At 60.8% G+C, this 57,671-nt stretch carries 48 protein-coding genes (1 of these 48 running past the window's edge); 29 read left to right on the top strand and 19 right to left on the bottom strand.

The window, feature by feature from the left end; all coding sequences use genetic code 11:
• The 10 genes from BLV67_RS18390 to tssB all read right to left on the bottom strand — a co-directional run.
• A partial coding sequence (locus tag BLV67_RS18390; RefSeq protein WP_074854494.1) for a type VI secretion system Vgr family protein occupies positions 1–1,757 on the bottom strand: 1,757 nt, incomplete at its 3' end.
• A gap of 91 nt (positions 1,758–1,848) precedes the next feature.
• On the bottom strand, positions 1,849–2,361 hold the full coding sequence (locus BLV67_RS18395) for an Hcp family type VI secretion system effector (RefSeq protein ID WP_057024162.1): 513 nt from the start codon (positions 2,359–2,361) through the stop codon (positions 1,849–1,851).
• A 105-nt stretch (positions 2,362–2,466) separates the two neighbouring features.
• Positions 2,467–3,312: a type IVB secretion system protein IcmH/DotU gene (gene icmH, locus BLV67_RS18400; RefSeq protein WP_069785922.1), complete on the bottom strand. Its 846-nt coding sequence runs from the start codon at positions 3,310–3,312 to the stop codon at positions 2,467–2,469.
• Positions 3,305–4,651, bottom strand: coding sequence for a type VI secretion system baseplate subunit TssK (gene tssK / locus BLV67_RS18405; RefSeq protein WP_069785921.1), 1,347 nt, complete (start codon positions 4,649–4,651; stop codon positions 3,305–3,307). The genes icmH and tssK overlap by 8 nt, the downstream gene beginning before the upstream one ends.
• 37 nt (positions 4,652–4,688) lie before the next feature.
• On the bottom strand, positions 4,689–6,038 hold the full coding sequence (gene tssJ, locus BLV67_RS18410) for a type VI secretion system lipoprotein TssJ (protein ID WP_074854495.1): 1,350 nt from the start codon (positions 6,036–6,038) through the stop codon (positions 4,689–4,691).
• Positions 6,035–7,057 carry a type VI secretion system baseplate subunit TssG gene (gene tssG / locus BLV67_RS18415; RefSeq protein WP_069785920.1) on the bottom strand — a complete coding sequence of 341 codons (1,023 nt, stop codon included), beginning with the start codon at positions 7,055–7,057 and terminating at the stop codon, positions 6,035–6,037. Before tssG ends, tssJ begins: the two co-directional genes overlap by 4 nt.
• Positions 7,021–8,787 carry a type VI secretion system baseplate subunit TssF gene (gene tssF / locus BLV67_RS18420; RefSeq protein ID WP_065931471.1) on the bottom strand — a complete coding sequence of 589 codons (1,767 nt, stop codon included), beginning with the start codon at positions 8,785–8,787 and terminating at the stop codon, positions 7,021–7,023. Before tssF ends, tssG begins: the two co-directional genes overlap by 37 nt.
• Before the next feature lie 7 nt (positions 8,788–8,794).
• A complete protein-coding gene (gene tssE / locus BLV67_RS18425; protein ID WP_069785919.1) occupies positions 8,795–9,208 on the bottom strand; it encodes a type VI secretion system baseplate subunit TssE in 414 nt (137 codons plus the stop codon).
• Entirely contained in the window at positions 9,209–10,681 is a 1,473-nt protein-coding gene (tssC, locus tag BLV67_RS18430) for a type VI secretion system contractile sheath large subunit (protein WP_065931492.1), read from the bottom strand.
• Positions 10,682–10,718: 37 nt separating this feature from the next.
• Positions 10,719–11,222 carry a type VI secretion system contractile sheath small subunit gene (gene tssB / locus BLV67_RS18435; protein ID WP_069785918.1) on the bottom strand — a complete coding sequence of 168 codons (504 nt, stop codon included), beginning with the start codon at positions 11,220–11,222 and terminating at the stop codon, positions 10,719–10,721.
• A gap of 335 nt (positions 11,223–11,557) precedes the next feature.
• Here tssB and vasI point away from each other — a divergent pair, with 335 nt between their 5' ends.
• The 7 genes from vasI (at position 11,558) to BLV67_RS33350 (ending at position 22,437) form a co-directional block, all read left to right on the top strand.
• On the top strand, positions 11,558–12,220 hold the full coding sequence (gene vasI, locus BLV67_RS18440) for a type VI secretion system-associated protein VasI (protein ID WP_239694318.1): 663 nt from the start codon (positions 11,558–11,560) through the stop codon (positions 12,218–12,220).
• Entirely contained in the window at positions 12,208–13,644 is a 1,437-nt protein-coding gene (gene tssA, locus BLV67_RS18445; protein ID WP_069785917.1) for a type VI secretion system protein TssA, read from the top strand. Before vasI ends, tssA begins: the two co-directional genes overlap by 13 nt.
• Positions 13,645–13,653: 9 nt before the next feature.
• Positions 13,654–17,265 carry a type VI secretion system membrane subunit TssM gene (gene tssM, locus BLV67_RS18450; RefSeq protein WP_069785916.1) on the top strand — a complete coding sequence of 1,204 codons (3,612 nt, stop codon included), beginning with the start codon at positions 13,654–13,656 and terminating at the stop codon, positions 17,263–17,265.
• Between the two features lie 63 nt (positions 17,266–17,328).
• Entirely contained in the window at positions 17,329–18,651 is a 1,323-nt protein-coding gene (locus tag BLV67_RS18455; RefSeq protein ID WP_069785915.1) for a hypothetical protein, read from the top strand.
• 183 nt (positions 18,652–18,834) lie between these two features.
• Positions 18,835–19,512, top strand: coding sequence for a vWA domain-containing protein (locus BLV67_RS18460; RefSeq protein WP_025856744.1), 678 nt, complete (start codon positions 18,835–18,837; stop codon positions 19,510–19,512).
• Complete coding sequence (locus BLV67_RS18465; protein ID WP_425272310.1) at positions 19,502–20,260, top strand: PP2C family serine/threonine-protein phosphatase; 759 nt, start codon at positions 19,502–19,504, stop codon at positions 20,258–20,260. Before BLV67_RS18460 ends, BLV67_RS18465 begins: the two co-directional genes overlap by 11 nt.
• A complete protein-coding gene (locus BLV67_RS33350; RefSeq protein ID WP_069785914.1) occupies positions 20,257–22,437 on the top strand; it encodes a protein kinase domain-containing protein in 2,181 nt (726 codons plus the stop codon). The genes BLV67_RS18465 and BLV67_RS33350 overlap by 4 nt, the downstream gene beginning before the upstream one ends.
• A gap of 726 nt (positions 22,438–23,163) precedes the next feature.
• Here the strand turns inward: BLV67_RS33350 and BLV67_RS18480 are convergent.
• On the bottom strand, positions 23,164–23,361 hold the full coding sequence (locus tag BLV67_RS18480; protein WP_069785913.1) for a hypothetical protein: 198 nt from the start codon (positions 23,359–23,361) through the stop codon (positions 23,164–23,166).
• A gap of 543 nt (positions 23,362–23,904) precedes the next feature.
• Between BLV67_RS18480 and BLV67_RS18485 the strand changes: the two genes are divergently transcribed.
• Entirely contained in the window at positions 23,905–24,153 is a 249-nt protein-coding gene (locus BLV67_RS18485) for a CsbD family protein (RefSeq protein WP_065931481.1), read from the top strand.
• 31 nt (positions 24,154–24,184) lie between these two features.
• Here the strand turns inward: BLV67_RS18485 and BLV67_RS18490 are convergent, their stop codons facing one another.
• Positions 24,185–25,060 (bottom strand): LysR family transcriptional regulator, encoded by an 876-nt coding sequence (locus BLV67_RS18490; RefSeq protein ID WP_069785912.1) that lies wholly within the window; start codon positions 25,058–25,060, stop codon positions 24,185–24,187.
• A 102-nt stretch (positions 25,061–25,162) separates the two neighbouring features.
• Here BLV67_RS18490 and BLV67_RS18495 point away from each other — a divergent pair, with 102 nt between their 5' ends.
• From BLV67_RS18495 to BLV67_RS18510, 4 genes are all read left to right on the top strand, one after another.
• Positions 25,163–26,260 carry an NADH:flavin oxidoreductase gene (locus tag BLV67_RS18495; protein ID WP_069785911.1) on the top strand — a complete coding sequence of 366 codons (1,098 nt, stop codon included), beginning with the start codon at positions 25,163–25,165 and terminating at the stop codon, positions 26,258–26,260.
• Positions 26,261–26,553: 293 nt separating this feature from the next.
• Positions 26,554–27,816 carry a serine hydrolase domain-containing protein gene (locus BLV67_RS18500; RefSeq protein WP_069785910.1) on the top strand — a complete coding sequence of 421 codons (1,263 nt, stop codon included), beginning with the start codon at positions 26,554–26,556 and terminating at the stop codon, positions 27,814–27,816.
• A 117-nt stretch (positions 27,817–27,933) separates the two neighbouring features.
• Positions 27,934–29,271, top strand: a complete 1,338-nt coding sequence (locus tag BLV67_RS18505; RefSeq protein WP_069785909.1) for an alginate export family protein — start codon at positions 27,934–27,936, stop codon at positions 29,269–29,271.
• A gap of 40 nt (positions 29,272–29,311) precedes the next feature.
• Positions 29,312–30,415 carry a polyamine ABC transporter substrate-binding protein gene (locus BLV67_RS18510; RefSeq protein WP_069785908.1) on the top strand — a complete coding sequence of 368 codons (1,104 nt, stop codon included), beginning with the start codon at positions 29,312–29,314 and terminating at the stop codon, positions 30,413–30,415.
• A gap of 46 nt (positions 30,416–30,461) precedes the next feature.
• Here the strand turns inward: BLV67_RS18510 and BLV67_RS18515 are convergent, their stop codons facing one another.
• Complete coding sequence (locus BLV67_RS18515) at positions 30,462–31,073, bottom strand: TetR/AcrR family transcriptional regulator (RefSeq protein WP_058420689.1); 612 nt, start codon at positions 31,071–31,073, stop codon at positions 30,462–30,464.
• Positions 31,074–31,171: 98 nt separating this feature from the next.
• Positions 31,172–32,926 carry a sigma-54-dependent Fis family transcriptional regulator gene (locus tag BLV67_RS18520; RefSeq protein WP_069785907.1) on the bottom strand — a complete coding sequence of 585 codons (1,755 nt, stop codon included), beginning with the start codon at positions 32,924–32,926 and terminating at the stop codon, positions 31,172–31,174.
• Between the two features lie 270 nt (positions 32,927–33,196).
• Here BLV67_RS18520 and BLV67_RS18525 point away from each other — a divergent pair, with 270 nt between their 5' ends.
• From BLV67_RS18525 to BLV67_RS18535, 3 genes are all read left to right on the top strand, one after another.
• On the top strand, positions 33,197–34,672 hold the full coding sequence (locus BLV67_RS18525; RefSeq protein WP_065931488.1) for a benzaldehyde dehydrogenase: 1,476 nt from the start codon (positions 33,197–33,199) through the stop codon (positions 34,670–34,672).
• 73 nt (positions 34,673–34,745) lie between these two features.
• The gene (locus BLV67_RS18530) at positions 34,746–35,513 is read left to right on the top strand and encodes a coniferyl-alcohol dehydrogenase (protein ID WP_069785906.1); all 768 of its coding nucleotides are present in this window, start codon (positions 34,746–34,748) and stop codon (positions 35,511–35,513) included.
• A gap of 80 nt (positions 35,514–35,593) precedes the next feature.
• Positions 35,594–36,541, top strand: a complete 948-nt coding sequence (locus BLV67_RS18535; RefSeq protein WP_069785905.1) for a SphA family protein — start codon at positions 35,594–35,596, stop codon at positions 36,539–36,541.
• Here the strand turns inward: BLV67_RS18535 and mhpT are convergent.
• Positions 36,519–37,727 carry a 3-(3-hydroxy-phenyl)propionate transporter MhpT gene (gene mhpT, locus BLV67_RS18540; RefSeq protein WP_069785904.1) on the bottom strand — a complete coding sequence of 403 codons (1,209 nt, stop codon included), beginning with the start codon at positions 37,725–37,727 and terminating at the stop codon, positions 36,519–36,521. The genes BLV67_RS18535 and mhpT overlap by 23 nt on opposite strands.
• A 306-nt stretch (positions 37,728–38,033) precedes the next feature.
• On the opposite strand from mhpT, the gene BLV67_RS18545 reads away from it, so the two are divergent.
• Complete coding sequence (locus tag BLV67_RS18545; RefSeq protein ID WP_065911090.1) at positions 38,034–39,359, top strand: OprD family porin; 1,326 nt, start codon at positions 38,034–38,036, stop codon at positions 39,357–39,359.
• 5 nt (positions 39,360–39,364) lie between these two features.
• Here the strand turns inward: BLV67_RS18545 and BLV67_RS18550 are convergent, their stop codons facing one another.
• On the bottom strand, positions 39,365–39,853 hold the full coding sequence (locus BLV67_RS18550; RefSeq protein WP_056858004.1) for a MarR family winged helix-turn-helix transcriptional regulator: 489 nt from the start codon (positions 39,851–39,853) through the stop codon (positions 39,365–39,367).
• A 213-nt stretch (positions 39,854–40,066) separates the two neighbouring features.
• On the opposite strand from BLV67_RS18550, the gene BLV67_RS18555 reads away from it, so the two are divergent.
• From BLV67_RS18555 to BLV67_RS18580, 6 genes are all read left to right on the top strand, one after another.
• Complete coding sequence (locus BLV67_RS18555; protein WP_065911091.1) at positions 40,067–40,897, top strand: p-hydroxycinnamoyl CoA hydratase/lyase; 831 nt, start codon at positions 40,067–40,069, stop codon at positions 40,895–40,897.
• A gap of 76 nt (positions 40,898–40,973) precedes the next feature.
• Positions 40,974–42,422 carry an aldehyde dehydrogenase gene (locus BLV67_RS18560; protein ID WP_065911092.1) on the top strand — a complete coding sequence of 483 codons (1,449 nt, stop codon included), beginning with the start codon at positions 40,974–40,976 and terminating at the stop codon, positions 42,420–42,422.
• 62 nt (positions 42,423–42,484) lie between these two features.
• Complete coding sequence (locus BLV67_RS18565) at positions 42,485–44,359, top strand: feruloyl-CoA synthase (protein ID WP_069785903.1); 1,875 nt, start codon at positions 42,485–42,487, stop codon at positions 44,357–44,359.
• Positions 44,356–45,591 carry a thiolase family protein gene (locus tag BLV67_RS18570; RefSeq protein WP_069785902.1) on the top strand — a complete coding sequence of 412 codons (1,236 nt, stop codon included), beginning with the start codon at positions 44,356–44,358 and terminating at the stop codon, positions 45,589–45,591. The genes BLV67_RS18565 and BLV67_RS18570 overlap by 4 nt, the downstream gene beginning before the upstream one ends.
• Before the next feature lie 34 nt (positions 45,592–45,625).
• Positions 45,626–47,368: an acyl-CoA dehydrogenase gene (locus tag BLV67_RS18575; RefSeq protein ID WP_069785901.1), complete on the top strand. Its 1,743-nt coding sequence runs from the start codon at positions 45,626–45,628 to the stop codon at positions 47,366–47,368.
• Between the two features lie 55 nt (positions 47,369–47,423).
• Complete coding sequence (locus BLV67_RS18580; RefSeq protein ID WP_069785900.1) at positions 47,424–48,137, top strand: GntR family transcriptional regulator; 714 nt, start codon at positions 47,424–47,426, stop codon at positions 48,135–48,137.
• Positions 48,138–48,143: 6 nt separating this feature from the next.
• On the opposite strand, the gene BLV67_RS18585 is transcribed toward BLV67_RS18580, so the two are convergent.
• Complete coding sequence (locus BLV67_RS18585) at positions 48,144–49,094, bottom strand: PDR/VanB family oxidoreductase (protein WP_065931456.1); 951 nt, start codon at positions 49,092–49,094, stop codon at positions 48,144–48,146.
• A 29-nt stretch (positions 49,095–49,123) separates the two neighbouring features.
• A complete protein-coding gene (locus BLV67_RS18590; RefSeq protein WP_065931455.1) occupies positions 49,124–50,185 on the bottom strand; it encodes an aromatic ring-hydroxylating oxygenase subunit alpha in 1,062 nt (353 codons plus the stop codon).
• A gap of 431 nt (positions 50,186–50,616) precedes the next feature.
• Here BLV67_RS18590 and BLV67_RS18595 point away from each other — a divergent pair, with 431 nt between their 5' ends.
• The 5 genes from BLV67_RS18595 to BLV67_RS18615 all read left to right on the top strand — a co-directional run bounded on the left by BLV67_RS18595 (position 50,617) and on the right by BLV67_RS18615 (position 55,376).
• The gene (locus tag BLV67_RS18595; protein ID WP_065931454.1) at positions 50,617–51,285 is read left to right on the top strand and encodes a GntR family transcriptional regulator; all 669 of its coding nucleotides are present in this window, start codon (positions 50,617–50,619) and stop codon (positions 51,283–51,285) included.
• 76 nt (positions 51,286–51,361) lie between these two features.
• A complete protein-coding gene (locus BLV67_RS18600; protein ID WP_069785899.1) occupies positions 51,362–52,171 on the top strand; it encodes an ABC transporter substrate-binding protein in 810 nt (269 codons plus the stop codon).
• A gap of 12 nt (positions 52,172–52,183) precedes the next feature.
• Positions 52,184–52,960 carry an amino acid ABC transporter permease gene (locus tag BLV67_RS18605; RefSeq protein ID WP_069785898.1) on the top strand — a complete coding sequence of 259 codons (777 nt, stop codon included), beginning with the start codon at positions 52,184–52,186 and terminating at the stop codon, positions 52,958–52,960.
• Between the two features lie 2 nt (positions 52,961–52,962).
• Positions 52,963–53,742 carry an amino acid ABC transporter ATP-binding protein gene (locus BLV67_RS18610; RefSeq protein WP_053256191.1) on the top strand — a complete coding sequence of 260 codons (780 nt, stop codon included), beginning with the start codon at positions 52,963–52,965 and terminating at the stop codon, positions 53,740–53,742.
• A gap of 23 nt (positions 53,743–53,765) precedes the next feature.
• Positions 53,766–55,376 (top strand): gamma-glutamyltransferase family protein, encoded by a 1,611-nt coding sequence (locus BLV67_RS18615; protein ID WP_069785897.1) that lies wholly within the window; start codon positions 53,766–53,768, stop codon positions 55,374–55,376.
• 112 nt (positions 55,377–55,488) lie between these two features.
• Here BLV67_RS18615 and BLV67_RS18620 read toward each other — a convergent pair whose 3' ends face one another.
• Entirely contained in the window at positions 55,489–56,394 is a 906-nt protein-coding gene (locus BLV67_RS18620; RefSeq protein ID WP_069785896.1) for a LysR family transcriptional regulator, read from the bottom strand.
• A 96-nt stretch (positions 56,395–56,490) separates the two neighbouring features.
• On the opposite strand from BLV67_RS18620, the gene BLV67_RS18625 reads away from it, so the two are divergent.
• Both BLV67_RS18625 and BLV67_RS18630 read left to right on the top strand, forming a co-directional pair.
• Complete coding sequence (locus tag BLV67_RS18625) at positions 56,491–57,282, top strand: SDR family NAD(P)-dependent oxidoreductase (RefSeq protein WP_069785895.1); 792 nt, start codon at positions 56,491–56,493, stop codon at positions 57,280–57,282.
• Between the two features lie 168 nt (positions 57,283–57,450).
• A protein-coding gene (locus BLV67_RS18630) for an aspartate aminotransferase family protein (protein ID WP_069785894.1) crosses the window boundary here: on the top strand, positions 57,451–57,671 show its start. 1,177 nt of this gene lie beyond the right edge of the window; the window shows 221 of its 1,398 coding nt (coding positions 1–221); the start codon lies at positions 57,451–57,453; its stop codon lies beyond the right edge, outside the window.

Here is a 57,671-nt window from a genome sequence, read left to right on the forward strand (position 1 = left end):
GCGCCAATGGTCAGCGCCTTGGCTAAACCGATGGTTTCGGCTTTGGCCAATTTGATGGTCTCGGCCTTGTTGCCACCGATGGTTACGCTGCGGTTGGCACCAATGCTGATGGTTTCGTTCTGGCCGACGTCTTCGGTGCGGTGGTCGCCGATAGATACGGTTTCGTTGTGTTCGACCCGCTCTTTACGGTCGTTGCCGACGAAGATGCCGTTGTTGTTTTTGATATGGACGTTCTTGTCTTTTTCGGCATGGATGAACACCTCTTGGTGCCCCAGCTCATCCTCAAAGCGCAGCTCGTTGAAACCTGCACCCTTATGGGTTTGGCTTTTAATAGTCATCCGCGTTTTATGTTTGGGCAGCTGGTACGGCGGTAAATTGGTCTCGCGGTAGGTGCGGCCCGTGGCAATAGGCTGGTCCGGATCGCCATCCAAAAAGCTGATGATCAGTTCCTGATCGACCCGAGGCACCGCCATGGCGCCCCAGGTCGCACCGGCCCAGCCTTGAGCCACTCGAATCCAACACGAACTCTGATCATTGTTTTTGTTCGCGCGATCCCACGGGAACTGCACCTTCACCCGGCCCCATTCATCGCAATAAATCTCCTCCCCTGACGGCCCAACCACCGTGGCGATCTGTGGGCCGTCAATGCAGGGTTTGGCACGCAGCGGCGCTTTCCAATCCGAAGTCCAGCGGATGGCGCTGGCTTTCAACGAATAAGACGTACCGAGGCCGCTACCAAAGGATTCCTCCTGCAGGCTGGTGTGCTGCTTACCTTCATGCTTGATGGCGATGGTGCGCCAACGATCATTGAAATCGTCACGGGGATGATCCTTGAGGTCGAAGGCCAACCCCGGTTGCAGGCGTTCGTCGTCGCCTTCCACATGGGCCAGTTTGGCGTCGTTACGTAGGGCGGTAAGGCGGGTTTTGGTAAAAGGCTTGCCAGCGATATCGCGTTTGTAGCGCCCGGGATAGTCGTAGCGTTCGTAATCCTTGTGCTGGTTATTCAAGTCCTGATCGCCGGTGGCGGTGTGCTGCTGGTTGTAGCGCGGGTGGGTGAAGGTGTAGTCGCGCTGCACCTGGCGCGCAGTGCGCACTTGTTCGGTGTAGTGGAAGCGGGTCAACGCCGGTTCCATGGAATCGCCGCCACCCATGGGCTGGTAGATCACCGGGCAGTCGGTGTGCGTGCCGATGGTGCCCAGGCCGCCGACGCGGTCGGTGAGGACGAGGGTGTGGCCGTCGGCGCGGTGTTCGAAGGTGTAGAGCAGGCCTTCCTCGGCGGCGAGGCGGGCGATGAAGTCGAGATCGGTTTCGCCGGCCTGTACGCAGTATTCGCGAGGTTGGTGCTCGAAGCAGATTTCGCTGCGGATGTCGGTCAGTTTCTGCTCGGCCAGCATGCTGATGATGATGTCGGGCACGGTCTGGGCCTGGAAGATGCGCCAGTTGGAGCGCAGATCGAAACGCTTCAGTGTCGGTTCGATCACGGCGGTGTAGCGGGTGCGGCGAAAGCCGGTGTCGCCTTGTTGGAACAGGCTGACCAAACCGTGGACGTAACGTACCGGGGTGTCGTCGCGCCAGATGGTGAACACGGCGGCAAGGTCGAGCATGCGGTAGAAGTCGATAGCCGGGTGATGGCTGACCAGCTCCAGCTCGAGTTTGAACGGCTGGGACAGGCCTTCTTCGAGGGTGAACGAGACCACTTCGAAGGGATCGCCCCGCAGCGGTTCGAAGGTGTAACGCAGGTCGCTTTGACGGGGCATGGAACCTCCTTGTGGTGAATGAGGGTCAGTTGATCAATCAGTGGGCACTGAACATTCCGCCGCCTGTGCGGCGGAACGTGCCGGTTGGCGATTAAGCCGGCTTGCGCCAGTCGTCCGAGGCTTCTGTGCCGGCCACTACATGGGTCCAACTGACCTTGCGATAAGCCAGGCTGGTCTTGATCAGTTGGGTGTAGTTTTCGTTGCTGCTGTTTTGCGCGTGGGGCAGTACGGTGTGAATATCGACGACAGTCGCGTCTTCCAGTTTGGTGGTGAAGAAGTGCTCTTGCTTGCCGTCGCCCGAAGTGCGGAACCACTTCACTTCAACGGTCGGCAGCATTTCGCCGGTGGCCAGGGCCTGGTAGAGCAGGGGGGATGCCTTGCTCAAGGCGCTGGTGAAAATCAGCGGCTTATGCACGCGCTGGCCCGAAGGCTGACCGCTTTGCGGGTCGGTGGGGGCGGCGATCTGGTGGTCGATTTCCTGGGCGAGGATTTCGTCTTCGTGGCCTTCTACATAAACGTTGCCCACCGAGTCAGCGGTGAAGGCGCCCTTAGTGATATGGCCCTGGTTTTTGCCGTGGATGCTGATGTACGCGGGTGTTGGCATGACAAGCTCCTTGTCGCGATCAAGTGAACGGCCCTTGGGGGCCGCAGGTTATGGCCGACACGGCCATGCTTTGCAGGCGCTCGGGATAAGCGCGCTGAAAATCGGTTACAGGTGCAGCACCCGCTCCAGCGACACCAGCACTTGCTGGGTGATGGTGTTCAGGCGGATTGAGTAGATCGTGTAGGCGACCGTCAGCACGACGGCGGCCATGGCCCAAGGCGTCCACAACGGCCAGGCGCGTTTGATCCGGTAGTTGCGCGGTGCGACGTTTTTCAGCGGGTCGGTCAGGCGCTTGGGCGTCTCGCCGCGCAGGGGGCGCAATAGGCCGTGCAGTTGGTCGATGATTTTCTGTATTTCGTCATCGCCCTTGATATGGGTGCCATATTTGCCCTTGAGGCCGGAGATCAGGCACTGGTACATGAACTCCAACACATGCTGGTAACGGGCGGCTTCGGGGATCATGTTGTTCATGACGGTGAAGAACTTTTCGCCGCCCTGGGTTTCGTTATGAAACTGGCTGAGCAACGAGCGCGCGCTCCAGGTGGAGAGCCTGCCCCAGGTGGTGCGCATGACCACTTCGTCCACCAGCAGGCACAGGCTGTAGGAGTAGGCCTTGAGCATGCCGGCGTCGTCGTCGAGTTGGCTGACTTCTTCCATGATTGTGGTGATCTGGTTGCTGACGCTTTGGTACAGCGCAGGTACGTCGTCGTGGTGGTCCAGGCGGCGCAGGCGGATGACCAGGCCGATCAGCGGCGTGGCGGCATCGCACAGCGGGTTCCAGGCCACGCCGCGCAAGTCGTATTCAGGGTCGGCGAGCAGCACGGGCGGTTTTGGTTTTGTCTGCGCGGGTTCGACAGGTTCGGGTTTGCTTCTGGCGTGCTGCACCAACTCGTCAAACACCGGCGTGTTGGTGTCTGGCTCAGAGTTGGCGCTGTTCTTCATATCATTCATCTCTCTCACTCCTGATCGCCCAGAACTGCAATTCCAGCTCCGGGAATTCACCAGCAATATGGAAACCGAACCCGCTACCACTGCTCAGGCTTTGCCAGGCGGGGTGATGGCGGTCGAGTTCGAAGTAGCTGAAACCTGCATGGAATGGCAGGTGCCGCGGCGCCACTGGCAGCGGCCGCAATGGAATGCCCGGCAGTTGCAGGCTGACCAGTTGTTCCAGGCCTTCGGTGGAGCTGATCTTGATCTGCCGGGGCAGTTGCTGACGCAGGGTCTCCGCCGGCAGTTCGGCACGCACGGCGAGGATGAATTCGGCGTTGTCCAGCAGGCGCTTGTCGTTCAATGCGGCAGTACGCACGCCGTATTGCTGAACGACAATCGGCAGCGACACCGCACGCGGTTGCAGCACCGTGCCTAAGGCGCGGCGCAGGGTGTGTTCCAGAAGCTGGAAGGAGTCGCGCAGGTTGTCGTGCTGGTAGGCCGAGTATTCCTGGGGCAGGTGACCTTCGTCGGTAAAGGTCACCAGTTCGCCGCAGGCCTGGGCCAGTGCAATGTACAGCCGCTCCGGGTGGACCTGGCGCTGCCGGGCCAGGTGCTGGAACAACGGAAACAAACGGTTGAGGGTTTGCAGTAGGTTGAAGTCGGTGACGTCAGCCACCCCCGACTGCCCCGGTGAACCGATACGCTGGACCAGGTTCTTGGCGCGTTCACGCATCAACCCGGCGACTTCACCCAGGTAGCGGTGCAGCGCCGGCACCGCTTGCAGAGACAGGCTGGTGGGGTAGAAATGCTCGTCCATCACCAGGCTGCCGTCCGGGCGCTTGTCCTTGATTTTGCCCAGGGCAATGCCGGTAAAGGCACTGCGGTCGCTGCGTTCGAGCATCAGTTGCAGGTTGGGTACGGCCAGGTCCATGCCGACCTGATCGCCGTCATCGCTGTGGGTGTCGCGGATTTCCTCGCGGCGGGCGATGTAGCGGCTGTTGCCGTACTGGTCGGGCCAGCGCACTTCGAGGGCTCCGTTGGAGCGTAGCGGCAGGGTCAGATAGACGATCTGGCCGACCGCGCTGCTGTCAGCGATCTCCAGCGGGGAGGGCGGCGCCAGGTCGTGGGGAATATCGAAGACGCTGCCGTCGGGCATGATCCCGCGTGCCTGGGTGATGGCGATTTTGCCGAAGCTCAGGTATTCGTCGTTCAACGCCAGCTCGCTGAAGCCATAGAGCGCATCGTTGAGGCTGTGCAGGCGCTGATGCACGGCGGCTTCGGCGGCGCGGGCCTGTTGCTGGAAGTGCTGGGGTTTGACGAACAAACCTTCATGCCAGATGACGGGGTTGCGTGAACTCATCGGTGGTTACTCGGGGCAAAAGCGGCTGAAAATGGCGTCATCGGGTTTCTCCCTTGAGGCTGACCTGGGCGGCATCCAACTGCACCAGTACGGCGTATTGGCGGCCTTTGGGTTCGACGCGCAGGCGCTGTTTCCACTGGCCGACATCGGTGTTGTGGTAGCTGGCAATCACCGCAATAAACCGGGTGTCTTCATTCAGGGCGCGCAGGTCGATGAATTTGAATTGGCCGGGCTGGAGCAGGTAGTCGTCGGCGCGGATGTAGGTGCTACCCAAAGTCTTTTTCAGGTCTTCGGCCATGGCCTGAGGGCTGGCGTTGACCAGCAGCGAGTCGTCGGTCAACTGCAAGACCTTGAAGGCAATGGGCGTGGCAACATGCGCCAGCGCCGGGTTGCCCCAGGGGGTGGTCAGGCTCACGCCTTGAGCGTCGTAGTCGCCCAACAGCGCGTCTTCGATGGGCGACATCGGTACGACGGTTGCTGGCTCCTCGCTCAATGGCGACTGGGCCGGTACGCTTTCGTAAAGGTGACTGAGCAAGGTTTGTACTTTGTCCGTCAGGGCTTGCGGGCTGGTTGCCTGCACGTTGAGGGTGTAGGGCGAACGGCTCGCGTCTTCATCCAGTGCCGTGCCGGTGCTGATCAGGCGTGGGTTGACGTCGTCGCTGGCGTACAGGCTCAGGGAGTAGCGGCTGGGCTGATCGTCGGGGCCGCCGACCGGGATGGAGGGCGTCCAGATCACCTGGCCGATCTTGCCGAGCATGGTGCAGCCGCCGAGGGTCAGGCAGGCCAGCAACAGGGTGCCTAGACGCAGGTTGCTGAACAGGCTGACGCTGCGCTTGTGTGCAGGCGCGCTAATATCTGCCAGCGGCTCAAGCGGCGGGGCCTTACGCATCGCTCGCAGCGGATCGCCTTGCTCCGTCAAATCCACTGGTTGGCAAAGGCGCTCGAACTCCGGGCAACTGGCAGGTCGCCTGTCCGCCTGTGGCCGACTCGGCAGGTCTTCCTGATGCCACACGTGCATGCCCTCAGCATGGTCGCCGAGAAGTTCATCGAGCGAATGCTGTCCTGGGGGTTGTTCGCCCAACTGCACCGCGACCTGATACGCACCAATCTGCAACCGATCACCGTCGTTGAGGCTTATCGCAACATGGCGCTCAAGCGGCAGATCGTGACCGTTGACATAGGTTCTACCGCTGCGGTCGATCACGCAGAAGCGCCCTTCGATGACGCGGATGTCGCAGTGGTTGGGCCGCACGCTGTTGTGGCGATCTTCCAGGCGCCAGTCCGTTGCGGCACTGCCGATGCTGCCGCCCTGTGGGCCAAACCGGTGAAGGGGCAAATACCCGTGCAACAACTGCGCAGGATTGTTGATGACCAGGGTCAGCTTCATGCGCGCCCCCGAATCCGCACCACGACGGGGTGGCAGTGTTCCTGATGTTCGATAAAGCTGGTCCAGCCTAGGTGGGTGCCGCTGGCGCGTTGCAGGTTGAACGGCGGTACATCTTCTTCGCGAAGCCCCAGTTCCAGGTCGTAGGCGGTGGCATCGCGCAGCAGAAAATCCATCAATTGACGCAATCGCCCGAACTGATCGCCGCTGGGCAAAAACTGCCGAAAGCGCGCCTGGGTCAGGTTGGGAATGACGAGGGTGAACTTGCTGGCGCGGGTCTTGCTGCGGTCACCCACCACGAAATCGCTTCCGAGAACACCGTTGGCTTTGCCAAGTGACAGGCGCTGGCGTTGGTCCAAACTCACCGAGCGCGCCTCGAATTCACGGATGTATACGCCGTGCAAATCGAAGCAATGCTCGACAATGCCGGATACCACCGAGGGCGACCGGCTACGGCTGGCAATCAATCCGGCAAAGCTCAGCAGGCGCCCCCACGGCAGCGGCGTCGCACCACGCAGGTCGTTGTCGTTCAGCCCGACCATGGAGAATACGTAGCGCGAAAAGCGGTCGCTGGCCTCGGCCTGAAAGCGAATGTAGTAGCGGTACTTGCGCCAGCTGGTGTGCAGCAGGGTCAGCAAGCGATGATTGAAAAAATCCATGAACGCCGGGCGAATCCCGCGCTCCTGGGCCTGCTCGTAGGCCAGGCGGTCCAGGTAATAACCGGGCAAGGGCGAGTCGGTACCGTGCAGGCCAAAGAAGCTGGTCTGCAAGCGATAGCGCACCTCTTCGCGGTCCTCCTCAATGCGTGCCGCCTCGACCACGTCGGAGGCCGGAAAGCCCAACCCCGCATGGCTTTGCAGGCGCACGCGGCGTCTCGCCGCCGCACTCAAGGGCTGCGCCTCCAGGTCATCGCCGTGCAAAGCGTGCAGATGCTCCAGCAGACGGTGAAACGAGTAGTTCCGCGCGTCGGCCAGCAGCACATCGGCTAGATCACGGGTTGTCTGCCGGTCAACAGTGGCCATTCGTAGCACTCGTTGTTAGTGGTATTGATCACTTCCAGGCGGTGGAAGGAGTTGATGCTCGCGTAGAGGGCGAAGAAGTGCGAAAGCACACTGGCGAACAGGTACAGCTCGCCTTCGCAGAGAAAGGCGGTCTGGTCCAGTTGCAAACGGGTCTGCACGCCACGTACCGGCTGGCCCTTCATCAGCCAGTCGATGGGGGTGGTCACGGCATTCTGGATACCGTTGAGGCGCTTGCGGGTAGCGCGGGCCTGTTGCAGGTCGTGCAGGGCAGCAAAGTCATAGGCGCGGATGACCGCCTTGAGCGGCTCGGCCGACAATAACGACAAGTAGTTCAGCGACAGGTTGGAAATCAGCGTCCAGTGCAGGCTGCTGTCCAGCACCGGCCGGTAGCTTCGAGTCGGCGCGATCAGGTTGGTATAGGTGGCAAACGACGGGGTGGCCTCGGTGGACAGCGACACATCACCCACGCCCAGCAACTGCGGCAGGTCGCGGTTGGTGCAGGTCAATTCGATCGAAGCTGCCTCGTTTTCGCCGATATACAGGCTTTCATCGCCGCGCACAAAGGCGATGCGATGACGCAAGCCTTCACGCCCGTGGGACTCCTCGATATGCGTGCGGAAATACAGCGCCGTGAGGCCCCGGGCATGTTCGATCTCATGCTGGAACGATTCGAACGGGGTGAAGCGCCGCAATGGATCGCCGGTGCGCTCCTTGTCAACGGCATTCCAACCGGCCACGTGATCGACACTGAAAATCTCGTAGGCATCGTGGCGGTTGCCCGTGGGGCTGATACGACGTTCCTGGCTGCGTCCATCCAGCATGATGGGTTCGGCATCGTGGCGGAACAGATTGACCGCCGGCGCACAGAACAGGTGAAGGTCTGATGTGCGCAAATGCGTATTGACCGGCATCGGCCGAGAGAACTGAAACTCGAAGCGAATCTGTCCCGTGCTGACCGCCGGCCAGACCTTGGCCAGTCGGGTCAGGCTGAAAAAGTGGAAGCGCTGCGGGAACACAAAGTATTCCTGCAGGATGCGGTAGCCATCGAAGACGTTGCGCGGGTAGGACAGCAATGCCTCTTCGGGAGTGAAGCCTGGAAAGCCCAGCTCGTCGGGGTTCAGGCGATAAGGCGTGTTGTTGACGTACAACGTGACGCTTTTGAGGTAATGGGCCAGCCACAGATACAACGTTAGTGCGGTGGCAGTGTCGCCGCCCAAGTGAAAGTCCAACTGGTCGCACTCAAGGCTGTCGAGCGGTTGCTGGGTCAACACATTGAGGTCGATGCGCAGTGTCGAGGCTTCGCGGCTGTGGGCATCGCTGACTTCGTGCAACGCTAACGGGTACAGGTTGACGTCGGTGCAGGTACGAAACTCGCAGGAGACGCCGTCCACGGGGTTGGCAAACAGTCGCGTCCCTTTGGGAATCACCTTGCGTTGACTGATCGCATTGGGCAGTGGCGCGAAGCGGATGATGGTCGCACTGGGCAGGGGCCGCAGGTAATTGGGCCAGAGCATCTGCAACAGCGGATGAGTCAGCTCCGGCAAATCGTCGTCGATCTTCATGCCCAGCTTGGCGGTGAGGAAGGCAAAGCCTTCCAACAGCCGCTCCACATCCGGGTCACCGGCCTTGTCGCCAAGAAACTGCGCCAGCTGCGGGTTGTCCTCGGCAAACTCGCGGCCGAGTTCGCGTAGGTAGCGCAACTCCTCGGCAAAGCGTTGTTTCAAGTCCATTGCATCCTCATCTCACGCGGGTGTAGCCGTCGCGGCCGTGCATGGCCACCTCGATCTGCACCTGTTCTTCCTTGTGGTTGACCTGTACCTGGCAATCCAGGCGAAAGTTCAGCTCCAGCGGCAGGTCAGGGTCGGGCTGAAAGCGCACGCCCGTGACCTTGATGCGCGGTTCAAACGCTTCTACCGAGCGCCGGATATCGGCGCTGATCGCTACCACCAGATCACTGCTGGCCTGGGTGACGCCGTTGAAATCGCGCAGGCCCAGTTCAGGACTGCTTTGCGAGCAGCCCTGGCGTGAGTTGAGCACCTGTTCCAAGTGGCGTTTGATTGCCTCGACACGCTGGCGCGCCTGTTCATCCGCGCAGCCTTGGCGGTAGCGCGGTGCGTCGGGTTCCAGGCGTTCGAACAGGCTGGCGCCCATTTACTGGGTGTCCAGCCGACCAACGAGTGAGATCTCGAAGTTGGCGCCCATGTACTTGAAGTGCGGGCGCACGGCCAACGACACCTGATACCAGCCTGGATTGCCCTCCACGTCCTGCACCACGACTTTTGCGGCGCGCAAGGGGCGACGGCTGCGTACATCGGACGAAGGGTTTTCCTGGTCGGCGATGTACTGCTTGAGCCAGTCGTTCAGCTCGCGCTCCAGGTCCTGGCGTTCCTTCCAACTGCCGATCTGTTCGCGTTGCAGCACCTTGATGTAGTGGGCCAGGCGATTGACGATAAACAGGTACGGCAACTGGGTGCCGAGCTTGTAGTTGGTCTGGGCTTCCTGGCCTTCGCGGGTCTTGGGGAAGTTCTTCGGTTTTTGCACCGAGTTGGCGGAGAAGAACGCGGCGTTGTCGCTGTCCTTGCGCATGGTCAGCGGGATAAACCCGGCTTCGGCCAGCTCGAATTCCTTGCGGTCGGAAATCAGCACTTCGGTCGGGATCTTGGCCTGCAATTGGCCGAGGGATTCATACAGGTGCACCGGCAGGTCATCCACCGCGCCGCCGGATTGCGGGCCGATGATGTTCGGGCACCAGCGGTAGCGGGCGAAGCTGTCGGTGATGCGCGAAGCCATCAGGAATGCCGTGTTGCCCCACAGGTAATTGTCGTGGTTGCCGTCGACGGTTTCGTCGTAGCCGAAGCTGCGCGTTGAGTTGTCGTCGGTGCTATAGGGCGGGCGCAGCAAAAAGCGCGGCAGGGTCAGGGCCAGGTGGCGGGCGTCTTCGGATTCACGCAGGCTGCGCCATTTGGTGTGGCGTGGGCCTTCGAAAATGTCGCTGACCTCCTTGAGGTCGGGCAGGCCCTGGAAGCCTTCCAGGTTGAACAGTTCAGGCCCGGCCGCCGAGACAAACGGCGCATGGGACATGGCGCCGATGGAGGCTACATAACTGAGCAACTTGATGTCCGGCGAGCTGGGGCCAAAGGTGTAGTTGCCAACGATGGCGCCCACCGGTTCGCCGCCAAACTGGCCATAGCCGGCGGTGTAGACGTGTTTGTACAAGCCGCTGCGGGTGATGTCGCCGGCGTTGTCGAAGTCGTCCAGCAGCTCTTCTTTGGTGACGTGCAGCATTTCCAGCTTGATGTTTTCGCGAAAGTCCGTGCGATCCACCAGCAGCTTCAGCCCACGCCACGCCGATTCCAGTTGCTGGAACTGCGGCTGATGCAGGATCACGTCCATCTGCTTACCCAGGGCGCGGTCGATTTCAGCAATCATCTGGTCGACGCGGTGCTTGTTGACCGGCTGCTGGTGATCACCGCTTTGCAGGATCTCGCTGATGAACGCGGCCACCCCTTGACGGGCGACGGCGTAGCCTTCCTGGGACGGGCGAATGGTGGTGTTGGCCAGCAGTTGGTCGAGCAACGACAGCGGTTCTTCAGCCACCAATACTTGGGCGGCGGCGCTTTCCATAGGCATGGGGAGTACTCCGTTGAGAAGGGCGTTCAAGTCAGTTGTTGGGCGCGTCTAGCACCAGGTTCAGTTCGCTGGCCAGGCGTTGACGGGCGGTTTCATCGGTCAGCAGGTTTTGCAGGTGTTTACGAAAGGCCGGAACATTGCCCATCGGGCCCTTGAGCGCAACTAAGGCTTCGCGCAGTTCCAGCAACTTGTTCAACTCCGGTACTTGGCGGACGACCGCATCGGGGCCGAAGTCATTGATGTTTTTGAATTGAAGTTGCACGTTCAAGTCGGTGTCTTGGTCGTTGTTCAAAACAGACGGCACCGCCATGTCAAGAGCAACTTCGGCTTTGGTCAGTACGTCGTTGAAAGTGTCCTTGTCGATACGGACAGCTTGCCGGTCTTCCAAGACGATAAGTTCGCCGTGGCCTTTGAAATCACCAGTGATCAGCAACTTCAGAGGTAACTCAACTTCAGACTGTTGATCGCCTGTGGCCGGGACGTACTTGATGTTGATGCGTTCTCTTGGCGCGACAGAACCGTGAGTTTTCGACATGGGAAAAATCCTTTTCGTAAGGTCGGCGTATTAGAACCAGCTGTTACAAGGTTTGTCTTGTAGGACGATATGGACGCGATTCGTGGGATTTGGATGTAGGAAAAAGCATTTCGAGAAGAGTTTCTAAAATTCCTACGCTCGCTATGGAGCTATCTGAAAGATGCCTCTTTTTATTCTCGATTTGGCAGTGTGTTGCGCGTCTTTTACTTGCCTATCCATTGAGGGCGGGTGACGCTTTGCAAGTTAATAAATTTAACTTTCGGTCTAGGCCACATTAGTTCGACAGTTGAAAAATATCCGGTTTGGATTCGACGAGGCATATTCAGGAGGCGTTGATGCGCAACGGATGGCGAGGAGGGAAATGGGCGCTCTGCCTGACGATTGTGGCGGTAATGGAGGCGCAGGCAGCGACCCAGGATTGCCCTGCCATCGTCTCGCCCTTGAAGCGCCTGGAATGCTTTGATCTCGCGGCCGGCACGCCGATTCATCAGCCGCCTGCGCCGCCACGTGCCCTGGGTCGGGTGCTGCCGATTGTCGATCTGGTGCAGCGTAATGAGGCCAAGCGTCCACCCGAGGATCAGCGTTTTCTGTTGTCGTCATTCCCGGAGCCGGACAACGACCAGCAACAGCGGCTGGTGATCTCGGCCCCAGCGTTGGGCGCGCTACCGCCTCGGCCTTACCTTGCCATCAGTTGCGAATCGAAAATCTCGCGCCTGCAACTGGTGCTGGATGAGCCAGCCAAGCCCAACAAGATTCGCATCCAATTGTTCAAAGATGAACGGCCGGTCTCCGAGGCCTATCAGTGGCAGGTGCTGGACGACGCGGGCCTGGTGGTCGATGCCGGACGCGGGCTACAGGCGATTGCCTTGTTGCGCAACATGGGTGGCGGCCAGCGTCTACGTCTGGAGAGCGACTATCCGCGGCTGCACGGCCTGGTCTTCGACGCTGAAGGGCTGGGTGAGCTGATCGAACAGGAGCGCCAAGTATGTCGCTGGTAATCGACGTGCCGGCGGACACCGTCAAGCTGCTGCTGACCCCCATCGACCCGGAGCAACCTGCCGGGCATTTCGATGTGGAGGATGAAACCTACCAGGCCATCGACCAGGAGATGGTCAAGCTCGGCGGCCTGCGTGAAGGCGATATCGACTGGCCGTATATCGACGAAGCCTCCCGCCAATACCTGGCGAGCCAGTGCAAGCACTGGCGCGTCGTCGCGCACCTGCAAGTGGTGTGGCTGCGCACCCGGCAATGGGCGCGCTGGGCCGATGCCCTGAGTTTGTTGGCTGGCATGGTCGAACTGTATTGGGACAGCGCTCATCCCAAGCCCGGTCCCACCGGCTATCTCAACAAACGCAAGCAAGTGCAGCGCCTGTTGGGCGACCTGGGTCAGGTGTTGCCGACCCTGGAGCGCAGCAGTTTTGAGCCGGCCTACCAAGCCGCGGCGGAACTGGCCCTGGCCAACCTGCAACGCTGTGTCGAAAGCGCCAAGCTCGACCCGGCCCCGTTGGACGCGTTGCAACGCCAGTTGGACAAATACAGCGAGCCGGTCGTTGCCACTGAGCCCGCCCGTGCGGCCACCTCCGGCAGCGCGCTGGAGTCAGCCTTTTTCAACAGCCCCAAACCGCAAGCGCCGAGCAATGAGCGCGAACAGCGCCGCGCCGTGTTGAGCATGGCCGAGCAGATCAACCAGCAAGACCCCTACGACCCCACCGGCTACCAACTGCGCCGCTTTGGCCTGTGGTCGCATTTGCGTACTGCGCCGCTCATCACCCGCGACCGTCGCACCGAATTGACCGCTGTGCCCAAGGATATCGTCGATGGCTATCAGGACGCGCTGAACCACAACGCCATTGAGCCGAATCTGTTGCTGCGCCTCGAAAAAAGCGTCTGCGCCTCGCCGTACTGGCTGCGTGGCAGTTACCTGGCCGCCGAGGTCGCCTCGCGCCTGGCGATGGAAGAAGTGGCGGCCGCCATTCGCCAGACCTGCGAGCGGTTTGTCTGCCGTTTGCCGGCCTTGCTGGAATTGTGTTTCAGCGACGGCACACCGTTCGTGGATGCGCAAACCCAGGCATGGATCACCGGCGCCGACCAGGCGCAAACCACCGGCAGCCCGGTGCAGGAATACGCCGGCTTGCGCGACGAACTGGCCAGCCAACTCAACACCGAAGGCGTGGAAGTGGTGCTGCTACGCCTGCAGGAACTGCACGCCACCCAAGACGCCCCGCGTCAGCGCAGCTACGCCACTGTGATTGCCGCCGACTTGCTGGCCTCGCGCGGCCTGTCGTGGCTAGCGGACGACCTGTACGCCAACGTTGCGCGACTGATGCGCGAGACCACGGCGCAGGGGTGGGAGCCGGAGTTGTACCGGAAAGTGGCGCAACCCATCGACGACAGTCATTTGATCAAAGCGGTTAAGGAGTAGGAGCGATTTATGGGGATGGTCTGGGGTTACCTCAAACGCTGGGGCCTGCCGGTGCTGCGTCAGTTCAACCAGGCGGTGCCCTTACTGGTGCTGCTGGGCGTGGTGTTTTTGTTGATCGCCATCTGGTGGCTGGGCCCGCAGTGGGTCTGGCGCGAGCGTCAGCCGCTGGGTGAATTGGCGATGCGCGTGTCGGCCAGTGTCGTGGTGCTGGTGGTGCCGCTGCTGATCTGGGCGTGGCGGGTGCGCAATCGTTATCAGCGTTTGCAGGTTGAGCGCCAGCATGAGGCGGCGGTGCTGGCCGATCCCTGCTTGCCTTATATCGAGGGGCAGGAGCGAGCACTGGACCGCAGCCTGGGCAATTTGCTCAACAATATGGAGCGCCGCCGTTCGCTCTATCAGCTGCCGTGGTACCTGGTGCTCGGCGAGGAAAATGCCGGCAAGACCAGCCTGATCACGCGCTCCAACCAGAGCTTCGCCTTGTCCCATGTGACCAAGGCTGGGGTCAGGGCCCATCAGGAAGAGCAACTGGCCTATCCGGTGGACTGGTGGATCGGTGACGAGGCGGTTTTGATTGATCCACCGGGTGAATTTCTCAGCCACCCGACTTCACCGGCTGAACACGTCGAGCAGCAGGGCAAGGTCAAACCGGTGTTACCCAGTGGCACCCATGCGCGCCTTTGGTCGCACCTGCTCGACTGGCTAACGCGCAACCGCAGCCGTCGCGCATTGAACGGCGTGGTGCTGGTGATCGATGTGCAAGCGTTGCTGGCGCAACGTCCGGAACAGCGCAAGGCCCACGCCAACCTGCTGCGCACCCGGCTGTTTGAACTGACGCGGCAGTTGGGCACGCGCTTACCGGTGTACATAACGCTGAGCAAGTTCGACCTGCTGGAAGGCTTTGAAGAATTCTTCGCCCGGTTATCGCGCAGTGGCCGCGAAGACCTGCTGGGCTTCACCTTCAGTCTGGACGCGGTGGATGATTTTGATGCCTGGCTGGCGGAGCTGACGCATCAATACCAAACCTTTGTTGACTGCCTGAGCGAGCAGATTTTCAACAGCACCAGGGCGTCGCGCACATTGGATGAGTGTGATCGCTTGCAGGCGCTGATGCATCAGATGGCGGGCTTGCGCCCGGCCCTGTTCGGCTTCCTCAGTGAAATGCTCGGCAGCGATCGTTTCACCACGCCGGCGTTGGTGCGCGGGTTGTATTTTTCCTCGGTCTTGCAGCAAGGCACCCTGAGCAACGCCTTCGTCAAAGAAGCGGGGCAAGCCTATCAACTGCCGCCACCGCCACCCGAAGCCAAACCAGTCGGTGGCACGGCCATCTACTTTGCCCAGCAACTGTTCCAGCGCGTCATCTACCCCGAAGCAGGTTTGGCGGGCGACAACATCAAGGTGGCCCGCAGCAAGCGGCGGTTGTTGATCGCCGGGTTCAGCGTCGCCTCCTTGGTCTGTTTGGTCGTCATCGGTACCTGGCAGTTTTATTTCAATATCAACCGCGACAAGGCGGCCAACGTATTGGCCAAGAGTCAGGAGTTCAGTGAGCGGGACATCGACGCCAAGGTCGACCCCACCGGGCGCAACCTGTTGTTGCCCCTGGACCAGATCCGTGATGCGGTGCTGATTTACGGCGACTACCGTGAGGCTTGGCCGTTGCTATCGGATATGGGGTTGTACCAGGGGAGGGCGATTGGCCCTACCGTGGATGAGGCGTACCTGAATCTGCTGTCCAAACGTTTCCTGCCGGCGATTGCCAGCGGTGTATTGGATGCCATCAATACCGCGCCCGCCGGCAGCAATCAGCAACTGGCGGCCCTGCGCGTCTACCGCATGCTCGAAGAACGCCAAAACCGCCGCCCGGCCATCGTCGAAGAATGGGTCGCCAAGCAATGGCAGCGCGCCTATCCGGGCCAGGGCCAGCTGCAGGCCGACTTGATGGGCCACCTGGGCTACGCACTGAAATATGCCGACGCCGACCTGCCGCACTACCGTGAACGCATTACTCAGGTACAGCAGCAATTGCGCCAGTTGCCCATGGCCGAACGGGTCTACATGAGCCTGAAACAGGATGCACTGGAGCGTTTACATCGTCCGTTGGACCTGCGCAACGAAGTGGGGCCGGCGTTCGATATCGTCTACCGCCCACTGAACACCGATCAAGAGGGCAGCGGCCTGCAGTTGCCGCCGCTGCTCACCGCCAAGGGCTTCAAGGACTACTTTGAACCCGGCACTGAGGGCATCATCGAACTGGCGATGATCGACCAGTGGGTGCTCGGCGAACGCCAACGCCTGGACTACTCAGCCGAAGACCGCAAAGTGCTGACCCAACGCATTCGCGCCCTGTACAGCGCCGACTACGTGGACAGCTGGCGGCGGGCACTGAATCAGTTCGCGGTCACCGACTTTGACGACCTCAGTCACGGCGTGGCGGTACTGGAACAGGTCACCGGCCCGGCCGCACCGTTACGACGCTTGCTGGAAACCTTGCGTGACAACAGCGTGATTTACCCGGCCGTGCCCTTGGCTGAAGGGCAAGCGCCGCTCAAGCTGGACAAGGTTCCTGAGAGGCAACAACAGGCGGCAGGGATTCGGCGCGCATTTTCCAGTCTCTCAGAGCTGATCACCGCGCGAGGCGAGCAGCCGTCCTATTACGAAGAAACCCTGCGTTCGGTCAGCGCCGTCTATGACTACGCCAAGGCCGTGCACGACAACCCGGACCCCGGTAAAGCCGCCCTTAAAACCGTGCTCAACCGCTTCTCCCTGGGCGGCGCCGACCCCATCGCCAACTTGCAACGCGTCGCCGTGGGGCTGCCCGAGCCGTTGAATCAGCACGTCAAAAAACTCGCCGACCAGACCTCACAGGTACTGGTGATTGCCGCCTTGCGCGAACTGGAAAAACGTTGGGACAGTGAGATCTACAGCTTCTACCGCGACCGCCTGGCAGGCCGCTACCCGTTCAAGGCCAGCGGCGAGGACGCCTCGCTGGAAGACTTCGAAGCCTTCTTCGGCCCACAGGGGCGCCTGCAGCAGTTCCACGACCAGTACCTGAACGTGTTCCTCAAAGACAACCTCGACGCCCTGTACTCCGACAGCCTCGGCGGCTACCTGGTGCGCAGCGACGTGCTGGAACAACTGAAAAAGGTCGAACGCATCCGCGACACCTTCTTCAACCATCGTGGCCACCTGGCCGTGCAGCTCACCATCGAACCCCTGGCCCTGAGCGCCACCCGCCTGAGCAGCATGCTCAGCGTCGACGGCCAACTGATCCCCTACCAGCATGGCGCGCCGCAACGCACGGGGTTGGTGTGGCCCAACAGCCTAGGCAACACCAATGGCAGCCAACTGACCTTGGTACACAGCACCGGCAACACCGCCAGCATGAGCTATCGCGGGCCGTGGTCGTTGTTTCGCCTGCTCAGTCGCGGGCATCTCAATGGCAGGACCGACACCAGCGTGGATCTGACCTTTTCAGTCGCTGATGGGTTGATGCGCTATCGGATTGGGGCGGAGAAGGCAAATAACCCGATTACTCAGCGCAGTTTTGAAGGGTTTGTGCTGCCGAGAACGCTGCTGGAAGAACGACGGAGCAAAAAGATCGCCGTCGACGTTACGCGACGCTGAGCAATACCGCGAAAAACGGCCAGTGCTGAGATGAATTAACGCCGAGTGGAATAGGACCTTTACATGGCAATCAGGCTACAAATGTTGACCGAAGACCCTAAAGAAATTGAGTTGATCGAACGTTATTGGGCCGTCGATAAGTTTGGGCAATACCTCGAAAAAGTGAGCGCCCTAGCGGGTCTTATTGAAATGGCTCAGGGCGTTACGCTGACCAGTTTCATACGGCAGCGTTGCAACGCGTTCGATGAAAATCAGGTCTGCCCCAAATGCGCAGAATTGATCGAAATCAAAAATCGCTCACAGGCCAAGAAGGTACCCCAGCCATCCATCAAGCTCTGTACGTTGTGTCAGAAAGACCAGGATGACATTGCACTGGAAGCTAAAAGGTCGAAAGCTGCGGAGCTTGAGCGGCAGTTGGCAGAATACTCCCGCAATCAGTCAACACGAACGGTGGACTACTCAGCGATTCCGGATGCTCATGTGCTGATGCTGTTGGCGTTAGACAGGGCCATTACGCCGAGACTGGCCAATGGCGGTTTCACAATAGGTGACTGCCGAGGACTCGCACCACTATATATCGGTGACTTTGTGCTGCAATTGCGCGAGGCTGGTCTGGTCCTTGATGACCCCTGCAAGGCCAGGCCGGGCACCTACTATTGGGAGGGCGATGAGATTTGGATGGTGAGGGATCAAGTGGTCTATCGTTTGGCAGCCGATGCTGAATCAAGAGGTGCAGACGAGGTTATCCGGAGCCTGTCGGATAGGGTGTACACAGACGGGGAAGGGATCTTCAATCTGTGGCTTGATTACTCAACTGCTGATGTTATGCGCTATCTGGGTATCCAATGTGCACTCTATAACCATGAACTAACTGAACAAGAGCTGGAGGAAATTAAAAGTACCCTGCGATCAGCACTTGAAACCTATAGTGTCTCGCAGCTCTGGTCGGTGGCCTGGAAGGTTGTCAGAGATGCCGCAAGTTTAGCTAATCGCGAGTACTACAACCGTCCAAAAGCGGCTGCGACCATTCCCGGGAAAATTCGGCGGAACCTAGAGAAGGTGCAGCGCGAGTCGATTGAGCTCAAGTCATGGAGCCGCCCGGACCAGCATCCTGCCGGAACATTGGGCATGGTATTGGGTGAAATTCTGGGTGTTGACGAAAATACCTCAGGCCATATGGTCTCTTCCCTTGTTACCTGGCTCACCGGGCAAGGGTGTTCACCTAGTGTCGAAGCAGAGCTCGACGAACCGATACGGGAATTGATGACCATGGCGCTGGCCCACGACGTCAGTTCCTCAGTAATGCTGCGGTTTGCGGAGTTGATTCGTGCCGGCCATGACGTTGGTTTTGCCATTGAGGAAATTGGTGAGGCGCTTCGGTCGTAAAGGTGGCGGGGCAACTTCAGAGGAAGAAGAGGCGGTTAGCAAGCCTGTCCATCACAGCATCTGGGTGGGGTGGGAGAGACGTGGCTGCTGAAGGCTGTCCCTATCATTTTGTGCGTTCTATGATCCGCAATGTTATCGTGCTATCACGTATGACAGCTTCGTCAGGGACTGGAAGGGGACAAGATGACCGATTTTGAGCAGCAACCTTTTGCGGACGCCGAGTTTGCAGAGAATCCGGAGCAACGATGCCCCTGCATACTGCTGTTGGACACGTCATCGTCCATGAATGGCGCGCCAATCCGCCAATTGAACGATGCGCTGCAATTCTTCAAAGAAGAGTTGTATGCCGATGCAATGGCAGCGAAGCGGGTAGAGTTGGCAGTGGTGACCTTTGGACCGGTCAACGTCCAAACCGAGTTCACGACGGTTGATGGTTATTTCCCTGAAGTGTTAGAGGCTAGTGGTGTTACGCCAATGGGCGAGGCCGTTGAGCGTGCGTTGGATCTGCTGCGTGAACGTAAAGAGCGTTACCGAGCCAACGGCGTCAAGTATTACCGGCCTTGGGTTTTTCTGATTACAGACGGTGCACCAACGGATAATTGGCAGGAAGCGCGCCGACGTGTTCATGAGGGCGAGGAACGAAAGGAGTTCATGTTCTACTCCGTCGGTGTTGAGGGTGCGGAAATGTCGACTCTCACTCAGTTGGGAACACGTCAACCGCTCAAGCTGAAAGGTCTGGCGTTTCGAGAACTCTTTGCTTGGTTATCGAGCTCGCTGAGCGCCGTATCGCAATCGAGTCCGGGGGATGCGGTTCCTCTCGCCAATCCGACAGGGCCAACGGGGTGGGCAGTTGCAGAATAGACTGCATTGGCGCTGGGCCTCGGCGTCGTGTATTGGCACGTCGCATCTGCGAATGGGCACACGCAAGCAGGATGCGTTTAGCATCATGCGGGTCCATTCAGATGCAATGTGTGCGATCGTTTCTGATGGCGCGGGCAGTGCTAGTCACGGAGGGCAAGGCGCTGCATTAGTGTGCCGCACCCTGCGGGTCAATTTTCGCAATTGGTTTAAACAGCATGAAGTTTTGCCCTGCGACGAAACGATCATGTGCTGGATTGACCAACTCCGCGATCATCTCTCTATGGTCGCGCAGAAGCGAGGCCTAACTCGGCGACAGTTTGCTGCCACACTGGTCATGCTGGTGGTGTTCAAAGATCAGGTCTTGGCCTTACAGATCGGCGATAGTGCACTCGTGGCGCGCAAGACGGGTGTGTGGGAGGCCATTTGTTGGCCAGAGAACGGTGAGTTTGCTTCGACGACCTATTTCGTTACCGATGATCCTGAAGTTCGTCTGCACACCTATCGCTTCGATCGGGAGTACGACGCGTTCGCGCTTTTTTCAGATGGGCTTGAGTCCGTTGCGCTGGAGCAGGCTACGCAACAACCTTTTGCTCGCTTCTTCGACCCGATGATCAAACCGGTGGATCAAGCACGGGCGGATGGGCGCCTTGCCGAATTATCAGACGCACTCGCGCGTTATTTGCAGAGCCCTTCGCTGTGCGAGCGCACGGATGATGACAAGACACTCATTTTGGTGTCGTGTCGATGAGTTCTACGCAGGTCAAAATCGGCGGTAAAACCGAGCGACTCGATAAGCAACTGGGCAAAGGCGGCGAAGGCGATGTGTACGCGCTGGTAGGGCGGGGAGACTGCGCGGTCAAGATCTACAAGACCGAGTTGCGAGGTTCCCGCGAGAACAAAGTTCGAGCGATGATTGACGGGCGATTGGCTGGTGCAACAACCCTCGTCGCTTTTCCGGCCGAAGTGGTGACTGATGCCTCTGGCAACTTTCTCGGTTTTACCATGCGGCTGGTGGCGGGGTACCGCGCGCTGCATGAGCTATACAGTCCAAAATCCCGCAAGATGCACTTTCCAAAGGCCGATTATCGCTTTCTGGTCCGCGTGGCTCAGAATGTCGCACGTGCTGTCGCCACAGTGCATCAGGCCGGGTGCATCATCGGCGACCTCAATCACTCTGGGGTTCTGGTAGGTCCCGATGCGACGGTCGCATTGATTGATGCCGACAGTTTTCAGTTCAGTTTGAAAGGCCACGCTTATCCTTGTGTTGTAGGCACCGAGGACTTCACACCACCGGAGCTTCACGGGGGTAGCCTTGCAAAGGTCATCCGCACCCAGGCTCACGATAATTTCGGGCTTGCAGTTGCTATTTTTCAGTTGCTTGCGATGGGTAAGCACCCTTATGCAGGTCGTTACAGTGGTCCGGATCTGTCTCTGGGCCAATCGATCGCACAGAATCGCTTTGCCTTTTCGATGGCTCGACGGAACGACACACGTACCACGCCACCGCCCGGCTCCGTGCTGCTCGCAGATTATCCTGGGTCGATTGCGACGGCATTGGAAAGCGCGTTTGGTCTCTCACCATCGTCACGTCCGGACCCCGCGACTTGGGTCAGTTTGCTCCAAGGACTCGAGATGGGATTGCGCCGCTGCGCAGACGTATCGACCCACTATTTTCCAGGCTCGGCAACTTCTTGTTTGTGGTGTCGGCTGGCGAGTCAGTCTGGGGTCGAAATGTTTCCCCAAGGTCTGGCTGTTGGCACTGTGCCGTTGGCAGGGCTTTTTGATTTAGAACGCGTGTGGGCGGCTATTCGAGCACTGCATCTCCCGATTCCGGAGGAGGTTTTGCCGGTTTGGAGTGGCACTATCGCTGCCCCCAGCGTTGCTGTGACGCAAGCAAAGGGTAATCGTCATGATCCAGCGATCATGGGAGGCGTCGCTTTACTAATTGCAATTATTGGATGTGTTTTCGCTCCAAAAGCAGCCCTGCTGTGGGGCGGTCTCGGCCTTTTCGGTTTAATTCGGGTCTTTGCTACCACTAAAGTGGACTCAACGCCTTTCCGCAAAGCCTATCAAGACGCCGACAGTAAAGTGCGCTTGGCGTCTCAAGCTTATCTTCAAAGAATTGGTCTGCGAGAGATGCATATCTTGCGTGCCGATTTGGAAGATGCAGTCATTCGATATCGGCAGGTCGAGACGGGTCTTACTCAGGCGCTCAGTCAGCTGAAGTTGACACGCGAGGAGCGCCAGCGCGTAGTTTTCCTGGATCGATTTTTGATCCGACGGGCGTCCATACCTGGCATCGGAGCGGGGAAGACTGCCACGCTTGCTTCTTTTGGTATTGAGACGGCTGCGGACATCACAGCTTCAGCAGTTCGAGCGGTGCCAGGTTTCGGAGAGGCGCTGACAGCAAAGATGTTGGCTTGGCGTCAGGGGCATGAGAGCAAATTCCGCTATAACACCACACCCGATCCGTCCGATCTACAAGCAGAGCAGTCCACTCGTGCGGCGTTCGCAACTAAACAAATAGAGCTCCAAAGAAAAATTCAGTCGGGTTTGGCTGCTTTGCAAGCTGCTATACCACGCTGCCTTTCTGCCAAAAACGCACCAGATCAGGCGCTCTCGCATGCACTCCAAGCGCGTGCTATCGCGCAACATGATTGTGCTGCGTTGGGGATTAGTGTGCCTGCGCCAGCTGCAATCTCCATCGATGTTCCCAAAAGAATGCAGATACAGCCGAGCGGAGCCCAGCCAGCGCCGGTGACCTCTCGTTCGTCGGTGTCGACTACCACACGCTCATCTGCAACGAACGCTTGCCCGAGCTGCGGTGCTTCGATGGTTCCTCGTACCGCACGTAAGGGGAAGCATGCGGGGCGTCAGTTCTGGGGGTGCTCCAAGTTTCCCGTATGTAAAGGCACGAGAAGCTAAGGCTTGACTAGCCGGTCAACTGCGATTTGCGGCGTCTCCCGAAGTGGCGCAGGCGGTGAGAGCGGCTGATGTAGTAAGCCGCGCGATTCACAGGCTTGTCATGCCCCAAGAAGTAGTCCATGATTCTGTCCATAGATTGCGTTGTTGAACTTAAGAGTTCAATGTTTTCTAAGGGATAGACGTTTAGTAAGAAACTCGTTTCCCGCTCCAAACACAAAGAAAAAGCCACTCTAACGAGTGGCTTTTTTTGCCTGGGATTTAAGGAATAGACGCTTCGGCGTCTTTTTTTGTTTTTGCGTACAACCGCCCGAGTCCAGGTGATCCGGTGCAAACAAGTTTAGAGATAAAGTGATCGCTCGCCCATCGCCCCAGTCGCCGCAAATGTGCCGACGTACTAGGGCAGCGGGTCGAGCAAATCCAGTCGGATCAGGGCGTCCACACAGCGGGAGAAGGTCAGGCCACCGAAGGGGAATCGGGGCTGGAGGGTGACGAAGGCGGGCATGGGGAGATGCAGATCCTCCACGGCGATGGGGCTTCGTACTCTAGCAAGGCAGAGCGTTTCGATGGCAAGGTCACCGTCACAATCACGCGCGTAATGGCGTTGCCTATAAGGGCGGCAGGCATGCTCTGACTGGGTAGAAAAATCCATCGCGAGGTGTTGGCGACAGGCTGCCGGCTAGATGTCCAACCCGCAGGTACTTCATCGTTCACTGACCTATGACGGTGTCACTTTTTATGGGTGAGGGTGTTCGCCTCGCTGGTTTCCCTGACCGCAAACATCAGGCAGCGCACCGCTTCACGATCCTGTTCCGACAAACAACGGTAGTAATGGATCAGGCGCTCTTCCTCTCGATTGAGTTGTCGGGGCCGCAGGGCTGTACCGATGGCGGTACGTAATGAGGGAAAAAATGCGGTATTTAGCATGAGCCAGGTTCTTCATGAGCTGAATGGAGACGTGGGCTTCTTGCCCAGAACAACTGAATACATAACGTTTATTGTGGAAAAGGGCTCGTCATTTTTCGTGACTGCTGGGTATTTCAGAGGGGGCCGTCGGAAGTGTTTGGAGAAGGTGTAGGAGCGATCTTTCGAGGCTGGGTGAATAGCGGTGCGATTGAGCGCAGAGCCCACCAAACCGGCATCTCTGGTCAGATTGGCGGTGGGTAGGCGCGAGTCTGCCAACAACGGGACACCTCCTTGTGACGGCGCAGGTCAAATAGCGCATGGCTATACGGTCGTTTTCCGAAAGCGTGGGAAGTGTTCGAGTGGCTTTTTTTGCCTTCGATTTACTGAATAGACGCTCCGGCATCTTTTTTTCGCTTATGCGCAAAGTAGACGCAGCGCGCCCAGATTCGGAACCTCATCAATTTTGAACTAATCATAATGTCCATCCCCCTAACGCTGTGCAGATTGCCCTGGCTCAGGTCGACCTGAGTTATCTACCTATTACGCGCTAAGGTGTGGTGAATGATGAAGAGTGAACAAGTCGAAGGTGTTGCAGAAAAACTTGCCGGCAAAGCCCAGGGCGCCGTTGGGAAATTGTTCGGTGATTCGAGGCTGGAAGCTGAAGGTGCGGGTCGGCAGGTTGCTGGTCAGCTCACCCAGAGTTACGGCGACGCACTGGACAGCGTGTCTACGTTCGTAAAAGAAAAACCCGTTGCTGCACTTGCAATCGGTGCAGTAGCGCTGCTGGTGCTGGACCGTCTCCTGCGCCGCTGAGTCATACGCCGCGATGCTGTCGCGGCTCCTTTCATCTGTTGAGCGCTTGTTCCAAGTGTTCAACGAACAGGCGCACTCTGCGCGGAACATGCTGACGTGTCGGAAGCACCGCAGTGATGGAAAGTTGCTCGGGTACCGCATCTGCCAATGTGACAAGGGCCAGGGAGCCTTCGGCAAGTTCGTTTCTGATGTCCCAGTATGTCAACATCGCCAGGCCCAAGTTCTGCTTGCTCGCCGTGCGCACCGCCTCGACGCTGTTGGCTGAGAAACTGCCGTGAGCGCGATGAGTGACAGCGTCAGCGTTTTTGGTGAACGGCCAGTAGGGCATGCCGTGCAACGCGATGCACTGATGATGGTTGAGGTCATCCAGCACCGCCGGTGTGCCCCATTGCGCCAGGTAGGTCGGGCTTGCGCAGACGACGCGCGGGTTGGGTGCCAGGTTGGTCGCCACCAATGTTGAGTCGCGCAACGTGGCGATACGGATGGCCACATCAATGCCGAGCCCGGCGATGTCGATAATGCTGTCCGATAATGTCAGGTCGACCTTGAGGGTTGGGTTGTCAGCCAGCAGCGCTGGCAGCAGCGGCATGATAACGGTTTGGCCAAAGACGCTGGGCGCGGTGACCCTCAATGTGCCGCTGGCACTGCCTGTGCTGGATTTCAATGTGGCACGTGCCGCTTCGTTCGCCTCGAGCATGGTCTTTGCGTAAGGCAGGTACATTTCGCCTTCCGGTGTGAGTGCGACGGAGCGCGTAGTGCGGTGTACCAGGCGCACACCCAAGTCTTCTTCCAGGGCCGCCAGGCGTCGTGAGACGGTCATCGCCGACAATCCAAGCCGTCGCGCGGCCTCGGACAAGCTGCTGCTGATGGCGACGTTGGCGAACACCTCTATCTCGGGAATTTGCATGGTTATAACCTTTTCCGTTAAGGCGCCTTATTGCAAGCGTGCGCTTCTAATGGGCTATTGCCGCGCTTATCGTCATGGCTGGCAAATAAGTGAGGGCAAATCATGACAGCACTAAACCTGCGCAGTGTAACTCCATTCGATATGGGCGCTCTTAAACTGAAAAATCGTATGGCGCTTGCACCCATGACACGCGTCAGTGCAAGTGAGAACGGCAATGCCACGCCGGCAATGGCCCGATATTACGAACGTTTTGCCCGTGGCGGTTTTGGCTTGATCATCACGGAAGGGATCTACACCGATCGGCAGTATGCCCAGGGCTACCTGAACCAGCCCGGTATCACCGACAGCGAACAGGCGTTGGCCTGGCGCGCAGTGGTCGAGGCGATTCATCGCCATGAAAGCGCTGCCATCGCACAGATCATGCATGCCGGCGCATTGAGCCAGGCCAACCGTTTTGTCAAACAGTCTGCTGGCCCTTCGGCCATTCGCCCGAAAGGCGAGCAGATGGAGTTCTATCACGGCCAGGGTGCTTATAGGGTCCCACAGGCGATGAGCGATGAAGACATTGCGGATGCCATTGAAGGGTTCGCTCAGGCGGCTAAACGAGCTGTTGAGATCGCGGGCTTCGACGGTGTCGAGATCCATGGCGCCAATGGCTATTTGCTGGATCAGTTCATGACCGACTATTCCAATCAACGCGAAGATCGATGGGGTGGTGATGTTCGTCAGCGCTTGAACCTGACGCTTGAGGTCATCACCGCCGTTAAAAAGGTGGTGGGGCACTCGCCGGTGGGTGTGCGTATATCCCAGGGCAAGGTCAATGATTTTCAGCACAAATGGGCGGGTGGCGAGCGCGATGCGCAGGTGATCTTCGGCAGCCTGGCTGACGCTGGTGTCGACTTCATCCATGTCACCGAGCATCGCACCTGGCAGCCGGCCTTTCCCGGTAACGAGGCAAGCCTGGTCACGCTGGCTCGCCGTTATGCGCCCGGTGTCGCATTGATCGCCAATGGCGGCGTGCAGGACTCGCCCAGCGTTGAACAAACCCTGCAGGCGGGCGCAGATATTATCGCCGTTGGCAAAGCTGCCTTGGCCAATCCTGACCTGCTGCAGCGGTTGCTCGATGGCCGTGCGCCGGACCCTTTCGACCCATCGCTGCTGGCGCCGTTTGCCCATATCAAGGATCGCGAGTTGAATTAAGCGCCGACCTCTGTCGTCCAGTTAGACGCTTTCTGGCTGTGCAGATCCCAACCGATGTTGACGTGAAGGTCGTGGTTGAAGGTCTGGCGCAGCGGTGCTCGATGGCAGGCTGGGGGCCGTGAGCAGAACTCGCCTATTAACAGGCCTGTTGCTGGAGATTCGGGAGGGTGGCTCCGCGCACTATGTGCAAGGAAATTTATTATTAAGATAAAAAGTTTTATTGACTAAAAATTATATGGGGTAATTATTTCTCTGCATCTGCTTCATGCAGAGTCATCTTCAGGGTTATCCCGATGAGTCATAAAGCCCAATTCTCCCTCGCGACTTCTTATGTCGAGGCCAATGAGTCTTCATTGGCCACTCGCGTGGCGCCGCTGCTGATGCAGGGGTTTCCCGCCGCGCCGGAACACCGGGTAACGTGGAGCAACTGGATGCGCGCGCCCTTCAATCAATGGGGGTTTCGTCATCTGTCTCGACTGCGCCCCAGCATTGATGTGTCGGCGGGGCCAGGGCCTGCCGGTCAGCTTCAGGAGGCGCCGCGCGCGCTGGATCAGCTGTGTTTCGACAGTGAGAGTGGGCTGGGCATCCGTGTGATCGAGCACCTCGTCGCCAGCCAGACGGACGCCTTTTTGGTGATGCAGGGCGACACGGTGTTGTACGAGCGCTACTTCAACGGTCAGCGCGCCTGTGACCGGCACATCATGTTCTCGGTGACCAAGTCGCTGATCGGTACCTTGGGTGAACAGTTGGTGACGCGCGGCGTGCTCAAGCCCGAGCGGCCGGCCGCTTACTACGTGCCTGAACTGGCGGGCAGCGCATTTGGCGATGCGACGGTGCGCCAATTGTTCGATATGGCGGTGGGCATCGACTACAGCGAAGTGTATGACGACCCCAATTCAGAAAGCTCGCAGTACGGCTATGCCTGCGGCTTTCAACCCGCACCGGCGCAGTACGCGCAGTTCGAATCGTTGTATCAGTACTTGCCATCCCTCAAGAAACGCGGCAGCCACGGGGGCTTTTTCCATTATGTGACGGCCACCACGGAAGCCTTGGCGTGGGTCATGGAACGTGCCTCGGGCAAGGCCTGCAGTCAGATGCTGGAGGAGGTCTGGGGGCGCCTGGGGTGCGAGCGCGACGGCTATTTCCTGGCCGATCCCTGGGGCCGTAACGTGGCCGGGGCGGGCTTGAGCGCCACTTTGAGAGACATGGCGCGTTTCGGTCGCCTGCTGGCCAACAACGGTCGCCACGACGGTGCTGAGTTGCTGTCGCCCGAGACGGTGGCCCGTATCACCGCCGGTGCGGACCCGGCGATCTACGCGCAAAATGCTGAGTTCTCCCGCTGGACGCCCGGTGCGTCCTATCGCAGCCAGTGGTACGTGTTCAACGACCACAGCCAAGCCCTGATGGCTGGGGGGATCCACGGCCAATACCTGTTTATCGATAAGCCGTCCGGCGTGGTGATCGTCAAGCAATCGTCGCTCACCGATGCGGTCAGCCTGTTCGATAACGACAGCGTGCGCATGCTGCGCGCCATCGCCGCTCACTTGAGCCACTGACCCACGCCAAAAAAATAAGAGTTTTGCGTTCTATTCACCTGGCTTGCCCAGGTGTTGGCGGCGCCCTGCGTCGCCATTGACTGCCCTGTAACAACAATAATTCCATAGGAGCTTCTTATGGTATTCACCAAGCGTTTCTCTCGAGCGCTGTTGGCGGTCGGCTTACCCTTGACCACCCACTTTGCATGCGCGGGCTACACCTTTGAGGACGGCGATCTCAAGGGCGAAGTCAATCTCACGGCAGGAGGGGCGACGTTGTTTACCCGTGGCGTCAACTTCGGCAGCGGCCGGGTCGATGCGCGCAACGGTAAAAACGGCGGCGCCAGGATCAACTGGCAAGAGGTCTACGTAAAACCGGGGGTCAAACTCGAGTATGCGGTGCAACCGGATTTCAGCCTGTTGGCGGGCGGTTCTCTGGTGGCGGCCAGCACCTTCGGCGATGGCGATGCGGGTGGCTTCAGCCGCAGCTCCGATGGCAAGGCCGCAGCCGAAGAACTCTATGGCGGTTTTCGCGCCGGGGAGTGGAAGCTCACCGCCGGCCGCCAGAACTACATGATCGGGACGGGGTTCATCGTCATGGATGGCAACCTCGACCAGTTCAAGGATGGCGCCTACTGGCTCGGCCCGCGAACCGCGTTCAAGGATTCGGCGATCCTCGCCTGGGACCATGGCGCACTGAAGTCCCAGGCCTTCACCTTGCGCACCGATGATGACTTGGGCGACTTCCGCATGACCGGCGTCAACCTCGATTACAACCTCGATGACCAGGTGACGCTCGGCGCCATGGCCATGAAGGTCTATGCCCTTGGCCCCCGAGGCAGCACGCTCCCGCGCCGTCGGGACGGCATGCAGGTGTACAACCTGCGGGCGCTCAACGCCAAGGTGCCCGGCGTACAGGCGCTGACGCTGAATGCCGAGTACGCGCTGGAGCGCGGCAGCGGCGAGGGCGTCGACTACGATGCCAACGCCTGGTACGCCCAGGCCGACTACGCCTTCAGCACCGTGCCGCTGACGCCGATCCTCGGCTACCGCTACGCGAGCTTTTCCGGTGACGACAACCTCACCGACAACCGGCAAAAAGCCTGGGACCCACTGAGCAAAGGCTTCGTCGACTGGAGCACCTGGCTGGTCGGGGACGTGGTCGGCAACTACCTGTTGTTCAACAGCAACGAAAACGTCCAGCAGTTCTCCCTCAAGACCCACCTCAACGAAACCCTGACCCTCGGCGCGATTCACTACCAGTTCTGGCTGGATGAGAAAAACTACCTGGGCGCACCGGTCAGCGACCGGCGCTTTGCCGACGAAAGTGTGGTTTTCCTCGACTGGACACCCACGCCGTCGTTCTATACGTCGCTGTCCTACAACTGGGTCAAGCCACTGGCCGCCGCCAAACAGGTGTTCGGTAACGACCAGATGTTCAGTGCGCTGGAACTGTATTTCACCTACCGCTATTAAGTGCTGCGAGCCATCGCGGCCGCGCTGGAGTGTTTTGATCATGAACAGATTTTTGCGTAACACCGTGCTGGGCACTGTCGCCTCGTTGCTCATCAGTGGTTTTTGCCTGGCTGAAGAACGCACCGTACGGATCTACAACTGGATCGAATACCTGCCACCCGAGGTGCTCAAGAGCTTCCAGGAGGAAACCGGCATTCGCCCGGTTTACGATGTGTTCGACACCGTCGAAACCATGGAGTCCAAGCTGCTGACGGGCAACTCCGGGTATGACGTGGTGTTTCCCGGCTCCGCCAACCTGGGACGCTTGATCACGGCCGGGGCCGTGCAGCCGCTGGATCGCAAGCAGTTGCCAAACTGGCAGCACCTGGACCCGCTATTCATGCAAACCCTGGAAACCGCAGGTGACCCCGGCAATCGCTACGCCGTGCCTTACCTGTGGGGCACCACGCTGATCGGCTACAACGTCGACAAGGTGCGCAAAGCTCTCGGCCCTGACGTGCAGATGAACAGCTGGGACATCATCTTCAAGGAAGAAAACCTCGCCAAGCTCGCCAGTTGTGGCGTGGGTTTTCTCGACGCCGCCAACGAGATCCTGCCGATTGCCTTGCACTACAAGGGCCTCGACCCCAATAGCCAGAAGCGCGAGGACTATGTACAAGCCCAGGCCCTGATGATGAAGATTCGCCCTTACGTCAGTTACTTCAACTCGTCGCGCTACGGCATGGACCTGGCCAACGGTGATATCTGTGTGGGCGTGGGCTGGTCCGGCGGTGTCGCACTGGCCACACGACTGGCAGATGCCGCTGGCAAGGGCGTCAAGGTCGAAATGGCACTGCCCAAGGAAGGCGCGCCGATGTGGTCGGACGTGATGACGATCCCGGCCAAGGCCCCCGATCTGGCGGAGGCCCATGCGTTCATCAATTACATCCTGCGCCCGGACGTGATTGCGCGCATCAGCAACAAGATCGGCTACCCCAACCCGAACAAGGACGCCACTGCGCTGGTGGACGCCAGCATCCGCAACGACCCGAACATGTATGTGCCGGACGAAGCGCGCAAGACCCTGTTCGCCCTGGAGCCGATCCCGGCTGCCGCGGAGCGCATTCGTACCCGCACCTGGACTGCCATCAAGAGCAACCGCTGATCAGTCTGGCCCGGTGCGTGCGCGCCGGGCTCGACTCGGGAGGCAATCAGGCCTGCATGCCGTAAAACACCAGCTCGGTGATGCGCCTGACCTGCAGGGAGTGCGCATCGATATCCGGGTGTTCCTGGTTCACCAGCCTGAACAGTTGCAGGTGCGAATAGTCATTCAACAGGAACGCGGCCAATTCCACATCGAGTTGCGGGCGCAGCTTGCCGGCCCGTTGCAACTCGCGCAGCAGTTCGCTGATTTCAGCCCTGAGCGCATCGTTCATGGCCCGGTAGCCTTCGGGCAGTCCATTGCTGCCGCCGAACAGGATCAGCGGCAGCAGTTCACGCCACAGGCTGGGGTGCATGACTTCCAGGGCATAGCCCGTGAGCAGGCGTTCCAGGTGGCAGAGCGCTTCGACCGGGTCGTCTATTTGGTGGATCAGGCTGCGGGTGTCGCTGATAGCGCGTTGATCGGCGTGGTGCAGGATCTCCAGGATGATTTCCTGCTTGTTGCCGAAGTACTTGAACACCGTCGGCGGCGATACCCCGGCCTGGCCGGCGATCTGTTCGATGGTGGTGTTCTGGAAACCCTGGCGCTCAAACAGTTCGACCGCGGCTTTACTGATAGCTTGCCGGCGCTCGGCTTTCTGACGTTCACGCAGTCCACTCACAGGAGATCCTTGTCACGAATAAAAAGAGGGGCGCGTGTCGGCCCCATACCCTTGCAAAATACTTAATTGGGTAAAGCTTTTAAAGCACTAATTGCCATTCAAGGGGTTTGCCGCTGGTGCTTCTTCATACGGTAAGCAAATTGAGCACGGCTGAGCCCCACGAGCCTGGCGGCCGCGGCCAGGTTGCCGGCGCTTTGTTGCAACGCTTCAGTGATCAGGCGCGATTCAAGGCCTTCGATGGAAACCCCCTGGTCAAACGGGGCGAGGGTATCCAGCAGCGTCGAGCGCGGCGCCTGCGCAGTATTTGACAGACCGCCCTGGTCGTCGAGGCCATAGGGCTCGGCGGGCATCGGTTCGTTGCGAAACAGATGCACCAGATCAATGGCCTGGCCTTCATCGCTGGCGATCAGGCCGCGTTCGATGAGGTTTTGCAGCTCGCGCACATTGCCCGCGAAGTCGTAGCGCAGCAACGTCTTCAGGGCGCGCATGGTCAGGCCTGCCGGGGTCCGGGCGTAGTCCTGGCAGAAGCGCGTCAGGAACGCATTGATCAACAGCGGGATGTCGTCCCGGCGTTCGCGCAGCGGGGGCAGGGCGATGGGGTAGACGTTCAGCCGGTAGAACAGGTCTTCGCGAAAGCTGCCGTCTGCCACCGCTTTACGCAGGTCGATATTGGTGGCGGCCACCACGCGCACATCCACCTTGATCCCGCGCACCCCGCCGACCCGTTCGATTTCCCGTTCCTGCAAGGCTCGCAGCAACTTGCTTTGCCCGGGCAGGCTGAGGCTGGTGATTTCATCCAGGAACAGGGTGCCGCCCTGGGCCCGTTCGAACCGCCCGGGGCGCGAGTGCGTCGCGCCGGTATAGGCGCCGCGTTCGACACCGAAGAGTTCGGCTTCCACCAGATTATCCGGGATGGCGGCGCAATTGAGTGCCACAAACGGGCTGTCATGGCGACGACTGAGCTGGTGCAGCTGGCGCGCAAACATCTCCTTGCCCACGCCGGACTCACCGCTGATCAGCACTGTCGCGGGCGTCAGTGCAACCCTTTGCAGCGCTTGCATCGCCGCGTTGAACGCGGCGCTGGCGCCCACCAATGGTTGCGGCTGGCGGGTTCCGCCACCGCTGGCTACGGGGCCTGCGAGCGTGGGGGTGGCAGGGCCAGTGACGGCCTGGGACACATTCAGGTAGCGCAGGTCCTGCTCGACATCACCCCATTGCTCGGCCGTCTTGCCGATCACGCGGCAACGGCGATGGCCCATGCCACGGCATTCCACTTCGCGGAAAATCACCATTTGCCCGAAGAGGCCGCTGACGAAGCCGATGGCGTAGCCGGTTTCGGTCCAGCACACCGGGTCCTGGCCGATGCCGTAGGCCCCTACATGTTCATCGGCTTCGCACGAGTGGTGCCAGAGAAATTCCCCTTCATAGAACCCCGAGTCGGCATCGAACTTAAAGTGCAGCGGTTCGACCTTGGTCATGCCTTCCAGGGTGTGCAAGTGGGTCCCGGCGCGAAACACCGCGGCGGCATCGGCCTGTGGCCAGCGCTCGCGGATCAAGCGCGCATCCCGTGCGCCGGAGGCATAACCGGTGCGGGTGAACAGGCCTCGGGCCTGGTCCAGTCCCAGGCGCTCGATGACCTCGGCGCGCAGGGCGCCGAACGACGAACTGTGCAGCAACAACATGCGTTGATCGTTGAGCCAGATGCGCCCGTCTTCAGGGGAAAAGAACAGGCAGTCGGCCAGTTCCGCTGTGGTGGGCGAGCTGCTGTCGCTGAGTTGGCGACTGTCGCCGCGCGGCGGGTAGGGCGCGGTGGCCACCCGGTCGTCGGGCAGCGCGCTGTGGGGATTAGTCATTGTTATGCCCCTGCAAAGCGAGTGATCGATATGAGCAACTGCTCAGATAGTTATAAAACATAACCTTATCAATTGAACAAGTGGCAGAGCCTGGGTTTTTTGCGGGTGAACGCCCCAGGCGTGTGAACGCTGCGTGGCAGGCCTCGACCCAGAGCCCTCGCCGGTTTATGTATGCGCCATTGCGTACAAGCGGCACAGCCTTTGCTCAAGACTGGATGCGGCGTTTGCACCCTGTGCAGACGATGACAATTACAAGAACCGGAGTTGCCAATGCCAGTGTCTGAGACCACCCCCTTTCTACAGCGGGCCATCGCGTCCGAATGCCTGTTCAACGGCGACTGGATTCCCGTGTCGGGGTCTGTGATTGACGTGATTGAACCCGCCACCGGCGAACCCCTGATGCGCTGCGCCATGGCCAATGCGGCCGACATCGCCATCGCCTGTCGCAGCGCGGCCCTGGCGCAGCCGGCCTGGGCTGCGTTGGGCCCAAGGGAGCGCGCCGAGGTATTTCGCAAAGCGGCGGACCTGGCCCAGCGGTCCTTCGCCGAGCTGGCGCTGTACGTCGCCCGGGAAACCGGGGGCGCGTTGTTCAAGGGCGAGCACGAAGTGCGTGAAGCGATTGTGCTGCTGCATCAGGCGGCGGGGCTGTTGTCCCAACCTCACGGGTTGGTGCTGCCCAGTGCTGCAGGCCGACTGTCCTATGCACGGCGCCAGCCCCACGGCGTGGTCGGGGTGATTTCACCGTTCAACTTCCCGCTGGTGCTGTCACTGCGTTCCGTGGCCCCGGCGCTGGCGGCGGGCAATGCAGTGGTGCTCAAACCCGACCCGCAGACCCCGGTCAGCGGGGGCTTTCTCATTGCCCGGCTGTTCGAAGAGGCGGGCTTGCCCAAGGGCCTGCTGCAGGTGTTGCCCGGCGCGGCGCCGGCGGGGGAAGCGCTGTGCCGCGATCCGAATGTGCGGATGATTGCGTTCACCGGGTCCACGGCGGCGGGGCGCAAAGTCGCTGAAGTGGCCGGTCGACACCTGAAAAAGGTTGCGCTGGAGCTGGGCGGGAAGAACCCGCTGATCATTCTCGAAGACGCCGACCTCGACCTGGCCGCGAGCAATGCAGCCTGGGGCGCCTGGCTGCATCAGGGGCAAATCTGCATGGCGACCGGGCTGATTCTCGTGCATCAATCCATCGCCGAAAGCCTCACCCGCAAGCTGGTGGACAAGGCCCGGGCGCTCACTGTGGGCAATGCCGCACAGGGTGAAGCGGCGCTCGGCCCGTTGATCAACCAAAGGCAACTGCAGCGCGTGCACGAGATCGTCACTGACAGCCTGCAGGCCGGCGCACGGCTGGAGGCGGGCGGCGACTATGACCGGTTGTTCTACCAGCCCACCGTGCTCAGTGGTGTACGTCCGGGCATGCGCGCCTTTGAGGAAGAGCTGTTCGGCCCGGTGGCCACGGTGGTCAGTTTCTCCACCGACGAGGAAGCGATCGAGCTGGCCAACCGCACGGAGTACGGCCTCTCGGCCGCCATCATCTCGCCGTCGGTCGGGCGCGCCATGGCCATTGGTGAGCGGCTGGACTGCGGCCTGCTGCACATCAACGACCAGACCGTGGCCGACGAATGCATCAACCCGTTCGGCGGGCGCGGTGCCTCCGGCAACGGCGGCAGCGTCGGCGGGCCGGCCGACTGGGACGAATACAGCCAGTGGCAGTGGGTCACGGTGAAGAATACGCCGCCTGTCTATCCATTCTGAGCCGTGGCCGTTCTCGGCCCTGGCTCATCGCTTTGATACACCCATGCCTATACAAAAATAAGAGGGCTTGAACATGAACCTGCACAACAAAACCCTGATCGTCACCGGTGTCGCTTCCGGCATTGGTGCCGAACTGGCGCGGCTCGCGCGTTTCCAGGGGGCCACGGTGATCGGTGTGGATCGCCATGAACCGCAACTGACCCTGGATGGCTTCTTCCAGGCTGACCTGGGTGACCCTGTCAGCATTGATGCACTGGTGGCGCGCCTGCCATCGCGGGTCGACGGGCTGTGCAACATCGCCGGGGTGCCCGGTACGGCACCCGCGCAAGCGGTGGCCACGGTCAATTACCTGGGGCTGCGGCACCTGACTCAATCGTTGCTGCCACGCATGCCGGCGGGCGGCAGCATCGTCAACGTCGCCTCGGTGCTTGGCGCGCAATGGCCGCAACGGCTGGAGCTGCACAAGGCGCTGGCCGCGACACACAGCTTCGAGGCCGGGCAGCAGTGGCTGGCGGCCAATCCGGTGGAGCAGGCCAGCTGTTATCAATACTTCAAGGAGGCGCTGATCGTGTGGAGCTTCCAACAATCCCAGGGCTGGTTTCGCGATCACGCGGTGCGTATCAACTGCGTGGCGCCGGGGCCGGTGTTTACCCCGATTCTCGGCGATTTCGTCAGCATGCTCGGGCCGCAGCGGGTGGCCGAGGACAGCCGGCGCATGACCCGTCCAGCCCTGGCCGATGAGGTGGCGGCGGTGATTGCCTTCCTCTGCTCGGATGCTGCGCGCTGGGTCAACGGGGTCAATCTGCCGGTGGATGGCGGTTTGGCTGCCACCTACGTGTAGGGCCTGCCACAGCGATAAATCCCGGTGCGGCCCCTCGTGCCGGGAGTCTTGAACAACAACAAAAATACAGGACATACAAGATGCTCAAGCCTATCTTGCGGACGGTTGCGGCCACGACATTTGTCGCACTGACATCGACTGCCCATGCTTACGACCTGCCCGGACTCAACCTCGGCACCACCAGTTTCTACGACGGCTCACCGGCCCCGGCGGGGCCTGGCTGGTACCTGGAGGAATACCTGACGTACTCCCGAGCGAGCCGTTTCAACGATGCCCACGGCAACAAGCTGGCGTTGCCCAGGCAGGATGTGGAAGTGGTGGCGCCCACCACACAGATCATCTACGTCGGCCAACCCCTGGCCAATGGCGCGATGCCCGGCTTCACCTTGATTAACACCTCCCTGGCCCATGTAAATGTCGACGATGGGTTGAACAATGCGGCGCTGAGTTCCCGTGCCGGCTTTGGTGACTTGACGGTCGGTGCCTTCCTGCAACTGCCAACCCTGAACCGCGCCGATGGCAGCCCGCTGTTGACCCAGCGTGTGGAGGCTGATGTCTCGATCCCGGTGGGCGCCTATGACCGCAATCGTTCGATCAACCCCGGCAGCCACTTCTGGTCATTCAACCCGTATTACGCGGCGACGTACTGGTTGAGCCCGAAATGGTCGGCGAGCGGGCGTTTCATGTACCTGTGGAATGGCAAGAATGATGAGCCGCAGGCAGGTTTCGGGGATGTTTCCGATACCCAGGCCGGCCAGGCATTGCATGCCAACCTGACGCTGCAATATGCCTTGAGCCAGCAACTGAGCGTGGGGCTGAACGGCTATTGGTTGAAGCAGATCACCGACACCCAGGTTGACGGGCACGCCGTGAGCGGGCGCCGGGAAAAGGTCTGGGCCATTGGCCCAGGCCTGGTCTATGCGTTCAGCAAGGAAGAGGTGCTATCGGTAAACGCCTACTTTGAACAGCAGGCGCAGAACCGCACCGAGGGCAACAAACTGGTGTTCAACTGGCTGCATAAGTTCTAACAGGCGCGGTACGCACCATCACGCTGATGATGGTCAGTGCGGCAATCACCACCCCGGGGGAGGTCGCCAGCAGTACCCCGGCGGTGCCGGCGCCGGCCGCGAGAAGTTGCCCGGCCGCCAGGGGCCCGGCCACCGAACCCAGGCGGCCGACGGCCACGGCGGCCCCGACGCCGGTGGCACGCACCGAGGTGGGATAGGAGGGCGGTGCCGAGGCGTACAGCACCAACTGCGCAGCCATCACGAACAAGCCCGCGGCAAAACCGGCAATGGCCATGGGCACAATGCCCACCGACAACCCGACCCCGGCCAACGCCGCGAGCAATCCGGCATACACCGACAGCACCACTTTGACAGCATTGCAGCGGTCCAGCAGCACGCCGCCGAGCAGGGAACCCAGGGCGCCGCCGATATTGAAGAGCATCTGCACCATGCCCGCCTGGGGTTTGCTGAAACCCTGTTCCAGCAACAGCGACGGCAGCCAGTTAAGCAGCATGTACATCACGGTCAAGGTGAAAAAGTAGCTGAGCCACAAGGCCAGCGTGGTACGTGCGCGACCTTCGCCGAACAGCGCCTGGCCGGTGGAGGGGCGGGCGCCGTCGGTGTTGTCGAGCTGTTGGCGGAAGGCACTGGATTCAGGCAGCAGCAGGATCATCAACGGCACGGCCAGCAAGGGCGCCAGGCCGCCGATAATAAACGTGGTCTGCCAGTGCTCACTGGAAAACATCGCCACCAGCGCGGCCAATGCTCCCCCCAGCGGCACCCCGCAGTACATCACGCTGATGGCCGTGCCACGGTTGCGCTCGCTCACCGCTTCGGCGCACAGCGCGATCAGGTTGGGTAACGCTGCGCCCAGGCCCAGGCCGGTGAGAAAACGCACCAGCAACAAGCTTGAGTAGCTCTCGACAAATGCGGTGCTCAGGGAAAACAACCCGAATAGCAGCACGGCGCTGACCAGGATTTTTTTGCGCCCGATCCGGTCGGCAACCCAGCCCCCGAAGAACGCCCCCGGCAGCAGGCCGATGATGCCGACGCTGAACACCCAGCCGAGCATCTTCGGATCCAGGGCGAAGGTTTGACGTAACCCGGCGGCGGCGGTGCCGGCGGCTTGCAGATCGAACCCTTCGATCAGCGCAACGATAAAGCACAACGCAATAGTCAGCGTCGAACGACGCGATGGACTGTCCATGGCAAACCTCATTGTTGTTTTTGTTGTGGTGGCGAGCTTGAGTGGCTGCTAAGGATTAAGATAACAAATATAACTAAAAAATGAATCGTGGAATAAAATCAGTAAAAAAACAGAATAAAGTCACTAAATTCAATCGATTGAGATGCTTGTCTGTTCGTGTCTAAAAAATAGATAGCTTTATTAATGTTCGATTATCGGTTATTTGCGGTTGACGAGTACCGTGGGCTGTTTCCATTCTTGGCTCGCGAGGCTGACAGGGCCGAGCGTGTGCCAACCCAATAACAACAACAAAAATGGACATCGAACATGCCAGAACTCCCTATGGAGGGCGCCGTTGCCGCGGCGTCCGTCTCCTGTGTGTCTAACACCACTCCCCGCCGGCTGATGGCGTTGCTGGCCTTGAGCGTGCTGCCCGGTTCGCTGTGGGCTGCAGGCTTTATCGACGACAGCCACGGCACCCTGACCTTGCGCAATTACTACCTGGACCGTGACTACAAGGACGACGGTGCGAAGACCGCTGCACGGGAATGGGCCCAGGCGTTCATCCTCAACCTGGAATCGGGTTACACCCCCGGCCCGGTGGGCTTTGGCCTGGATGTACGCGGGTTGATGGGGGTCAAGCTCGACTCTTCGCCGGACCGCAGCGGTACCGAGTTGTTGCCGGTATCGGCCAGCGACAAGCGCGCCGCCGACGAGTATTCGCGTCTGGCCCCAACCGCCAAGCTGCGGTTCGCCCAAACCACGGTCAAGGCCGGCGATGTGTCGATCTTCCTGCCGTTTGCCTTTGCCAGCCCGTCGCGGCTGCTGCCGCAAACGTTTCGCGGCACCACGTTGAGCTCCAGGGACATCGATGGCCTGACCCTCAACACGGGCTATATCGACCGCATCAACAAACGCGACTCCACCGACTACCAGGCCATGACCATCGCCTCACCCAACCGGCGCTTCAACGCCACCGCCACCACCTCGCACCTGGCTTACGTCGGCGGTGATTACCAGGTCAACAAAGACCTCAGCCTGCGGGTCTATCACTCGCAGATCGCGGACCTCTACCAGCAGGACACTCTGGCGCTGCTGCACAACCTGCCGGTGGGTGATGGCGTGCTCACCAGCGACCTGCGCAGTTTTTTCAGCCGTGAGGATGGCAGTGCCAAGGCGGGCACGGTGGATAACCGCAACCTCTCGGCGTTGTTTGGCTATCGCCTGGGCGGCCATCGCGTCAGCCTTGGCTACATGCACTCAAGCGGGGAGACGGCCACGCCCTATATCTCGGGAACGGAGCTGATGGGCATGAGCGAACTGACCATGAGCTCGGACTTTCTCAACGCCAAGGAGCGCACCTGGCAAGCCATCTACGACTATGACTTCGCGGCATCGGGTGTGCCGGGGCTCAAGACTCGGCTGCGCTATGTACGTGGCGACCACATCGAACTGGCCGCGTTGAACGCCGAGGATCGCAAGGAGCGCGAGTTCCAGATGGAACTGGGGTATGTGATTCAGAGCGGTCCGCTGAAGAACGTCGGGTTCATGGCGCGCAAGTCGATCTACCGCAATGACTTCCCGAGCGGCGCGGCCTTTCGCGATGAAAACCAGACCCGTTTCCTGGTGCTCTACACCGTGGCGCTCTGGTAGGCCGATCAGTCCTGATAGACCTTCTTCAGCAAGCGCAGCAGCTCTTCACGTTCCTGGCCGTCGAGGGCGGCCGTGGCGTCGAGGTCACTCTGGGCGGCGATCGCCTTGAGTTCCTTGAGCAGGGTTTCGCCGCTCTTGCTGAGGAAGATCCCGTAGGAGCGTTTGTCCGGTTTGCAGCGTACCCGCACGGCCAGCGCGCGGCTTTCCAGCTTGTTCAGCAACGGCACCACCTGGGGCGGCTCGATGGCCAGGGCGCGGGCCAGGTCGGCCTGCATCAGCCCGGGGTTCTGCTCGATGATCGCCAGGGCCGAAAACTGTGCAGGGCGCAGGTCGTGGTCCGACAACCGGCCGATCAGGTTCTGGAACAGCTTGAGCTGGGCGCGGCGCATGGCGTAACCGATCAGATCGTCCAGGGCTGAATCCAGCGGCGGCCGTACCTCGTCGTTGTCGGGCAGGGCCTGGCTGGCGGTGGCGATGTTGGAAGGCTTGGCCATTGGCAGTGCAATCCTCAAAAGGTGCAGGTTAATAAGGCTATCTAGTTTGCCGGTGTTGGCACGCTATGGCTATGCCGGGTTTTCACAGCGCCTACAACGCGTGGGTTTTAAGCAGGAAAAATATTGGTTATCAAGATTAATAGTTAATTGACATAACTATATTTGCGGTTTAATTTCGAATCATCTTCACACCCAGAACAAGAGCGTACCGCCATGAGCAATTACGAAGGCCGTTGGACCACAGTCAAGGTTGAGATCGAAGAAGGCATTGCCTGGGTCATTCTCAATCGTCCGGAAAAACGCAACGCCATGAGCCCGACCCTGAACCGGGAAATGATCGACGTTCTGGAAACCCTTGAGCAGGACCCTGCCGCCGGCGTGCTGGTTCTCACCGGTGCGGGCGAAGCCTGGACGGCGGGCATGGACCTCAAGGAATACTTCCGCGAAGTGGATGCCGGCCCGGAAATCCTCCAGGAAAAAATCCGCCGCGAAGCCTCGCAATGGCAATGGAAACTGCTGCGCATGTACGCCAAACCGACCATCGCCATGGTCAATGGCTGGTGCTTCGGCGGTGGCTTCAGCCCGCTGGTGGCGTGCGACCTGGCGATCTGCGCCGACGAAGCGACCTTCGGCCTCTCGGAAATCAACTGGGGCATCCCGCCGGGCAACCTGGTGAGCAAGGCCATGGCCGACACCGTGGGCCATCGTCAATCGCTGTACTACATCATGACCGGAAAGACCTTTGACGGGCAGAAAGCCGCGCAAATGGGCCTGGTCAACGAGAGCGTGCCCCTGGCTCAACTGCGCGAAGTGACCATCGAACTGGCGCGCAACCTGCTGGAGAAAAACCCGGTGGTGTTGCGTGCGGCCAAGCATGGCTTCAAGCGCTGCCGCGAACTGACCTGGGAGCAGAACGAGGATTACCTCTACGCCAAGCTCGACCAGTCGCGCCTGCTCGACACCGAAGGCGGTCGCGAGCAGGGCATGAAACAGTTCCTCGACGACAAGAGCATCAAGCCTGGCTTGCAGGCCTATAAACGCTGAAGGGCGCGGCCGCCCGGCCGCGCCGTTGTACCCTGCTTGAACGTATTCCCGATAAAGACAATAAAGAGGAATCACCATGCTGGACGTGCCCCTGTTGATCGGCGGCCAGTCGTGCCCCGCCCGTGACGGTCGAACTTTCGAACGTCGCAACCCGGTGACCGGTGAACTGGTCTCGCGGGTGGCTGCGGCGACCCTGGAAGATGCCGATGCCGCGGTCGCCGCCGCCCACGCCGCGTTCCCCGCGTGGGCGGCGCTGGCGCCCAACGAACGCCGCACCCGCTTGCTCAACGCTGCCGAGCAATTGCAGGCGCGCAGCAGCGAATTCATCGCCGCCGCCGGCGAGACCGGCGCCATGGCCAACTGGTATGGCTTCAACGTGCGTCTGGCGGCCAATATGCTGCGCGAAGCGGCGTCGATGACCACCCAGATTACGGGGGAGGTGATCCCCTCCGATGTTCCCGGCAGTTTCGCCATGGCCTTGCGTCAACCTTGCGGTGTGGTGCTGGGCATCGCGCCGTGGAACGCTCCGGTCATCCTCGCCACGCGCGCCATCGCCATGCCGCTGGCCTGCGGTAACACCGTGGTGCTCAAGGCCTCGGAGCTGAGCCCGGCGGTGCACCGCCTGATCGGCCAGGTATTGCAGGACGCGGGCCTGGGCGATGGTGTGGTCAACGTCATCAGCAATGCCCCGGCCGATGCCGCCGCGATTGTCGAGCGGTTGATCGCCAACCCGGCCGTGCGGCGGGTCAACTTCACCGGCTCGACCCATGTCGGGCGGATTGTCGGCGAGCTCTCGGCCCGTCACCTCAAGCCGGCGTTGCTGGAGTTGGGCGGCAAGGCGCCGTTGCTGGTGCTCGACGATGCCGATCTTGACGCGGCTGTGGCGGCGGCGGCCTTTGGCGCCTATTTCAACCAGGGCCAGATTTGCATGTCCACCGAACGCCTGATCGTCGATGCCAGGGTCGCCGATGCGTTCACCGCCAAGCTGGCGGCCAAGGTCGCGACCCTGCGTGCGGGTGACCCCGCTGCGGCGGATTCGGTACTCGGTTCCCTGGTGGACGCCAGCGCCGGCACACGCATCAAGGCCCTGATCGACGATGCCCTCGCCAAAGGCGCGCGGCTGGTGGTGGGCGGCCAACTGGAGGGCAGCATCCTGCAGCCGACCCTGATCGATGGCGTCACCGAACAGATGCGCCTGTACCGCGAAGAGTCCTTTGGCCCGGTGGCCGTCCTGCTGCGTGGTGAGGGTGATGAAGCCTTGTTGCGCCTGGCCAACGACTCCGAGTTCGGCCTGTCGGCGGCGATCTTCAGTCGCGACACCGGGCGCGCGCTGGCACTGGCGCAGCGGCTCGAGTCGGGTATTTGCCATATCAACGGCCCGACCGTGCATGACGAGGCGCAGATGCCGTTTGGTGGGGTCAAGTCCAGTGGATACGGCAGTTTTGGTGGCAAGGCGTCCATTGAGCACTTCACGCAATTGCGCTGGGTGACCTTGCAGAACGGGCCTCGGCATTATCCGATCTGAGCAGTTGCTGCGACATAACAATAACAAGGCGGCTGTGATCCGCCTTGCTGGAGGACATCCTTGTGAGTTCCGAATTCCGAGCGCAACCCCAGCCCGCACCGCGATACCGCGAGGTCTCCATCGGCCACGCAGCGGTGGCGGTCACTGAAGAACACGGCGTGTTGCACATGCGCTCCCTGGAACCCCTGGCCGAGTTGCCGGCGCGCCTGCTCGATCGCCTGGTGCATTGGGCGCGGGTACGGCCCGAGCAGACGTTTATCGCGGCACGCCAGGCCGGTGGGGATTGGCGCCGTGTCAGCTATCGCGAGATGCTCGACAGCGTGCGCGCGATTGCCCAGGGCCTGCTCAGCTACGGGCTGTCGGCGGACAAGCCCCTGGCCTTGCTGTCCGGCAACGATATCGAGCATTTGCAGGTCGCCCTCGGCGCGATGTACGCCGGCATTCCCTACTGCCCGGTCTCGCCCGCGTATTCGCTGTTGTCCCAGGATTTCGCCAAGCTGCGGCATGTGTGCGACCTGCTGCAACCGGGCTTGGTGTTTGTCAGCGATGCGGCGCTGTACCAGCGCGCCATCGACGCCGTCTTGCCGGCCGAGACCCCGTTGATCAGCGTGCGCGGCCACGTTCCCGGGCGTACTCAGGCCAGCTTTGCCAGCCTGCTGCAAACGCCGGGTGGCGCCGAGGCCGAAGCGGCGTTCGACGCCACCGGCCCCGACAGCATCGCCAAGTTTCTCTTCACCTCGGGCTCGACCAAATTGCCCAAGGCCGTGATCACCACCCAGCGCATGCTCTGCGCCAACCAGCAGATGCTGTTGCAGACGTTTCCGGTGTTCGGTGAGGAGCCGCCGGTGCTGGTGGACTGGCTGCCGTGGAATCACACTTTTGGCGGCAGCCACAACATCGGTATCGTGCTCTACAACGGTGGCACCTTTTATCTGGACGACGGCAAGCCCACGGTCCAGGGTTTTGCCCAGACCTTGCGCAACCTCAAGGAGATTTCGCCCACGGCTTACCTGACGGTGCCCAAGGGCTGGGAAGAGCTGGTCAACGCCCTGGAACAGGACGCCGAGTTGCGCGAGCGTTTTTTTGCGCGGATGAACCTGTTCTTCTTCGCCGCCGCCGGCCTGTCTCAAAGTATCTGGGATCGCCTCGATCGCGTGGCCGAGCAGCACTGCGGTGAACGCATCCGCATGATGGCCGGGCTGGGCATGACCGAAGCCGCGCCGTCCTGCACCTTCACCACCGGGCCGTTGTCCATGGCCGGCTATATCGGTTTGCCCGCGCCGGGCTGCGAGGTGCGCCTGGTGCCGGTGGACGGCAAGTTCGAAGGGCGCTTTCGCGGGCCGCATATCATGCCGGGTTACTGGCGGGCGCCCCAGCAAACCGCCGAGGTGTTCGATGAACACGGGTTCTACTGTTCAGGAGACGCGATCAAGCTCGCCGACCCTCGGCAGCCGCAACTGGGCCTGATGTTCGATGGGCGAATAGCCGAGGATTTCAAGCTCTCTTCCGGGGTGTTTGTCAGCGTGGGTCCGTTGCGCAATCGCGCGGTGCTCGACGGCTCGCCCTATGTGCAGGACCTGGTGATTACCGCGCCCGATCGCGAGTGCCTTGGAGCATTGGTGTTCCCAAGGCTCTACGAATGCCGTCGGCTGGCGGGCCTGGACGCCGCCGCCAGCGACGCCGACGTGCTCGGCAGCGCGCCGGTGCGCCAGTGGTTCGGCGACTGGTTGCAACGCCTCAATCGCGGCGCCACCGGCAATGCCAGTCGCCTGGAATGGATTGCCCTGCTCGACGAGCCGGCGTCCATCGACCGTGGGGAAATCACCGACAAAGGTTCGATCAACCAGCGCGCCGTGCTGCAATGGCGCGCGGCCAAAGTCGAGGCGTTGTATCGCGGCGAAGAGGCCACGATCCTGCGCGCCGAGCCCAAGCCTTGAACGGGCAGTATTCGGCATTTGCCGATGTGGCGATTGTCGAGGCCGTGCGCACCCCCTGGATTGACCTGGGTGGCGCACTGTCTCAGGTTTCACCCATCGACCTGGGGATCAAGGTAGGCCGTGAGGTCATGGCCCGGGCGGGTATTGAACCGCAGGCGGTGGACAGCGTTCTGGCCGGCTCCATGGCCCAGGCCAGTTTCGATGCCTACTTGCTGCCACGGCATATCGGCTTGTACAGCGGGGTGGCGCAAGCGGTCCCGGCACTGGGGGTGCAGCGCATCTGCGCCACCGGTTTCGAACTGTTGCGCCAGGCTGCCGGGCAGCTGCGGGACGGCGTGCAACTGGCCTTGTGTGTGGCCAGTGAATCCATGTCGCGCAACCCCATCGCGGCTTACACCCACAGGGGCGGGTTTCGTCTGGGTGGCGAGGTCCAGTTCAAGGACTTTCTGTGGGAAGCCCTGTACGACCCGGCCCCGGGCCTGGACATGATCGCCACGGCCGACAACCTGGCGCGCCGTTATGGCCTTAGCCGCGAGGCGGTGGACCGCTACGCCTGCGCCAGCCACCAGCGAGCGTTGCAGGCGCAGCGTGACGGCGCTTGGGTTGACGAGGTGGTGGCGGTCGATAACCAGGTATTCGAGCTTGAGGGGTACCAGCCCCGAGGCATCAGCCTGGCGCGTCGGGCCGGTGCCGTCAGTGAGGACAGCCACCCTCGGCCCACCGACCTTGCGAGCCTGACACGCTTGCGCGCCGTGCATCTGGGCGGCGTGCAAACCGCCGGCAACAGTTGTGCCGTGGTGGATGGCGCGGCGGCGGCGTTGGTGGGCCGCGCCTCGGCCTGCACGCGTCCGGCCCTGGCGCGGTTGCTGGCCAGCGCGGTGGTCGGCGTGGCCCCCGAGTTCATGGGCATCGGCCCGGCACCGGCGATTCGTCTGCTGCTGCAACGCAGCGGGTTGAAGCTGGATGACATCGGCCGCTTCGAGATCAACGAAGCCCAGGCCGCCCAAGTGCTGGCGGTGGCCCATGAACTTGAGCTGGACAGCACCCGCCTCAACGTCCAGGGCGGCTCGCTGGCACTCGGGCATCCACTGGCTGCCACTGGCCTGCGCCTGGTCATGTCCCTGGCCCGACAACTGCGTCAGCACAACCTGCGCTACGGGATTGCCGCGGCGTGTGTGGGCGGCGGGCAGGGCATGGCGCTGCTGATCGAGAACCCTGCTTTTCGCGCTTGAGTGCGTGATTCTTTTTGGTCGATGAGGTGTCCCGATGTGGAGCTATGAGGCGCCCCTGCGCGATATGCAATTTGTCCTCGAACACTGGTTGCAGGCGCCCGACAGCTGGCGGCACAACCCGGCGTTCGAGGCCCTCGACCTGCCGCTGGCATTACAAGTATTGGAAGAGGCGGCACGCTTCAGCCAGGGCGTGCTGGCGCCGTTGAACCGCCACGGTGATCGCCAGGGCTGCCGCTGGCAGGCGGGCCAGGTCAGCACCCCGGACGGCTTCGTCGAGGCCTATCGTGCTTACGTCGAGGGTGGCTGGCCGGCGCTGGCGTGCGCCGAAGAGCAGGGCGGGCAGGGCTTGCCGCAACTGCTCGATGCGGCGCTGCAAGAGATGCTCTACGCCAGCAACCATGCCTGGGCCATGTACACCGGGATCGCCCACGGCGCCTACCTGTGCCTCAAGACTCACGCCGCGCCTTGGCTGCAGGCACGCTACCTGCCGGAGATTGTCAGTGGCCAGGCGTTGCCCACCATGTGCCTGACCGAGTCCCAGGCCGGCAGCGATGTCGGTTTGCTGCGCTGTCGCGCTGAACCCCAGGCGGATGGCAGCTATCGCTTGAGCGGCAGCAAGCTGTTTATCTCAGGCGGTGAACACGACCTCACGGCCAATATCCTGCACCTGGTGCTGGCGCGCCTGCCCGATGCGCCGCCGGGCAGTCGCGGCATTTCACTGTTCCTGGTCCCCAGGCAGCTGGACGATGGCCGGGCCAATGGTGTGCATTGCGACGGCATCGAACACAAGATGGGCATCAAGGGCAGCGCCACCTGCTCCCTGGTGTTCGATGCCGCCCAAGGCTGGCTGATCGGCAAGGCCAATCAGGGCCTGGCGGCGATGTTCGTGATGATGAATTCGGCGCGCCTGCATGTCGGCCTGCAAGGCCTGGGGCATGTCGAGGCGGCTTGGCAGAATGCCCGGCAGTACGCTGCCGAGCGTGTGCAAATGCGTGCACCGTCCAGGCCCGAAGAGGTGGCGGCCCAGGCCGCTGACCCGATCCGTTATCACCCGGCCATGCGCCGCGTGTTGCTGGAGTTGCGCACCACCAGCGAGGGCATGCGTGCCATCGGCTATTGGGCGGCGCACCTGCTGGATCAGGCCGAGCATGGCCAGGACGCCTCGGCGGCCCGGTTGGCGCCTTTGCTGACGCCCATCATCAAGGCGTTTTTTACTGAACAGGGCTTTCGCCAGGCCAGCAATGCGCTGCAGGTATTTGGCGGTTACGGCTATGTCACCGAGTTCGCCATCGAGCAAACCCTGCGGGACAGTCGCATCGCGATGATCTACGAGGGCAGCAACGAGATCCAGGCCAATGACCTGTTGCTGCGCAAAGTGCTGGGGGATGAAGGTCGAGCCTTTGGCCTGCTGCTGGCCGAGTTGCGTGCCGAGGCCGGGCAGGGCGTGCAGTCTGTCGAGTGCGCAGGGTTCGCCCACGCATTGGGCAGCCTGTGCGACGCGCTGGCCAGTGTGGTGAGCGCCGTGCGTGAACGCGCGCAGGAAGACAGTGAATACCCCTATCGGGCCGCGCCGGATTTCCTCCAGCTCTGTGGCGTGGCGTTGCTGGCCTTTGCCTGGGCGCGGGCTGCGCGGGTCTCCAGGGCATTGCCCGAAGACGATCCATTGCGTGCCGCCAAGCTGCAAAGCGCCGGGTTCTTTTTCGATTACCTGCCGTCGCGGCTGGCGCAACACCTGGGTGCCATAGAGGCGGCGCGCGCCGCACTGGCGTTCGTCTGACGGGATCGAATGCTTGCGGTACTATGGCAGGCCACGTGTTCTGGAAGTTGCCTGGATGAGTAAGCCCGGTCAATTGGTGCTGGTTGCACTGCGCAAGATGATTGCCAACGGTGAGTTGGTGGCGGGGGAGCGCCTGATGGAAACCCCTACGGCGCAACGCTTTGGTGTGTCGCGCATGCCCGTGCGCATGGCATTTCGTACCCTTGAGCAGGAAGGGCTGCTGGTGCCGTTCGGCGGGCGCGGCTATCAGGTGCGGTCGGTCAGCCCCAGTGACATTGCCGGCGCCGTGGAAGTGCGCGGTGTGCTGGAAGGCCTGGCTGCGCGTCAAGCCGCCGAGCATGGTCTTTGCGACGCGGCGCGTGCGGCGCTGGAGCGCTGCCTGGTGGAGGGCGACCAACTGTTCGACAAAGGCTACGTGACTGAAGAGGACCTTGAGGTTTACCACGACCTGAACATGCGCTTTCACCAGGTCATTGTGGAGGGCAGCCACAACCCGGCGATCACCGATGCGCTGGCACGCAATGATCACTTGCCCTTCGCATCGGTGACCGCGCTGGCGGTGGATCGTGAGGACATGGCTCGTGAATACCGGCGCTTCAACTATGCCCACATGCAGCATCACTCGGTGTTCGATGCCCTGGTCAATCGCCAGGGCGCGCGCGCCGAAGCCATCATGCGCGAACACGCCAATGCGACGTTGCGTTATGCCGAGATCTTCAGTTCAGCCACTGCCGACGCGCGCATGAAGGTGATTTTGCCCGCGTCGTGACACGGTTCAGATGTCGAGCACCAACAGTGGGGTTTTCGAGCGTGAGCAGCAGGGCGTGAACTGGTCGTTCAGCGCCTGTTCCTGCTCGGTGAGGAACAAGTCCCGGTGCTCCGGGATGCCGTCCAGCACACGGGTCAGGCAGGTGCCGCAGATCCCTTGTTCGCAGGACACGGCAATCTCGATGCCCTGGCTTTCCAGGACCTGGACCACGGTCTTGTCGGCGGGGATCGTGAAGACCTGGCCGCTGCTGCCGAGCTTCACCGAAAAGCTGCCGTCGAGGCTGTTGTCCACTGGCGCCGCCGAGAAGTACTCGCGATGCAGGCAATCCTCTTGCCAGCCTTGCGCCCGCGCGCTGTCGAGCACGTGTTGCATGAAACCGCCGGGGCCGCAGACATACAGGTGCACATCGTCTGCGGGCGCAGCCAACACCTCGGCAGTCTTGAGGGCCGTGTGGGGCTGCTCATCGAAATGCAGGAACACGCGCTCTGCAAACGGTGACGCCTTTAGCCGCTGTACAAACGCCGCACGCTCACTGGCGCGGGCACAGTAATGCAGGTCGAAGTCGGCACCTGCATGGGCGAGGCGCTCGGCCATGCACAGGATCGGGGTGATGCCGATGCCGCCGGCGAACAGCAGGCTGCGTCGTGCTTCATGGGCGAGGGGGAATAGGTTGCGTGGTTCGCTGATCCTCAGGTGGGCGCCCTCGTGTACCTGCTCGTGCAAGCTGCGCGAGCCGCCGCGAGAAGCCGGGTCGTTGAGTACGCCAATCAGATAGCGATGACGCTCCTCGGGGTGATTGCACAGCGAATACTGGCGCACCAGCCCGTCCGGCAGATGCACGTCAATGTGCGCGCCGGCACTGAAGGCGGGCAGCGGCTGGCCATCGACCCTGGCCAGTTCATAGCTGCAAATGTCCTGGGCTTCGTTATTACGGGATACCACCACCACATCGATCATGTTCGGTCCTCGCAGAGTTGTCGCGCCGTTCAGGCGGTGGTGGTCGTGATCAGTTGTGGTTCGAGTGGGCGTTCCTTGGCAATCAGTCGCTCCAGGATTTTGCGCGACTGCACGCCGCCGGCATCGATATTCAACTTGAGCAGGTTGCGTTGCGGGTGGGCCAGCAGGTTCTGCTGCTGACGTTCGAGCATCTCCAGGTCTTCGCTGAAAATCTTCCCTTGGCCTTCGCGAATGCTGGCGGTCAGCGCCTCATCGTGAGGATTGAAGTTGCGCGCCATGCCCCAGAAATACCAGATCGACGTCTCGGTTTGCGGGGTGATGAAGTCGACCACGATGCTTGCCGCCTTGTGTTCGGGCGCTGCGTGGTAGCCGCCCTTGCCGGCGTGGGCCACGCCGACTTCGATCAGCACGTGGCTGGGCGGGGTGAAGCGACAGATCTGCCAGCGGTCCACCGGCACATCGTCGGCGAGGTTGTTGCCGCGCAGGGCCATGCGCCAGAACGGCGGAGCCAGGATGTTTTCCATGTGCCGGGCGGTGACGACTTCGTCGCCTTCAACCGTGGTGACGGGAGGCGCTTGATCGATTTCCTTTTGGCCGATGCTGGAAGCGTGGACGTAGGTTTCGTGGGTCAGGTCCATCAGGTTGTCGATCATCAGGCGGTAGTCGCACTGGATATCAAACAGCCCGCCGCCGTACGCCCACTGGTCACTCACTGCCCACTCCAGGTGATGAATCAGCGCCGGGTCGGCAAGGGCCTGATCGCCGGGCCATACCCAGATAAAACCATAGCGTTCAACCGCGGCAAAGGTCTTGTTGCACGGAAAACCACGCACCCGCTGTCCGGGCATTTCGACGGTCTTACCGTCGGCCCCCATGACCAGGCCGTGATAGCCGCAAACCAGGTTGCCATTTTCGACGTAACCCAGCGAAAGCGGTGCGCCACGATGGGGGCAGAAGTCCTCGATGGCGACGACGCTGCCTTGCGGGCCACGATAAAACACCATTTTTTCACCGCAGATCTGGCGACCCAGGGGTTTTTGGGCGATTTCATCGGGTGTGCAGGCGACGTACCAAGTGTTTTTGGGGTACATGGCAACTCTCTGGCTGGTTAATTATTTTTGTTTAATGGATCCATTAAATTTCCAGAGCTGCTGTGAGTCAATGTATGAATCAGTTGTTTAAGGTTATTTTGGGCGATTATCGACCGATGTGATTTTATTGGATCCATTGAGTGAGGGCGTTTGGTGCGCTGATGGCAAAGAAAGGCCTGTCAAAAAATACCCTGTCTAGATCATCGGGCGTAACCAAGCCCTCACCGAACATCCGCTACTTTCTTGCGCAGAAATGGGACGTTGCTGCGTCATTTGGTAGCAAATCGCTTTACCCGCTTCGCGCAATTTTCCCCACCCGAACGGAAGACTTCATTTAAATCAATGACTAACGTTCTTTTGGAGGTGTTGGCACGCGTTATGCTTTCTTGTATTCGTGGATAATTGGATACAAAAATACAAAGAGGCTGCCAATGCAATTTGCCCCCGCTTACGTTGACCGCCAGCCCCTTACTGCCGAGGAGGAGGCCTACAACTTCCTTCTCGACGCCATCTGCGGCGGTCGTTTCCGCAAGGGCGACCGCCTGATCGCCGAGGATATCGCCAGCGAGATCGGCATGAGCCGCATGCCCGTGCGCGAAGCATTCCGCCGCCTGGATGCCCAGGGCCTGGTGACGCTGCGGCCCAATCGCGGTGCCATCGTCAGCGGTCTGGATATTGATGAGCTGTACGAAGTGTTCGAGATGCGCAGCGCACTGGAAGGCCTGGCGGTGCGCGTCGCGGTCAGCCGTATCGGTGAGCGCCAGTTGGCGGCTCTGGAGCGCTTGCTGGACGAGATGGATGACTACCGCGACGAGAGCGCCGCGTGGGTCCGTTGCCACCGTGCCTTTCACGAATACCTGTGCGGGCTCAGCGGCCGGCCACGCTTGCTCAAGCAGATTTCAGCGTTGTATTCGCTGGTGGAAGCGCCCATGCGCTTGTGGCTGCAGCACAGCGAAAAACCCCTCGGTGCGCGCCAGGAACACGCCGTAATCCTCGACGCGATTCGCGCCGGTGACGCTGCCGGTGCCGAAGCTGTGGTACGCGAACACATCGAAAGCACCGTGCCGCTGCTGATTCAATTTCTGCAATTGGAAAAATAAAAGAGGCGGGGCCCACCCCGTCCATGTTTAGACGTTGATTACTGCCCCGTTATTTAACGAAGTGGAGTGTCTGGTCATGCATAAACAACACCGCGCCTTGCTGGTGGCTGTAACCCTGGGGCTCTGTACACAATGGGCCTGCGCCGCAGTCCAGGTGCCTGAGCGGCTGAAGAGCGTCGACAAACTCACCTACTGCTCGGGGATGGATTCACCGCCCCTGGTGTCCTTCGACGAATCCCAGAAACCGCGCGGGCTCACCGTCGACCTGGGCCTGGAAATCGCCAAGCGCCTGGGCAATAAAACCGTGCAATGGCGGGTCATTCCGTTTTCCGGCCTGGTGCCGGCACTGCTTGCCCAGCAGTGCGACATGATCGTCGACCAACTGTTCGACAAGCCCGAGCGCCGCCAGGTGATCGACATCGTCAACTACATGTATTCCAGCCAGGCGGTGGTGGTGCCCAAGGGCAACCCCAAAGGCATCAAGACCCTGGATGACCTGTCCACGCGCAAGGTGGCGGTGCTCAACGGCTCCACCATCAAGACCCTGCTCGACAGCCAGAACGGAAGCCTCGCCAAGGCCGGCAAGCCACCGATGAAACTGGTGGTCTACAACACTGACACCGATGCCTTCCAGGCGCTGCGCATCAGCCAGGTCGACGCCTATGGCACCACCGTGGAAACCGCCGGTTACTACGCGGCGATGGCCCCGGAGCTGTTCCAGGAAGGGGTACCTGCATTCAGTCGCATCCTCACCGGCCTGGGCATGCGCAAGGACGACCCGCAACTGACCGCCGCCGTGCAGCAGATCATCAGCGACATGCGCAGCGACGGCAGCTATGTGCAATTGCTCAACAAATGGCATGTCAGCAGCGACACCCTTGACTGAGGTTCAACCGCGATGAATTTCAATTGGGATGTGTTCTGGCAATACCTGCTGCAGCCCAGTGGGGTCTACCTCACCGGGTTGTGGCTGACGTGCCTGATCAGCGTGCTGGCGATGCTGCTCGGCTGTGCGCTGGGCCTGGCGGCGGCGCTGTTGCGTCTGTCGAAGAACCCGCTGCTGCACCTGCCGGTACGCCTTTACGTGTGGCTGATGCGCGGCACGCCGTTGCTGGTGCAGATCGTGTTTTTGTACACCGCACTGGCAGCGGGCGGGATCTTTCGCTTCGAGGACATTGAGCTGTTCGGGTTGATCATCCCCGGCAATATCCAGGCGGCGATCATTGCCCTGGGCCTGAATGAAGGCGCGTACATGGCCGAAATCATCCGCGCCGGCATCGGCGCGGTGGACAAGGGCCAGTACGAAGCCGGGCGTTCCCTGGGCATGGGGTTCGGCAAATTGATGCGGCGCATCGTGCTGCCCCAGGCGTTTCGGGTGATCGTGCCGCCGCTGGGCAATGAGTTCAATGTGATGCTCAAGAACACCACGCTGGTGAGTGTGATCGGGGTGCAGGAGTTGTTGCTCAGTACGCAGATGGTGACCTCGGCGACGTTTCGCGTCTTCGAGTTGTACCTGGTCGTCGCGATTTACTTCCTGACGCTGACCACCCTGTGGGGCTTTTTCCAGAGTTGGCTCGAACGCCGCTTCGGCCAGTCCGATCGACCTTCGGCGCCACCTCCGGCCGCCAGCCGCATGTTCGGTCGCAGCACCCTGAAACTGCTGAGGGGACGTTAACCATGGCGCACCAAAGTGAAGAGCTGATCATTGACGCACAGGATATCCAGAAGTCGTTCGGCGAGTTGCAGATCCTCAAGGGCATCTCCCTGCAAGTGCGGCGCGGCGAAGTGGTGGTGCTGATCGGCGCCTCCGGCTCCGGCAAGACCACCTTTATCCGCTGCATCAACCTGCTGGAAGACATCCAGGGCGGGCGCATTCGCGTCAACGGCCGCGCCATGGGCTATCGCGAACGCGCCGATGGCAGCCTGGTGCGCGATTCGGAGCGCAACATCGCCCGTCAGCGCCGCGACATCGGTATGGTGTTCCAGCGCTTCAACCTGTTCCCGCACATGACGGCATTGGAAAACATCATCGAAGCGCCGATCCAGGTGCTCGGCGTACCGCGTGCCCAGGCGCTGGAGCAGGCCCGGGGCTTGCTGGCGCGGGTCGGCCTGGCGGACAAGGCCAGTCACTATCCGTCGATGCTCTCCGGTGGCCAGCAGCAACGGGTGGCGATAGCCCGTGCGCTGGCGATGAAACCCCAGGCGATGCTGTTCGACGAGCCCACCAGCGCCCTCGACCCGGAAACCGTCGGCGAAGTGCTGCAGGTGATGAAGGAACTGGCCGAGGAGGGCATGACCATGGTGGTGGTCACCCACGAAATGGGCTTTGCCCGTGAAGTGGCCGACCGCGTGGTGGTGCTCGACCAGGGCGAACTGATCGAACAAGGGCCGCCGGAGCAGATTTTCAGCCATCCCAGCCATCCGCGTACCCGGGCGTTTCTCAGCCGCGTGTTATGACCTTTTTTTGAAGAGCCTTTGCCATGTTGAATTTTTCTGCTCACGAGTACCCCTATCCGTCGCAGCGCCAGAGTGTATTTGCCCGCCGTGGCATGGTGGCTGCGTCTCAACCTCTGGCCTCACAGGCTGGGATCGAAATCATGCAAAAGGGTGGCAATGCCATTGACGCCGCTATTGCCACGGCCGCCGCGCTGACGGTGGTCGAGCCCACCGGTTGCGGTCTGGGCGGCGATGCCTTTGCGCTGGTCTGGTGCAAGGGCCAGTTGCACGGCCTGAACGGCAACGGCCATGCGCCGGCGGCCTTGAGCATTGACGTGGTCAAGGCCGCCGGGCATGAACAGATGCCGCTGTATGGCTGGACCTCGGTGACGGTGCCCGGTTGCCCGTCGGCGTGGGCCGAGTTGTCCAAACGCTTCGGTAAATTGCCGTTTGCAGAGTTGCTGCAGCCGGCCATCAGCCTGGCGCGCGACGGTTTCCCGTTGTCGCCGGTGGTTGCCCATCAATGGCAGATCTCCTTGAACGAATTCAGCCCGCACCGCGATGACGTGCTGCAAGCCTGGTTCGACACCTTCCTCATTGACGGGCGCGCGCCTCGGGCGGGGGAGATTTTCCGCAACCCGGCCCAGGCCCGTACCCTGGAAGAACTCGCTGCCACCGGCTGTGAAAGCCTGTATCGCGGCGCGCTGGCCGAGCGCCTGGATGCGCATTCGCGCGCCAGCGGTGGTTACCTGCGCGCCAGCGACCTCCAGGATTACCGCGCGCAGTGGGTGGAGCCGATCCACATCAATTACCGGGGCGTGGACGTGTGGGAAATCCCGCCGAGCGGCCAGGGCCTGGTTGCACTGATGGCGCTGAAGATCCTCGAAGGCTTCAACTTCGATCACCGCGACAGCCAGCAAACCTGGCATCGCCAGCTGGAAGCCATGAAGCTCGCCTATAGCGATGGCCTGCACTACATCACCGACCCTGCGCACATGCGCGTGGCGGTGGCCGACCTGCTGAGTGACGCCTACAGCACCCGTCGCCGTGGCGAGATCGGCGAGCAGGCGCAGCCGCCCAAACCCGGCGCCCCCCATGCCAGCGGCACGGTGTACCTGGCGACCGCCGACGCCGAAGGCAATATGGTTTCGTTCATCCAGAGCAACTACCACGGCTTCGGCTCCGGCGTGGTGCTGCCCGACAGCGGCATCGCCTTGCAGAACCGCGGGCAGGAGTTCAGCCTCGATCAGTCCCATTCCAACTGCCTGGCACCGGGCAAGAAAACCTTCCACACCATCATCCCGGGGTTTCTCAGCAAGGACGGCCAGGCCCTTGGCCCGTTCGGCGTGATGGGCGGCTATATGCAGCCCCAGGGCCATGTGCAGATGGTGATGAACCTGGTGGACTTCGGCCTCAACCCCCAGGCGGCCCTCGACGCACCGCGCTGGCAATGGCTGGGCGACATGAAGGTCGGCATCGAACACGGCGCGTCCCGCGACCTGGTCAATGCGCTGGCGCGACGCGGGCACAAGGTGCAGACCGACAGCGACCTGACCGACTACGGGCGCGGGCAGATCATCCTGCGTGACCCGGCCACCGGCGTGTTGTGCGGGGGCACCGAGCCACGGGCGGACTCACATATCGCGGTTTGGTGAGCGGCTACACAAGCGCTGAGCCATACGGCTAATAATGACGGGGGGATGAGTTGTTTGATCTTCGCGACGGCGAGTGGGCGCCGCCGCAAGCCTCAATGTGCACGTTGACTCATCAAGTACGACGAGGCTCGCCCTGGGTAATTTCGCGTATCAGGCTCAGGTAACGAAGCGCGCCCAGTCCCAGGGGCCGGTTTTTTACCCAGATGATATCGACCCATAACCGCATCTGACTTGGCATGTAGTCAAACACCACCTCCGTCAATGCGCCTGAGGTGATCAGAGGGTGTACCAGCGATTTTGGAAGGTAAGCCCAACCCAACCCTTGCTGCACCAGGTCCAGCGTGGCCAGATAATTGTCGCTGTGCCAAATCCGCCGCGACAGCACAACACGTGGGTCAGAGTCCGCAGGCCCTCCTGTGGCGACGATGATCTGCCGAACGTTGACCAGTTGCTCCTCGCTCAAGGGGCTTTTCTTGCCGGCGGCCGCAGGGTGATCTGGAGCAGCAACCGCGACCAACAACTGGCTCCCCGCTTCAAGAAATGTTTCCCGCTCGTCAAGCCCTGGTCGTTCAAAGCCAAGTGCCAATTGCACACGCCCTTCATGGAGCATGCGCATTGCCTCCGGATGGGACGCGGAGCGAATCTCGATTTCCAGCGTGGGAAACTCCCTGGCGATAATCGACAGCGGACGATTCCATACGCCTGTTTGCAACTCAGGCGCCATCGCAAAGACCAGGCGCTCCTCCAGCCCCTGATGCAACTGGAGGGCATGGGCATCCAGCAGGTTTATCTGGCTCGCGACCTGGCGTGCCTGGGGCTCAAGTGCCTTGGCGGCGGCCGTTGGAATGGCTTTGCGGGTTGATCGGTCAAACAGCAACAAATCCAGCTCGGCTTCAAGCTGCGACACCGCCATGTTGATGGCCGAGGGCACCCGGCCTAATTTTCGCGCCGCCGCCGAAAAGGATCCGCTGTCGATGACCGAGAGGAAAATTTTAAGTGACTCGCTGGTAAACGCCATGGGAGTTGTCAGATTTTCTGATGATGATTGTCTTTATGTATCAGATTTATTCGCCTAGTTTCTACTCTCTTTCACATTAAATACGTGGGGCACACCATGTTGGATACGCAAATGAGAGGGCAGGTTGCGCTCATCAGTGGTGCCGGGAGTGAATCCGGGATCGGCATGGCGATTGCCCGCAGGCTGGGTGCATCCGGGGCGAAGTTGATCATCACTGCCAGCAGCTACCGCATTGTGGATCGGGTTAAAGAGCTGCGCCTTGAAGGGTTTGAAGTTGAAGGCAGGCCCACTGATCTTACCGATGAAAATCAGGTGCGAGACTTCAGCCTGTGGGCAGAGTCAGTCTGGGGGCAGGTCGATATTCTGGTGAACAATGCCGGTATGTCCATGCACGGCAGCCCTGAGATTTTCTCGGAATTGGCGTCGATGGAACTGCATGACTGGAACCTTTCACTGGCCCGAAACCTGACCACTGCCTTTCTGCTGACCCGAGCCGTGTTGCCCGGCATGAAGGCGAGACGTTACGGGCGCATTGTCAATATCAGTTCCACCACGGGCACCCGCGGGAGCAATCCGGGGGAAGCCGCTTATAGCGCCGCCAAGGCCGCGATGGTGGGCATGAACATGGGGCTTGCGCTTGAAGTCGCCAGGCAGGGGATTACCGTCAACAGCGTGGCCCCCGGCTGGATCACCACGGGCTCAACCACCCCCGTTGAAGCCGAGGCGGGGCGCTTCACCCCGATAGGGCGCGCAGGCAGCCCACGCGAAGTGGCGGCGGCGGTTGCATTTCTGGCATCGCCTGACGCCAGCTACATCACCGGGGAAGTCCTTGTGGTGGATGGCGGGAACTGTCTGGTCGAGAACAAAGCCCCTCACGGCGATTATTAAGTTTGAATACGCTCCAGCGCGCTCAATCCAAGATAGTGGGCAGGGGCTATAACCGAGATTTATAACAGCGCGATGTATCAAGGAACAGTTGAGTTCTTTGAGCCGTATCCGGCTGTCATTGGGCAGCGAACTTTTAATTAATTTGATAATTAACATGGGGTATTGATCATGTCGAACAGTGGAATCAGTGAATCAGCGATTGCTGCTTTTACCGCCTCCGAGCGTGCCCGGTTTATACAAAACAACCCCACTTCACTGGCGCTGGCCGAGCGCGCCAAGGCGAATCTGTTCAACGGTGTGCCCATGCACTGGATGAGCGATTGGTCGATGCCTTCACCGCTCTTCGTCCAGCGTGCCAAAGGGGCGCGCTTCACCGACGTTGACGGGCA

The organism is Pseudomonas salomonii (assembly GCF_900107155.1).
GTDB lineage: Bacteria > Pseudomonadota > Gammaproteobacteria > Pseudomonadales > Pseudomonadaceae > Aquipseudomonas > Aquipseudomonas salomonii.

What these genes read in the sequence shown, in the direction of transcription:
- BLV67_RS18395 (WP_057024162.1), bottom strand. Translation starts at nt 2,361, where the DNA reads ATGCCAACACCCGCGTACATCAGCATCCACGGCAAAAACCAGGGCCAT.
- icmH (WP_069785922.1), bottom strand. Translation starts at nt 3,312, where the DNA reads ATGAATGATATGAAGAACAGCGCCAACTCTGAGCCAGACACCAACACG.
- tssK (WP_069785921.1), bottom strand. Translation starts at nt 4,651, where the DNA reads ATGAGTTCACGCAACCCCGTCATCTGGCATGAAGGTTTGTTCGTCAAA.
- tssJ (WP_074854495.1), bottom strand. Translation starts at nt 6,038, where the DNA reads ATGAAGCTGACCCTGGTCATCAACAATCCTGCGCAGTTGTTGCACGGG.
- tssG (WP_069785920.1), bottom strand. Translation starts at nt 7,057, where the DNA reads ATGGCCACTGTTGACCGGCAGACAACCCGTGATCTAGCCGATGTGCTG.
- tssF (WP_065931471.1), bottom strand. Translation starts at nt 8,787, where the DNA reads ATGGACTTGAAACAACGCTTTGCCGAGGAGTTGCGCTACCTACGCGAA.
- tssE (WP_069785919.1), bottom strand. Translation starts at nt 9,208, where the DNA reads ATGGGCGCCAGCCTGTTCGAACGCCTGGAACCCGACGCACCGCGCTAC.
- tssC (WP_065931492.1), bottom strand. Translation starts at nt 10,681, where the DNA reads ATGGAAAGCGCCGCCGCCCAAGTATTGGTGGCTGAAGAACCGCTGTCG.
- tssB (WP_069785918.1), bottom strand. Translation starts at nt 11,222, where the DNA reads ATGTCGAAAACTCACGGTTCTGTCGCGCCAAGAGAACGCATCAACATC.
- vasI (WP_239694318.1), top strand. Translation starts at nt 11,558, where the DNA reads ATGCGCAACGGATGGCGAGGAGGGAAATGGGCGCTCTGCCTGACGATT.
- tssA (WP_069785917.1), top strand. Translation starts at nt 12,208, where the DNA reads ATGTCGCTGGTAATCGACGTGCCGGCGGACACCGTCAAGCTGCTGCTG.
- tssM (WP_069785916.1), top strand. Translation starts at nt 13,654, where the DNA reads ATGGGGATGGTCTGGGGTTACCTCAAACGCTGGGGCCTGCCGGTGCTG.
- BLV67_RS18455 (WP_069785915.1), top strand. Translation starts at nt 17,329, where the DNA reads ATGGCAATCAGGCTACAAATGTTGACCGAAGACCCTAAAGAAATTGAG.
- BLV67_RS18460 (WP_025856744.1), top strand. Translation starts at nt 18,835, where the DNA reads ATGACCGATTTTGAGCAGCAACCTTTTGCGGACGCCGAGTTTGCAGAG.
- BLV67_RS33350 (WP_069785914.1), top strand. Translation starts at nt 20,257, where the DNA reads ATGAGTTCTACGCAGGTCAAAATCGGCGGTAAAACCGAGCGACTCGAT.
- BLV67_RS18480 (WP_069785913.1), bottom strand. Translation starts at nt 23,361, where the DNA reads ATGCTAAATACCGCATTTTTTCCCTCATTACGTACCGCCATCGGTACA.
- BLV67_RS18485 (WP_065931481.1), top strand. Translation starts at nt 23,905, where the DNA reads ATGAAGAGTGAACAAGTCGAAGGTGTTGCAGAAAAACTTGCCGGCAAA.
- BLV67_RS18490 (WP_069785912.1), bottom strand. Translation starts at nt 25,060, where the DNA reads ATGCAAATTCCCGAGATAGAGGTGTTCGCCAACGTCGCCATCAGCAGC.
- BLV67_RS18495 (WP_069785911.1), top strand. Translation starts at nt 25,163, where the DNA reads ATGACAGCACTAAACCTGCGCAGTGTAACTCCATTCGATATGGGCGCT.
- BLV67_RS18500 (WP_069785910.1), top strand. Translation starts at nt 26,554, where the DNA reads ATGAGTCATAAAGCCCAATTCTCCCTCGCGACTTCTTATGTCGAGGCC.
- BLV67_RS18505 (WP_069785909.1), top strand. Translation starts at nt 27,934, where the DNA reads ATGGTATTCACCAAGCGTTTCTCTCGAGCGCTGTTGGCGGTCGGCTTA.
- BLV67_RS18510 (WP_069785908.1), top strand. Translation starts at nt 29,312, where the DNA reads ATGAACAGATTTTTGCGTAACACCGTGCTGGGCACTGTCGCCTCGTTG.
- BLV67_RS18520 (WP_069785907.1), bottom strand. Translation starts at nt 32,926, where the DNA reads ATGACTAATCCCCACAGCGCGCTGCCCGACGACCGGGTGGCCACCGCG.
- BLV67_RS18525 (WP_065931488.1), top strand. Translation starts at nt 33,197, where the DNA reads ATGCCAGTGTCTGAGACCACCCCCTTTCTACAGCGGGCCATCGCGTCC.
- BLV67_RS18530 (WP_069785906.1), top strand. Translation starts at nt 34,746, where the DNA reads ATGAACCTGCACAACAAAACCCTGATCGTCACCGGTGTCGCTTCCGGC.
- BLV67_RS18535 (WP_069785905.1), top strand. Translation starts at nt 35,594, where the DNA reads ATGCTCAAGCCTATCTTGCGGACGGTTGCGGCCACGACATTTGTCGCA.
- mhpT (WP_069785904.1), bottom strand. Translation starts at nt 37,727, where the DNA reads ATGGACAGTCCATCGCGTCGTTCGACGCTGACTATTGCGTTGTGCTTT.
- BLV67_RS18545 (WP_065911090.1), top strand. Translation starts at nt 38,034, where the DNA reads ATGCCAGAACTCCCTATGGAGGGCGCCGTTGCCGCGGCGTCCGTCTCC.
- BLV67_RS18550 (WP_056858004.1), bottom strand. Translation starts at nt 39,853, where the DNA reads ATGGCCAAGCCTTCCAACATCGCCACCGCCAGCCAGGCCCTGCCCGAC.
- BLV67_RS18555 (WP_065911091.1), top strand. Translation starts at nt 40,067, where the DNA reads ATGAGCAATTACGAAGGCCGTTGGACCACAGTCAAGGTTGAGATCGAA.
- BLV67_RS18560 (WP_065911092.1), top strand. Translation starts at nt 40,974, where the DNA reads ATGCTGGACGTGCCCCTGTTGATCGGCGGCCAGTCGTGCCCCGCCCGT.
- BLV67_RS18575 (WP_069785901.1), top strand. Translation starts at nt 45,626, where the DNA reads ATGTGGAGCTATGAGGCGCCCCTGCGCGATATGCAATTTGTCCTCGAA.
- BLV67_RS18580 (WP_069785900.1), top strand. Translation starts at nt 47,424, where the DNA reads ATGAGTAAGCCCGGTCAATTGGTGCTGGTTGCACTGCGCAAGATGATT.
- BLV67_RS18585 (WP_065931456.1), bottom strand. Translation starts at nt 49,094, where the DNA reads ATGATCGATGTGGTGGTGGTATCCCGTAATAACGAAGCCCAGGACATT.
- BLV67_RS18590 (WP_065931455.1), bottom strand. Translation starts at nt 50,185, where the DNA reads ATGTACCCCAAAAACACTTGGTACGTCGCCTGCACACCCGATGAAATC.
- BLV67_RS18595 (WP_065931454.1), top strand. Translation starts at nt 50,617, where the DNA reads ATGCAATTTGCCCCCGCTTACGTTGACCGCCAGCCCCTTACTGCCGAG.
- BLV67_RS18600 (WP_069785899.1), top strand. Translation starts at nt 51,362, where the DNA reads ATGCATAAACAACACCGCGCCTTGCTGGTGGCTGTAACCCTGGGGCTC.
- BLV67_RS18605 (WP_069785898.1), top strand. Translation starts at nt 52,184, where the DNA reads ATGAATTTCAATTGGGATGTGTTCTGGCAATACCTGCTGCAGCCCAGT.
- BLV67_RS18610 (WP_053256191.1), top strand. Translation starts at nt 52,963, where the DNA reads ATGGCGCACCAAAGTGAAGAGCTGATCATTGACGCACAGGATATCCAG.
- BLV67_RS18615 (WP_069785897.1), top strand. Translation starts at nt 53,766, where the DNA reads ATGTTGAATTTTTCTGCTCACGAGTACCCCTATCCGTCGCAGCGCCAG.
- BLV67_RS18620 (WP_069785896.1), bottom strand. Translation starts at nt 56,394, where the DNA reads ATGGCGTTTACCAGCGAGTCACTTAAAATTTTCCTCTCGGTCATCGAC.
- BLV67_RS18625 (WP_069785895.1), top strand. Translation starts at nt 56,491, where the DNA reads ATGTTGGATACGCAAATGAGAGGGCAGGTTGCGCTCATCAGTGGTGCC.